Source organism: Billgrantia sp. Q4P2, from assembly GCF_052806135.1.
In genome coordinates, this window is the sequence record NZ_JBRBAI010000012.1 from 55,905 (window position 1) to 110,080 (window position 54,176).

Here is a 54,176-nt window from a genome sequence, read left to right on the forward strand (position 1 = left end):
CCCCCAAGGATTCACAGGCGTGGCAGCACGCGCTGGATCTTGCCCTGGCCGCCCATAACAGTGAAGACGCCTTGGCCCGCTACCCGCATGTGGCCTTCGCTTTCCCTTCGTCAGTGCCCAACCCCTACAGCCGCGAGTACCCGCTGCTCGATTATCGCGAACTCAAGGAATGGGCGAGTTCGCGCGGCTGGCGGGTTCGTCCCGCTCCCGAGCGTGCCCCGGCGGGCGAGAAGTACAGTCCCCCAGTACGCTTCACGCGCTTGCCGAGTCGTTATCATTGAAACGGGGTAGCGCCTCCCGCGTTTAGCAAACGCCGGAAAGGCCAACCGGCAGGTGTACCAGTCACTCCCTGCCGGCCCCCTCCCGGTGTCTGCGCTGCCAGCGCCCATAGCGATAGGCAAACGGTGCCGCGGTGATGCCATGGGCAATCATCGAAGCCACCACGATCAGGGTACCGGCCGTCCAGGCCAGATCGTAGCCGGTTCGGCTCGATACCAGCGTGGCGTAATAGAGCGCCGATACGCCGATCGGACCGAACCAGCCCATGACCAGGGTGATCGGCCAGTCACGCAGCGCCGGCAACCAGGGCCGCAGCAGCAGTATCACCGGCAAGCGCCGCAGTAATAGCACCAGTACGGCCAGCAGCAGCCCTTCCAGACCCAGCGCCCGCCACTCGGACCAAGGCGCAATCAGGCCGAACAGGATGAAGACCGGCATCGTCAGCAGGATGTTGACCGCCTCCTGTACGTTGTCTTCCTCGCTGCGCTCCTGGCCGCCGACCTCCTGATCGAAGGCTAGTCCAGCGGCGAACACACCCAGAATGCTATTGGTACCGAGCAGCTCGCCCAGCCCGAGCACCAGCACCGTAAGTGCCAGGGTGATGGAGAGAAACGACGGCTGATCGAGGAAGCCGCGTGCCTCCGACCACTGCAGGGCCCGTCCTGTCGCCCAGCCGAGCGCGATGCCGATGAGCACGGCCCCGCCAACCTCCCATAGCCAGACCTTGCCGAACCAGTCGAGCCAGGCATCGCCGGCAGGCAGGGACAACAGCAGGATCGGCAGCAATACCAGGGGATAGGCCAGGCCGTCGTTGGCGCCGGACTCGCTCGAGAGCAGGTGCCGATACCCATCGGGAAGATTTTCCTTGGCCACCCCACCGGTGACGATCGCAGACGCCACTACCGGATCGGTGGCGCAGATGGTGCCGCCGACCAGCAATGTCATCAACAGCGGCAAGCCCATGACCCAGTGCGTCAGCAGCGAACTGATCAGGAACATGGCCGGCATGGCGATACCCAGCAGCACCAGCAGGGAACGCCAGTGCACGAAGGGATAGCTGGGTGGTAACCGCAGCGCGATGCCCATCAGGCTAATGCCGAGCGTCAGCCGTGCCGTCTCCTCGAGCATTCGTTTGCCATCGCCCCAGGCCATCGGGTCGAGAACGTTCAATCCGTGTGGCCCCAATGCCACACCGAGCAGGAAGGCAAACAGAGGAGCCGAGAGCCAGGAGCGGTCCAGCGGGCGCGACAGCAAGCCCACGACCAGCACCAGGCCGCCCACGACTGCCAGCGCGATGTCCAGCTGCTCCATGCCGACTCCTTACGCTCCTTGCCCCCTCCTAACCTAGGCAACCTTGCGCAAGGCGTAAAACCGAGCGTCGCTCGCCGGGACCGGATTGCACGTCGAATCGACGCTGGATAAAGTAGTCAGAGAGACCGATGGACAAGGAGTCGAGCATGACGAACGGCAAGTCCCGCAGCGTCATCAAGCGTATCTACGTTCCCACCCACGTGCGAGAGCTGCCCAGCGGCGAACGGGTGACCGTTCCCGGTCATTATCGCAAGCCCTCCGAATCCTGAATTATCGGGTATACAGGAATCACGGCGTCAAGGCCGCGAGATGATACACGGCCTCGTCAAGTGCCAGTCCGCTTAGTGCCAGGCGACGATCTTCGGATCGGCAGGTGCGAAAGTATCCGGATTGGTTACGTTATCCAGGCTGACGAAGTCGATACCGCCATTGCTGCGGATGTAGGTGCCCGCCACAATCGCCCCATACAGGCTCGAATTGCCGTTCTGACGAACATATCCCCCGGCCCAGAACACGCCATAATTGTCCGTGTTGCCGTTGAATTCGATATCTTGGCCGGCGATGACGAAAAGGCCGATTTCGCTCTCGTTGCCCCCGCTTGAGGTAGCCCCGTTCATGGTGACGTTACCTGTTGCCACAAGCGTCACACGGTTGCTATCCACGGAACCACCCTGGACATCCAGATCGCCGTCGCAAAATACGGTATCACCATCATTCAACATGTCCATGTCGATACTACAAGTATTAATGACGCCTTCCCTCACCGCATACTCGTCAAAGACGTTGGGGTCATAGCTCTTGTAGCAGTAGGGCTCAGGATTTTCGTCACAGGCACTCATGTCCTCGCCTTCGGGCCTTTCGCCAGGCAATGGCACCTCGACCATCTGTTCTGTTCCGTTGGTCACGGTCGCTTCCGAACCGTCTCGCAGAGAGATATCGACGGTTCCGTTGGAGTGGACATTACCCATAACGGTGGACTGGCCCGTAACCAGGATGTAGTCCGCACTGAGCAGCCCATTGGTAAAGGCAGGATTCGGCCCCGGTGTGAATTCGATGCGAGCGAAGACCGGCTGACTCACTGCCGCCAGATTTCCTGCGCTGACCACGGCCCCCATGCCAGCAATGAAGTAATCGCTTCCATCCTTGAGCAGGTAGTAATGACATGCGATATTGCCGCTGCAGGCGTTGGCGGAGATATCCCCCAATGAGGTGAATTGTGTCCAACTGTAGGCTTCCACTTCGGCGAGGGTCCGCGTGGCATCGAAGTCGCTGACGCTCACTCCGCTGCCATTCTCGCCCCAGCCGGCCGAGATGGCCCTTTCCGCGCCCATCTGGGCTTCGGTTGCCGCCTTGTAGTTGCCCGCCAGGCGCTCATCGATCTGTGACGACTGCATGCCGGAAAGCCCCAGCATCAGCGACATGGCCAGCATGGAGAGAACCACGACGAGCGCTGCACCTCGCTGATGTTTCATATTTCCTCCACGCCCATCAGGACAAAATCAATTGATGGCCTGGTTTCGGTTGACGGCTCGAAACTCGAAATCATCCGTCTCACCATCCCGGCCCGCCATCAGCTGGAAGCTGATCTCCCAGACGCCATCGGTGGCTTCCGCAGCACTGAACCCATTGGCCACGAAGGAGGTGACCAGCGGCTCGAATGCAGAACTGGACGGGGCGCTCTCGCAGTCCTGCCCCATATTGAGAGACCAGCCTTCGGTGGTGCTGACGGCCGTCTGACTCAGGCGGTAAACGCGAACCACCGTCCCGGAACAGCCGCTCATGTCTCCATTATTGGGAAATTCAACCGTCAACTCATTACTAGTGGAATCGTAATCGATGTCGTCGGCTCGACGAATGTCGCGTATCAGCGCCTCCGTGGCAAAGGTCAACGCTGCCTGCTTATTGCCCATGAGCTCAATCTGGCGAAATGTCTGAAAGCCCATGAGAAAAAGTTGTCCTGCACCGAGGATGATGATCAAGCCGATTACCAGCGCTACCATCAATTCGATCAGGGTAAAGCCCGACTGCCTCAGCGGGAGCCCTTGTAAGTCTCGCAACGGCATCACCTTGGCGCTCCTCATAGCTCTGGCAGTCGGAATTGATAGACAAATGGAACCCCGCTCTCGCCGGTGGAGTAGCGCTCTTCCTGCCACGCTATCGATACGGTGTATTCACAATTCGAGGGTCTGGTGAAGCTACTTCCGTCATTGATGAGGATTTTACCCGTGCCGAACCACTCGCCGAGCCAAGCACCGCTGATATCAGGCATCATTGATGCATCGGGGCAGCTCTTTGGATCCGATTCTGACAGCGCTGCCCATGCCCTTTCCTGGGCATCGATGGCGGCCAGGCTGACCACCGCCCGCTGGTACCCCATATGGGCACTCTGCAGGGCGCGGAGCTGCATCCCCGCCACGCCCAGCAGACCGATGGAGAGCACCAGCACGGCGATCAGCGCTTCGACTAGCGTAAAACCTGACTGAGCGTGACGTCTCATTGCGCTCCTCAACCCGTCGGCTTGCCGATGCGGCCGGTGGTGCTGACCTGCAGCACATGGCTGCCGGCACCGCTGTGATCGACGGTGATGTCACAGCCGGCCGTGCAGTTCGCGCGGCGCCCCAGTGAATCGAAGGTGATGTCGGTGGTGGTAACGCTGACCTGACTCCCTCGTCCCGAGCGAATGGAAATATCGTTATTATCGGCCGTGGTGATCCGGTACTCCCAGGGACTAGAGGACTGCGTTACCCGAAACCTCACGTTCTCACGGCGCTTGATGGCCTCGCTGCGGGCTTGGTTCAGGCCCGACAGCACCACGTTGTAATCCGCCGCCAACCGGTTGCTCACCATCATTCCTTGAAAACCCGGCACGGCAATGGTGGCAACGATCGTCATCACGGCGATCGTGACCAGCAGCTCGATCAGGGTGAAACCGGCATTTCGCATGGCTTGCCCTACCAGCAGTTTGCGGGGCTTCGGACACCTTGATGATTCAGGGTCAGGTCCCCGGAGCAGCCATCGGGACCACGGCCGGCTCTCAAGGCGGCGGTGAGGGTGTATGTCGCGGCGGTACTCGTGACGGTGATGGAGTAATTTTCATCGGGAGACCGCGAAACCACGCTACAACCCACATAGGAATTGTTGACTGTATAACAGCGCTCGAGCTGTCCTGCTGCCTCCATGAGGCCCGACTGGGCGTCCGTACGCGTGGCCCGCTCCACATAGCCGCGGTAGCTCGGTATGGCAATCGATGCCAGGATCGCGATCACGGCCACGACGATCATCAGCTCGATCAGGGTAAAGCCGCGCTGCCTTCGGCGCGTGCCCGGGAGATGCTGGCGAGTCGAGCGGACGTGGATCGTCACTCGGCGCTCCTCCGCATTTTGGTTACACTTAGTTTCAGTATGTATCATGACAACCGCCCCTGCTAGGTACGTCATGAAAAAAGCCGGGCTAGGCCCGGCACTGGTCATCTTACGAAGAATGAGACGCTCATACCTCGAGTATGGCATTTCTGGTTCGTGCCTGTCCTCAGGATAGCGAATCGCTGGCGATCACACGCTCACGCAGCTCGCGGGGCATGGAGAAGGTAATCGTCTCTTCACGGCCGGCCAGCTCTTCCGGTGGCTCGGCTCCCAGACCCTGGAGCCGATCGATCACGCCCTTGACCAACACTTCCGGCGCACTCGCCCCTGCGGTAATGCCCACCGAGGAAACACTCGCAAGCCATGCCGGATCGATCTGACTGGCATCGTCGATCAGGTAGGCCGGCGTGCCGACCCGCTCGGCCAGCTCGCGCAGACGGTTGGAATTCGAACTATTGGGGCTGCCCACCACCAGCAGCAGGTCGCAGCCGGCAGCCAACTCGCGCACCGCATCCTGCCGGTTCTGGGTGGCATAGCAGATGTCGTCCTTGCGCGGCCCCTCGATCTCGGGATACTTCGCGCGCAGGGCGTCGATTACCCGGGCGGTATCGTCCATGGAGAGCGTGGTTTGGGTAACGAAGGCAAGCTGTGTCGGGTCTTTCACCTCGAGACGCTCGACGTCGGCCTCGTCCTCGACCAGGTAGATGGCGCCGCCGTGTGAGATGTCGTAGCGCCCCATGGTGCCCTCGACCTCGGGATGCCCCGCATGGCCGATCAGGATGCACTCCTGGCCGCGCCTGGCGTAGCGCAACACCTCCATGTGCACCTTGGTCACCAGTGGGCAGGTGGCGTCGAAGACCTTGAGACCGCGCCGTTCGGCGTCCTCCTGTACGGCCCGTGAGACGCCATGAGCGGAGAAGATCACGATGACGTCGTCGGGTACCTCATCGAGTTCCTCGACGAAGATCGCGCCGCGCTCGCGCAGGGTGTCGACCACGAAGCGGTTGTGGACGACTTCATGGCGCACGTAGATGGGCGGGCCGAAGACGTCCAACGCGCTGTTGACGATCTCGATGGCGCGATCGACGCCGGCACAGAAGCCGCGGGGATTGGCCAGCCTGATTCGCACGGAGTTAGCTTGCATGGTTACGTCGCCTTGATGCGTCAGGGCATCGATAATGGTATTTCAAGTCAGGGCTATCTCGGCGGCAGGTCTCTGCGGAGGCGCTGTGAACCCATCCCTGGGCGCTACTTTTGCCTTCCCTGGCAAAAGACCTCCGCTACGACCTGCCCCCGACGCCCTTCCGACAGTCGATCATCGAGCTAACCGCTCAGTGTGTCTGCGCGGGCCGGACGTCGATCACTTCCACCTCGAAGGTCAGGGTACGCCCGGCGAGCGGATGGTTGAAGTCCACTTCCACGTTGCGCTCGTCGACGCTGGTGATTACACCGGGCAGCTCACCGCCGGCGGGATCGGCGAAGGACATCACCGTGCCCACTTCGGGCTCGATTTCCTCGAAATCATCGCGACTGAGCATTTGCACGTTCTGCGGATTGTGCTGGCCAAAGCCGTGCTCTGGGGTGATCTCGAAGCTGCCGCTCTCGCCGCCGCTCATACCCTTTAGCGGATATTCGAACCCCGGCGGCAGGTTGCCGTCGCCCAGCTGAAAGGTGGCGGGCTGCTTCTCGCGGGTGGAGTCGACCACGGTGCCGTCCTCCAGCTTGAGGGTGAAGTGCAGGGTCACTTCCATGCCCTCGTCGATGCGGTATTCGCTCATCGTTGCTCTCGCTTGGTCGATCGTGTCGTGCGCTTGCCAGGCCGGATCCTGCCAGCAGCATAGCAGGCGGATCAGCTGCGCCGCCGTGCCTGCTTGCGGCCTTCGAAAACGGATTCCCAGATCAGGCCGACGGCTCCCAGGGTGATGCCGATATCGGCTACGTTGAAGGCCGGGTAGTACCAGCCGGCGACATGGAACGAGAGAAAATCCACCACATAGCCGTGTACCAGGCGATCGTAGAGATTGCCCAGGGCACCGCCAATAATCAGCGCCAGCGAGGCGCCGAGCAGCTTCTCATCGGCCTTGAGGCGGCTCATCCAGATACTGAGGCCTACCGTTGCGCCAATGGCGATCAGGGCAAAGAACCAGCGCTGCCAGCCGGGATGGCCGGCGAGAAAGCTGAACGCCGCGCCGGTGTTGTGCAGCAGCGTCAGGTTGAAGAATGGCAGCACCTCCACCGGCTGACCATAGCTCAGCAGGCTGGACATCAGCGCCTTGGTGCCCAGGTCCAGTAGCACCACGGCAACGGCCAGCCACAGCCAGCGCAGCGGCTTGTGCATCGGCGGCACCGAAGCACCGCCGCCCTGCTCCTTGTCACGCATAGTGGCGAGTCTCACCGCTGCCCTCCGGCAGGTTGCTGACGCAGCGACCGCACAGGTCAGGATGGTCGTCGTGGCTACCCACATCCTCGCGATGGTGCCAGCAGCGCTCGCACTTCTGATGCGGGCTCGCCGCCACGGCCACCTTCAGGCCCGCCAGCTCGGTGGTCTCGGCATCTTCGGCGTTTTGTCCCTCGGCCAGCGGCGCCAGGCGCACCTCGCTGGTGAGCATCACGAAGCGCAGCTCGTCGCCCAGCTTGGCGAGCGTGCCATGCAACCTTTCATCGACATATAGAGTCACCTCGGCCGCCAGGCTGCCCTTGATGGTCTTGGCATTGCGGGCGTCTTCCAGGCACTTGTTGACCGCCTGCTTGACCTCGAGCACCTGCTCCCAGAATTCGCGGCCCATGTCGGCGTCAGGCGTCAGGGTGGCGAGGCCCTCGTAGTAGCTCTCGAGCAGCACACTGTCCGCCCGCTCACCGGGGATGTGCTCGTAGATCTCCTCGGCGGTGAACGAGAGAATCGGCGCCACCCAGCGGACCAGCGCTTCGACGACATGATAGAGCGCGGTCTGACAGCTGCGCCGGGCCAGGGAGTCGGCCTGGGTGGTGTACTGGCGATCCTTGATCACGTCGAGGTAGAAGCCGCCGAGCTCACGCGAGCAGAAGGTGTGCACCTGCTGGTAGACGTCGAGGAAGCGATACTCCTCATAGGCCTTCTCGATGCGCGCCTGGAGCTGGGCGGCGCGATCCACCACCCACTGGTCCAGCGCCAGCATGTCGCCGAAGGCCACCGCATCGCGCTTAGGGTCGAAGCCGTTGAGGTTGCTGAGCAGGAAGCGCGAGGTATTGCGAATGCGCCGGTAGACGTCGGCGGTACGCTTGAGGATCTCGTCGGAGACCGCCATCTCGCCCGAATAGTCGGTGGAGGCGACCCACAGGCGCAGGATGTCGGCACCCAGCTTGTCCATCACCTCCTGCGGCGCCACCACGTTACCCATCGACTTGGACATCTTGCGGCCCTGAGCGTCGACGGTGAAGCCGTGGGTGAGCAGGCCGCGGTACGGCGGGTGGCCGTCGATGGCGCAGCCGGTCAGCAGCGACGAGTGGAACCAGCCGCGGTGCTGGTCGGAGCCCTCCAGGTAGAGGTCGGCGCGCGGGCCGCTCTCGTGGCCATGGGGGTGCGAGCCGCGCAGCACGTGGCGGTGAGTGGTGCCGGAGTCGAACCACACGTCGAGGGTATCGGTGACCTTGTCGTACTGTGCCGCTTCGTCGCCCAACAGCTCGGCAGGGTCGAGGCGGAACCAGGCGTCGATACCTTCCTGCTCCACGCGCTTGGCGGCCTCTTCCATCAGCTCGACGGTACGCGGATGCAGCTCGCCGGTAGCCTTGTGCAGGAAGAACGGGATCGGCACACCCCAGTTGCGCTGGCGCGAGATGCACCAGTCGGGGCGGTTGGCGATCATGGCGTGCAGCCGCGCCTGGCCCCAGGCCGGGGTGAACTGGGTCGCCTCAATGCCCTCGAGCGCACGTTCGCGCAGGGTGCGGCCGTCCTTGCCCTTGACGTCCATGCCCACGAACCACTGCGCCGTGGCGCGATAGATCACCGGCGTCTTGTGGCGCCAGCAGTGCATGTAGCTGTGGGTGATCACCTTGTGCGCCAGCAGCGCATCGACCTCGCGCAATTTGTCGACGATCTGCGGGTTGGCCTTCCAGATCATCTGGCCACCGAAGAACGGCAGGTCGTCGGCGTAGACGCCGTTGCCCTGCACCGGGCTCTTGATTTCATCGAAGGCCATGCCGTGGGCACGGCAGGTGACGAAGTCGTCGACGCCATAGGCCGGGGCCGAGTGGACGATACCGGTGCTGCCCACCTCGGACTCGACGTAGTCGGCGAGATAGATCGGTGAGATGCGGTCGTAGAAGGGGTGGCGGAACTCGATCAGGTCGAGCGCCTCGCCCTTGGCGGTGGCGATCACCTCGCCCTGGAGTTCATAGCGCTCCAGGCACGATTCCACCAGCTCCTCGGCCAGCACCAGCAGGCGACTGCCGGTATCGACCAGGGCGTAGGTGAACTCGGGGTGCACGTTGAGCGCCTGGTTGGCCGGAACGGTCCACGGCGTGGTGGTCCAGATCACGATGGCGGCGGGCTTGGAGAGCGACTCCAGGCCGAAGGCGGCGGCCAGCCTGGCCTCGTCGGCGGCCGGGAAGGCCACGTCGATGGCATCGGATTTCTTGTCCTGGTACTCCACCTCGGCCTCGGCCAGGGCCGAGCCGCAGTCGAAGCACCAGTTGACCGGCTTGAGCCCCTTGAAGACGTAACCCGCGGCGACCATGTCGGCCAGGGCGCGGATCTCGCCCGCCTCGTTGGCGTAGTCCATCGAGCGGTAGGGGTTGTCCCAGTCGCCGATCACGCCCAGGCGCACGAAGTCGGCAAGCTGGGTCTGGATCTGCGCCGCGGCATACTCGCGACACAGCCCGCGCGCCTGCTCGGGCTCGAGGTGCTTGCCATGGGTGGTCTCCACCTTGTGCTCGATGGGCAGGCCGTGGCAGTCCCAGCCGGGCACGTAGGGGGCGTCAAAGCCGGCCAGGTTCTTCGACTTGACGATGATGTCCTTGAGGATCTTGTTGACGGCATGACCGATGTGAATGCTGCCGTTGGCGTAGGGAGGGCCATCGTGCAGCACGAAGGTCTCGCGGCCGCGGCGTTCTTCACGCAAGCGCTGGTAGAGCTTCATGTCCTGCCACTGCGACACCCGACCGGGCTCACGCTGAGGCAGGTTACCGCGCATGGGGAAGTCGGTTTCGGGCAGGTTCAGTGTGTGCTTGTAGTCGCTCATATCCTGGGAGTCAGCCGTCGTCGTGGTCGGCGGAACGTCCCGCCGAGGATTCTAAATTCGCGGCTTCGCGCGCCAGCGGCGCCGATGCCAATGGAAGAGAGTCGTCTGTCAGGCCAAGCTCCCTGGCCGTGTGGCACTCCTCGGCGAAATAGCGCCGGGCGCGAGCCTGGTCGGCCGCGATCTGCTGCTTGAGCGCCGTGAAGTCGTCGAACTTCACCTCGCCGCGCAGCCTGGCGCAGGGAAATACCACCAGGCGCTGCCCATAGAGGTCGCCGTCGAAGTCGAACAGGTGGACCTCCAGCACCGGCCGGTCGCTGCCCACCGTTGGCCGCCAGCCGATATTGGCCACACCGGGAAGGCGCTGCCCATCGGGCAATTCGGTCACTACCGCATAGACCCCGCGTAGCGCCAGCGGCAGGCGCGGCTGCGGCAGGTTGGCGGTGGGCACGCCGATCGTGCGCCCCAGTTTCTGGTCGGCGACCACACGCCCACCGAGGCGATAGGGGCGCCCCAGCATTCTCGCCGCCTGGGAGAAATTACCGCTGGCCAGCAGGGTACGCACTCGCGTGCTGGAGACCCGCTCGTCGTCGAAGACGAAGGTGCGCGTATGCTCGACGCCGAAGCCCTCACAGCCACGCCGCTCCCCCTCTTCGGCCAGCAGGCTGAAGTCGCCGCTGCGGTCGCAGCCGAAGCGGAAGTCGTCACCTACTACCAGGTGGCGCACGCCCAGCCCTTCGACCAGCACGCGGTCGATGAATTCCACTGCGGTGAGGCTTCGCAGCCGCTCGTTGAACGGCAGGCAGAGCACGTAGTCGACGCCGCTCTCGCCCAACAGACGCACCTTTTCGCGCAGCCGGGTCAGACGCGGCGGCGCCTGGTCGCCGGCGAAGAATTCACGGGGCTGGGGCTCGAACACGACGACCGTTACCGGCAGGCGCAGCTTCGAGGCCTGCTCGCGGCACTGATCGAGAATCGCCTGGTGGCCACGGTGAACGCCATCGAAATTGCCGATGGTGGCCACGCAGCCGCGATGCTCTTCGCGCAGATTGTGCAGTCCTCGAATGACTTCCATCTGGCCGTCGATATCCTGTTTGGGTTGAAACGTGTAAAGGGCTCGATTATAGCGGACCTGGCTCCCCTTGACAGCCGGCCATCCCGACTCCCCACCCCGAGGGGCGCCGAGGGCAGGTCGACGAGGAGGTCATTTGCCATGGATGGCAAATGTAGCGTCCAGGGAAGGATTCACAGCGCCTTCTCGGCGACCTTTGCCCTCGGATCAGCCCCGGCACGTTGCTACAAGAACAGCTCTCACCCTCGCATCCGGAACTGCCGCGGCCTGACGCCCAGCGCCGCCAGCCAGGCGAAGTAGACCGCCGCCCCGACCACCACCAGCAGCGCCAGCCACTGTACCCGCGTCCACACGCCCCAGCCCAGCCACTGCTGCCAGTCCGGCGCCAGCCAGGCCAGCCCCACGCTCATTACCACGCAGCCGCCGACCAACTGTACGGCATAGCGGCCCCAGCCGGGCTGGAACACCAGCACGCCCTGCTTGTAGAGCAGCCAACCCAGCAGGCCCGCGTTGAGGAACGCCGACAGCGCCGTAGCCAGGGCGAGGCCGGCATGCGCCAGCGGCCAGATCAGGATCAGGTTGAACACCATGTTGGCCACCATGGCGATGATGCCGACCTTGACCGGCGTCTTGGTGTTCTGGCGGGCGAAGAAGCCCGGCGCCAGCACCTTGATCAGCATGAAAGCGACCAGCCCGAAGGCGTAGGCCCGCAGGCTCATGGCCGCCATGGCGATGTCGTGCTCGGTCATGGCGCCATAGTGGAACAACGAGATCAGCAGCGGCTCGGCCAGGAGCGCCAGCGCCAGTGCCGCCGGCAAGCCCAGCAGCAACACGGCACGCACCGCCCAGTCGAGCATGGCGGCGAAGTGCTCGCCCGACTGCTCGGCGTGACGCTTGGAGAGCGCCGGCAGGATCACCGTGCCGATAGCGATGCCGAACACCCCCAACGGCAGTTCCACCAAACGGTCGGAGTAGTAGAGCCAGGAGACACTGCCTGGTGCAAGCAACGAGGCCAACACGGTGTCCAGCAGCAGGTTGATCTGCGATACCGAGACGCCGAACAGCGCCGGCGCCATCAGCACCAGGATACGCTTCACGCCGCTATGGGCGAAGTTGGGCCACGGCCGCGGCATCAGCCCCAGGCGCGCCAGGAACGGCACCTGGAAGGCGAGCTGGGCGACGCCGGCGATCAGCACACCCCAGGCCAGCGCCATGGCCGGCTCGCTCATCAAGGGCGTGAGCAGCACGGCGGCGCCGATCAGCGAGAGATTGAGCAGCACCGGAGTGAAGGCCGGCACGGCAAAACGGTTCCAGGTATTGAGCACACTGCCGGCGAAGGCGGTGAGCGAGACCAGCAGCAGGTAGGGAAACGTCAGCCTCAGCATGTCGGCGGTCAGCGCCAGCTTGGCCGGGTCACGTCCAAAGCCGGGGGCGAAGACCCATACCAGCCAGGGGGCGGCGAGCATCGCCAGGGCGGTGATCAGCGCCAGCACCGCGGTGAGGCTGCCGGCCACTGCGTCGAGCAATTCGCGCACCTCGCGCTTGCTGCCGCGCGTGGCGTACTCGGAGAGCACCGGCACGAAAGCCTGGTTGAAGGCGCCCTCGGCGAACAGCCGGCGCATGAAGTTGGGAATCTTGAAGGCGACGAAAAAGGCGTCGGCGCCGCTGCCGGCGCCGAACAGGGTCGCCACCACCACGTCACGCACCAGCCCCATGACCCGCGACAGCATGGTCATGGCGCCGACCACTAGGCCGGAGCGCATCAGCCCGCCAGCCTTGGGTGCAACGGCTCGGTCGTCGTCGGCCACCTTGGTGGGGGCCGACTTTCCGGACTCGGGCAACTGCTCGCGTTCCGTCACCTATTCCCTTCCTCGCCAGGCTCGTTCAATGCGGGAACATCCCGCCTTCAGGCACAAAAAAACCGGCCTTGGCCGGTTTTTTCGAGATCGCGCTACGCAGGCATCGAATCGATGGGCGCTCGCGACGTCTCCAGGCGTCCGGCTTTACGCAGCCAGCGCCTTAATTCGCTTGTTCAGACGGCTCTTCAGGCGTGCGGCCTTCTTCTTGGAGAGCACGTCCTTGTCGGCGATACGGTCGATGACCGGCTGCGCCTTCTGGAACTCGGACATCGCGGTGGCGTGATCGCCGCCGTTGATGGCCTTGATGACGCGCTTCACGTAGGTACGCACCATGGCGCGCTGGCTCGCCTTCAGAACACGACGGCCTTCCGCCTGACGGGCACGCTTGCGGGCTTGCTTGCTATTTGCCACTGACTATCTCCTGGAAACTTTAACGCCGCCCGCTCGGGGGCGGCATCGATAACGATTTGTCCGGCCTGGAAATTTCACTTTCCTGCCGGCCTGGCCATTTCGCCAACGCGAAGGTTGTCGACGGGCCGTGTCTGAGAGGATGGCGCATACTACCACAGCTACGAGGCATCATGCTACATGCCGCTAAAACACTGCATTACAGCACGACGAGGTTGTCCCGATGGATCAGTTCGGGCGCCTCCATGTAGCCCAGGATCGCCTCGATCTGGTGGCTCGGCTGGCCGAGGATACGGCGCGCCTCGTCGGCGCCATAGTTCACCAGCCCCTTGGCGATCCGTTCGCCCTGCTCGTCGAGGCACAGCACCATGTCGCCGCGCACGAAGTCGCCCGACAGCGCCTTGACGCCTACCGCCAGCAGGCTCGATCCGCTGCCGCGCAGCACCTTGACCGCGCCGGCATCCAGCGTCAGGTTGCCGCGCACCTGGAGCTGGCCGGCCAGCCAGCGCTTGCGCGCCGCCATGGGCGCCTCTTCCGGACGCAGCAGCGTGCCCAGCGACTCGCCGGCGGCCAGCCTTGTCAGCACCTGGGGCTGGCGTCCGCTGGCGATCACCGTGACGGCGCCGGAGCGAGCGGCCAGGCGCGCCGCCTGCACCTTGGTGGTCATGCCACCGCGGCCCAGTGCACCGCCGCCTCCCGCCATCGCCGCCAGCGCCGGGTCATCGGCGCGGCCTTCGTTGATCAACGTAGCCTCGGGGTTATGTCGCGGATCGGCGTCGAACAGCCCCTCCTGGTCGGTGAGGATCACCAGCGCCTCGGCCTCGAGCAGGTTGGCCACCAGCGCGCCCAGGGTGTCGTTGTCGCCAAAGCGGATCTCGTCGGTAACGACGGTGTCGTTCTCGTTGACCACCGGCACCACGCGCAGGTCGACCAGGGTACGCAGCGCCGAGCGCGCATTGAGGTAACGTTTGCGGTTGGAGAGGTCGTCATGGGTCAGCAGCACCTGGGCGGTGAGCAGTCCATGACGCGCGAAATGATGCTCATAGCACTGGGTCAGGCCGTTCTGCCCGACCGCAGCGGCGGCCTGCAGCTCGTGCACCGCCGAAGGGCGGGCCTGCCAGCCCAGCCGTACCATGCCGGCCGCTACGGCCCCCGACGACACCAGCACCACCTCGATACCCTGGCGATGCAGCGCCGCGATCTGGTCCACCCAGCCGCCAATCGCCGCCTCGTCGAGCCCACGTCCGTCATTGGTCAGCAGCGCACTGCCGATCTTCACTACCACCCGGCGAGCGCCACGCAGCGCATCGCGACCCGGTACCCGCTCGTTGCTCACCTATTCACTCTCCAACAAGGCCGAACCTCAAACCCAGAGAAACTGAGCGAGCGACGGCCAGACAAGGCACACCTTGGCGAAAGAGCGGAGTTTGCTGTTGCAAATGAGCATCTTGAGCCAAGGTGTAACGCCGTATGGCCGAGCGCAGCCAGTTTGTTCTTATGGAGCGTATTCGACCTCGACGTCATAATCATCATCATCGAAGTCATCGTCGTCGTCCTGCTCGCTGCGCTTGCGCCTGCGACCCAGGCGCGCCTCGGTGCGGGCCACCGCCTCGGCCTCCATACGCTCGCGCATTTCGCGTTCGCGCTCGGCCGCCTCCTCGTCCTCGTTCTCCAGCCGCCGCTGCTCGGTGAGCCAGCGATGTGCCGCCTGGACCAGGGTGTCAGTACCCTCGCCGCTGATCGCCGAGATACGATAGACCGGCCCTTCCCAGGCGAGTCCCTCGACGATGGCGGCCACCCGCTCCTCGCGCTCCTCTTCCGGCACCAGGTCGAGCTTGTTGATCACCAGCCAGCGCGGCCGCTCGGCCAGGGTCGGCGAGAACTGCTCCAGCTCATGGGCAATGGCGTTCGCCGCCTCGACCGGGTCGGACTCGTCGAAGGGCGCCACGTCGACCACGTGAAACAGCAGCCGGGTACGGGTCAGGTGCTTGAGAAAGCGCAGGCCTAACCCGGCACCGTCCGACGCCCCCTCGATCAGCCCCGGCACGTCGGCCATCACGAAGTGCTCGTGCATGCCCAGCTTCACCACGCCGAGGTTGGGCACCAGGGTGGTGAAAGGATAGTCGGCCACCTTGGGCTTGGCCGCGGAGACCGAGCGGATCAGCGTCGACTTGCCGGCGTTGGGCATACCCAACAGGCCGACGTCGGCCATCACCTTCATCTCCAGGCGCAGATTGCGGCGCTCGCCGTCGGTACCGGGCGTGGTCTTGCGTGGTGCCCGGTTGGTAGACGACTTGAAATGAATGTTGCCAAGCCCGCGACGGCCGCCTTGGGCTACCAGCACCTGCTGACCGATCTCGGTGATATCGGCAATCACCTCGAGGGTATCCTCGTCGATCACCGTGGTGCCCACCGGTACCTTGACCACCAGATCGTTGCCGGCCCGGCCGCTCATCTGACGCCCCTGCCCGGGGCGGCCGCTCTCGGCCTGATAGAAGCGCTGGAACTTGAAGTCGATCAGGGTATTGAGGGCGTCGTCCCCGACCAGGTAGACGCTGCCGCCATGCCCGCCGTCGCCGCCATCGGGACCACCCCTGGGCACGTATTTCTCGCGGCGAAAGCTCAGGCAGCCGTTACCGCCCCTGCCGGCTTCCACGATGATCGAGGCTTCGTCGACGAACTGCATGTGACACTCTCCCGACGGACGCTACCGTCATGATACAAGAAGGCCCCGCCTGAGCGGGGCCTTCCATCTACCGGTTCGGGCGTTCTCAGGCAGAGACGACGCTGACGAACTTGCGGTTCTTCGGACCCTTGGTCTCGAACTTGATCACACCGTCGCTCAGGGCGAAGAGGGTGTGATCGCGGCCGATGCCAACACCGGTACCGGCGTGGAAACGGGTGCCACGCTGGCGCACGATGATGTTGCCTGCGGTCACGGCCTGGCCGCCGTACAGCTTGACACCAAGGCGTTTGGATTCTGAATCGCGGCCGTTACGGGTAGAACCGGCTGCCTTCTTATGAGCCATTGCAAAGTCCTCGCTCGTTAAGGGGAAGCCGCTTAGGCGGAAATCCCGGTGATCTTGACTTCAGTGAACCACTGACGGTGGCCCTGACGCTTCATGTGGTGCTTGCGGCGACGGAACTTGATGATGCGGATCTTCTCGCCACGGCCGTGGGAGACGATCTCGGCGGCCACCTTGGCACCGTCGACCAGCGGAGCGCCAATGGTCACGTCGTCGCCATCGGCGACCAGCAGCACCTGGTCGAACTCGACGGTTTCGCCGGTCGGAATCTCCAGCTTCTCGAGCTTGAGCGTCTGACCTTCCTGGACGCGGTACTGCTTGCCACCGCTCTTGATAACTGCGTACATGTGTCTCTCTCCAGAACTCATCGGGGTTGGCTCTTCGTCGGCCTGCTTCGAGTGGCGCCCCTTTTGGCAGCCATCTGACAGGGAGCATGATGAGTGGGCCGCGTATTATAACCGTGCCCAGCGTGCCATTCAAGCGTGCGCCGCCCTTACTCTCGACCCGACGCTGCGCCATGTCAGGGCGCACCGCGGCATAGCTTGACGCCCCCATGGGGGGGCCATAGCATGACCCGCAACCCAAGGCCCACTGCCTCCGCCCGGCATGCCGGCCCAACAGCCCGATGATACCGCCCCCATGCCAGCCAACGCCTCTACCAGCCAGACTGACAGCAACGCCCCCACCTCGTCGCTCCATGCGGCGGTTGCCGACGATTTTGCCGCGGTCAACCGCGCCATCATGGACCAGCTGGCCTCGCGGGTCCCGCTGGTGGAGACCATTGGCCAGTACATCATCGCCAGCGGCGGCAAGCGGCTGCGCCCATTGCTGGTCCTGCTCGCGGCCCGTGCACTGGGCTACCGGGGCGACAAGCATATCTCGTTGGCTACGCTGATCGAGTTCATGCACACGTCGACCCTGCTGCACGACGACGTGGTCGACGAATCCCATATGCGCCGCGGCCGCGCCACGGCCAACGACGCCTGGGGCAACGCCCCCTCGGTGCTGGTGGGCGACTATCTCTATTCCCGCTCCTTCCAGATGATGGTGGAAATCGGCTCCCTCAAGATCATGGGCATTCTCTCAGGCGCCACCTGCGTCATCGCCGAGGGTGAGGTGCAGCAGCTGACCAACGTGGGCAATCCCGACATCGACGAAGCCGTCTACTTCGAGACTATCCAGGGCAAGACCGCCATGCTGTTCGAGGCCGCCACCCACAGCGGCGCGGTGCTGGCCGAAGCCGATCCGCAGCAGGAAGCGGCTTTGCAATACTATGGTCGCTACCTGGGCCTGGCCTTCCAGCTCGTCGACGACCTGCTCGACTACCAGGGCGACGCCAAGGCCATGGGCAAGAACGTGGGCGATGACCTGGCCGAAGGCAAGCCGACCCTGCCACTGATCCAGGCCATGGCCGCCGGCACCCCCGACCAGGCCAAGACGATCCGCCAGGCCATTCGCCAGGGCGGGCTCGAGCGGCTGGACGAAGTGCTTGCCATCGTGCGCGATACCGGCGCACTGGACTACACCCGCGCACGGGCGGAGGAGATGTCGGCCAAGGCGCTGGAGCAGCTCGATTTCCTGCCCCCCAGCCGCTACCGCGACAGCATGGCCAACCTGGCCCGGCTCGCCGTGGAACGCCAGAACTGAACGGCGCCGAGCCCGCTGCCGCGGGGCTTGCAAGGGCGAGGGTTTTGCGTATAATGCCCATCCGTCGGCTCCAGCAGAGCTGGCACCGAGCAGTCTTCAGGGCGGCTCGAAACGAAGCAACGGAGTATAGCTCAGCTTGGTAGAGCGCTGCCTTCGGGAGGCAGAGGTCGTAGGTTCGAATCCTGCTACTCCGACCAGAATTCCTGAAAGGCCTTGCGAGTAGCCGCAAGGCCTTTTTCGTCTCCCTCCTTTAGCCTGACACCCTTCTCTTCGACGTGAACGTGCCGCGAAAAGACGCTATGCTGCGCGGCCGGGGCCGAAAGGCGCCTCGCAGAACCCATGATTCAAACCATGCGATTCATACACTAGCCATAAGAGACTTGCCCTAGAACAAGTCCTACTCGTACGGAGGGTGCTCGTGAAAACTGGCGAGCAGGAATCAGCGCGGGGCAACGGCATAGGCCGTGCCATGCATGAACCCCACTGGCCCGACATCGACCTCGACACGCTGCGCGCCAAATTCTATCAACTCCACATCGCCGTGGAGCAGAGCCCGGCTGCGACCGCGATCACCGATATCGAAGGGCGCATCGAGTACGTCAACCAGCGTTTCCTCGAGGTGACCGGCTATTCCCGCGAGGAGCTGATCGGCAAGACACCGGCGATGATCCAGTCGGGCCTGACACCCGAGATCGTCTATCGCGACCTGTGGCAAACCCTGCGCCGTGGCCAGGTGTGGCGCGGCGAACTGCAGAACCGCAAGAAGAACGGCGAACTCTACTGGGAAGCCGAGACCATCACGCCGGTGCGCAACGATGCCGGTGAGATCGTACGTTTCGTGGCGGTGAAAGAGGACATCACCGAGCGCAAGCGCCAGGAGGAGGAGCTGCGGCTTCTCGCCAGCGTATTCCAGACCGGCCAGGCCACCCTGATCACCGACCCGGAGATGCGCATCGAGAGGGTCAATCAGGCCTTCACCGATATCACCGGCTACCTCCCGGAAGAGGTCATTGGCCACACGCCACGACTGTTCAAGTCTGGCCGGCATGACAAGGCGTTCTACTCCCGGCTGTGGCAGGACATCCTCGAGACCGGTCACTGGCAGGGCGAGATCTGGAACCGCAACAAGTACGGCGAGATCTACCCGCTGTGGCAGTCGATCACGGCCGTCTACGATGAGGCTGGCAACATTCGCCACTTCATTGCCGTGTTTCACAATATCGCCGAACGCAAGCGCCTGGAAGAGGAGCTGGAACAGCAGGCCACCCGCGACCATCTCACCGGGGCGCACAACCGCCGCGCCTTCGATGCCGCCATGCGCAAGGCGATTCGACAGGCCGAACGCAGCGACAATGCCTTCTCACTGCTGCTGTTCGATATCGACCTGTTCAAGTCGGTCAACGACCAGCATGGCCACGACACCGGCGACATCATCCTCAAGCGCCTGGCCGCCCTGGTAGGCAAGACCCTGCGCAGCACCGACCTGCTGGCCCGCTGGGGCGGCGAGGAATTTGCCATCCTGCTGCAGGATACGTCCACCCAGGGGGCGTTGACATTTGCCGAGCGCCTGCGCCAGCAAGTGGCCGAGACCCGCCTGCACGGACTGGCCGTCACCATCAGCCTGGGTATTGCCGAGTACCGCCGGGGCGAAAGCCCCGAAGAGACGCTGGCCCGTGCCGATGGCGCCCTGTATCGCGCCAAGCGGGCGGGACGCAACCGCGTGGGCATCGCCGACACCCAGGCCTGAGCGAGGAAAGCTGAATGGCTTGTATATCCCCAGAGCCCTACAGCAGGGGCTCCAGCCAGGTGATCCTTCCCAGCCTCGCCCCCAGGTGACGCCAGAAGCCACCGGGTTCGCGTGAAAAGCGCACCGTCTCCCCCTGCTGGGCTGTCTCCCAGTAAAGCCGCCCCGAAGCCGGGCGCCCGACCCGATAGCTCAGCGATGGCGACTTGCCGATTGCCGCCAATGCCTGCAGCTCGGCGGCCAGGCCCGGGCTGGTGACCAATACGCCCACTTCGGTATTCCACCATACGGAACGAGGGTCGGCATTGGCCGAACCGACGAACACCCGGTCGTCATCGATACCGAGCGCCTTGATGTGCAAGGCGGAGGCCGATGAGCCCACGCTGAATCCGATGTCGTCGTCGGACTCGCTCTCGGCACGCATTTCATAGAGAGCCACTCCGCTGTCGAGCAGAGCTTGGCGGCGCGCCTGATAGGCACCGTGAACCACCGGCACATCGGTCGCTTCGAGGGAATTGGTGAAGATCTCGACTTCGACGCCCGACTCGGCCAGTTGCCTCAGCAGCTGTGTCCCCTGTTCGCCGGGGACGAAATAGGCGGAAACGATCGCCAGCCGCTCGCCCGGCTGACCGGCGTGCTCGAGCAGCTCACCGGCCATGGTGCGGGAAAACGCCGGGCGCCCACGCCAGGCCGGCTTGCCCGGCGGGTCCCAGAGGGCGATGCCCTCGCCCCAGTGCAGCCTGCCCACCAGCGGGCCTTGCCCGACATCGGCATAGCGCTGGCGGAGATCGGCGAAGTAGGGCGAGTCGGCGTTGGTCGCGAACCATTCGGCAAGCGACACCTGTAGTTCGCGCCAGGCCTCGTCATTGACACGATGATAACGCCCGACGGGCTGCGCCAGGCCATGATTCCAGTAAAGATGAAAGCTGCGCGACAGCGGCTCCACGATCGGCCCGACTGCCATCAGGTCGAGGTCGGTGAAGTTGCGCGGCTCGCTGGCGCTGTAATATTCATCGCCCAGATTGCGCCCACCGACGATGGCCAGGGCGCCATCGGCGATCCACAGCTTGTTGTGCATGCGACGATGCTGTCGGGAGGCCTGTGGTGCCGAGGCCAGCACACGGCCCGTCAACGTCCCGCGACCGACGCTCAGCGCATTGTAGACGCGCACCTGAATATTGGGATGACTATCGAGCGCAGCCAGCTCCTGCCCTTGGCCCACAGCCCCCATGTCGTCGATCAGCAGGCGCACCTCGACGCCTCGATCAGCGGCACTCAGAAGGCGGTGCAGCAATAACCGGGTCGTCAACCCGTCACCCATCAGGTAGGTCTGGATATCGAGACGCCGGTCGGCCTGCTCGCTGAGCAGCACACGCAGGCTGAAAGCGTCCTGACCGCTGGAGAGCAGGGCGAAGCCGCTCTTGCCGGGATGGCCAGAAGCGCTCAGCTGCGCCCACTGCCCCAACCAGGTGGCCTCGCTCTCGGCCGCAGACAGCAGCACCCCGTGCTCACGCGGAGCCGGCGCGGCGGCGCAACCCATCAGCAGAAACGCCAATAGGCCAAAAAGTATCAGGGGCCACCCGCGGGCTCGCTTCGAATCGCTGGATTCAGGGTTCGTCATCGTCGTCCGCCAGGCGTCGGGCCATGGCCTTGCGCGCCTTGTTGCGCCGGTAGAGACGTGCCAGGGCCAGGGCCAGGGCGAACGCCACCATGGCGGCCAGCGTCACTCCCTGCCACGGCCGGGCGGCCTCGCCTCCCATCACCGTTTCCAGGGTGATGATCAGGATGAAGCCCAACGCCTGACTGCCAATGGCCAGGGCGCGCAGGGTATCGAACGACTTTTGTGCCATGGGGGCTCCCGCCGGGTGACAGTACTCTCCGTGCGCAGTAGGCTTGCTCTGCCTGAGGCAGTAACCTTATGCAAGTGGATGATTCTACCCGGTCTTGCCGTTTGCGCCGACCCCCATTCTCGGAGCTGAGCCAATGGACGCCTTCGCCCTGGGCCCTGTGCTGATATCCATACCGCGCCTGTACGCCATTGGTTGCACCCTGCTGTTGCTACTCGCGGCCTGGCTGCTGCTGGGGCTTTCCCCCACCGTCCGCGCGCGCTGGTTCAACGGCCTGCTGCTGGCCTGGCTGGTGGGTGCTCGCCTTGGCCACGTGGCCATGAACCTCGACGCCTATGTCGCTGCCCCTCTGGACGTGCTCAAGCTATGGCAGCCAGGCTATCACGGCCTGTGGGGGCTGCTGGCGGCACTGATCTGGACCGGCTGGGCGCTGCGCGACCGGCTGCTGTCCATGATCGGCGCCATGGGCCTGACCATTGGCGTTTCGGCGCTGTGGCTGGTGCTCGTCACCCTGGTCCCACTGGGCGGCGACATGCCGCTGCGCGAACTGCCCGACATTACCCTGGAAAATCTCGACGGCGATCCGGTCAACCTGCGGGATCTGCGTGGTGAACGCGTGGTGGTCAATCTATGGGCCACCTGGTGCCCGCCCTGCCTGCGCGAAATGCCGCTGCTGGCCGAAGCCGATCAGCGCGAAGGCGTCAGCGTGGTGGTGATCAACCAGGGCGAGGAGCTGCTGCAGGTGGTGCGCTATCTCGACGAGCAGGAGCTGGCCTTCCGCTACCCGCTGCTCGACCCCAGCCAGGAGATGATGAAGACCATGGAGTCGCCAGGCCTGCCCACCACGGTACTGTTCGACCGCGAGGGCCGCGCGGTCGAGCGCCATGTGGGCGAGCTGTCGCGGGCGCAGTTGGACGGCTGGCTAAACCGCCACTAGGAAACACTCACGAATGTCTGCGCCCTACCATTTCCCGCTCTTCTCCACCAGCCTTAAGCCAGCGCGGGCTTTGCGTTAGAATCCCCCGCCCTGCTGCCGACGGAATCTTCTCCGACGGCAATCCGGGCATCGTATTCAGCATCGACCGAGGCATCATGAGCGACTTTTCACCCGGCCAGCGCTGGATCAGCGACGGCGAGGCCGACCTGGGCCTGGGCACCATCCTGAGTTGCGATCACCGTAGCGTCACCGTGCTGTTCGGCGCCAGCCAGGAAACCCGCACCTACAGCAGCCGCCAGGCACCGCTGACCCGCGTGGCCTTCGGCAGCGGCGATCGCATCCAGTCCGCCGAGGGCTGGAGCCTGACCGTCGACGACAGCAAGGAGGTCGACGGGCTGATCGTCTATATCGGCGAGGACGACCAGGGCGAGCTGCGCGAGCTGCCCGAGGCGCGACTGGCCGACACCATGCAGTTCGACCAGGCCCGTGACCGCCTGCTGACCGGCCAGGTCGACCGCAACGACTGGTTCGACCTGCGCTTCCGCACCCTGCACCATCATCATCGTATCGAGCAGAATCCGGCACTGGGCCTGGCCGGGCCGCGCATCGACCTGATCCCCCATCAGTTATACATCGCCGATGAAGTGGCCCGGCGCCACGCGCCCCGCGTCCTGCTGGCCGATGAGGTGGGGCTGGGCAAGACCATCGAGGCCGGCCTGATCCTGCATCGCATGCTGCTCACCGGGCGTGCCGAACGCGCCCTGATCCTGGTGCCGGCGAGCCTGACGCACCAGTGGCTGGTAGAGCTGCTGCGCCGCTTCGCCCTTGAGGTGACCCTGCTCGACGAGCAGCAGAGCCTGGCCCAGGCCGAGAGCAATCCGTTCGAGTCGGGCCAGTTGATCCTTGCCAGCCAGGACTGGCTGTTTGCCAACCCCCACCGCCAGTCGCAGGCCGCGGCCTGCGACTGGGACCTGCTGATCGTCGACGAGGCCCACCATCTCGACTGGGGCGCCGAACAGGTCGGCCCCGGCTATGCCTGCGTCGAGCGCCTGGCCAAGGCCGTGCCGGGCGTACTGCTGCTGACCGCCACCCCCGAGCAGATGGGCCTCGAGAGCCACTTCGCCCGTCTGCGCCTGCTCGACCCGGACCGCTACCACAGCCTCGACGCCTTCCGTGACGAGGAGCAGCACTACGTGGAGGTGGCCCAGGCCATCGACGCTTTGGAGCACCTGCCCGACGCTGGCGCCGAGGCTTGCGATAGCGTGGCTGCAGTGATCGACGAACCCGATAGCCTGGCCTTGCTCGATACCCTGGCCGATACGGAAAGCAGCCCCGAGCAGCGGGCCAGCGCTCGCGATCAACTGCGCGACCAACTGCTCGACCGCCATGGCACCGGTCGGGTGATGTTCCGCAACAGCCGACGTCACGTCGGCGGCTTTCCCGAACGCCGCCTGCACCTGGCGGAGCTTCCACTGCCCTCGGCCTACCGGCGGGTGTTGCGTAAGCTCGAGCGTGACGAAGACTATCTCGACGAGCTGCTGATCGATACCGGGCTCGACCACCCCGACGTGTTGATCTATCCCGACGCCACCTACCGCGAGCTGTCGGACGACCCACTCAACGCCGAGCCCTGGTGGCAGATCGACCCTAGAGTAAGTTGGCTGCTTGAGCACCTCGCCGAGGAGGGCGAGCAGGGCTTCGCCAACGACAAGGTACTGGTGATCGCCCATGACCGCGAGACCGCCCAAGGCCTGGCTGAGGCGCTCCGAGTGCTGGGAGGCATTCACGCTCCGGTGTTCCACGAGGGGCTGACGCTGGTGGAACGCGACCGCGCAGCGGCCGCCTTCGCCGATGAGGAGGAAGGCTGCCAGGTGCTGGTGTGCTCGGAGATCGGCTCGGAGGGACGCAATTTCCAGTTCTGTCGCCACCTGGTGATGTTCGACCTGCCGCAACACCCCGACCAGCTCGAGCAGCGCATCGGCCGACTCGACCGCATCGGCCAACGGCATACCATCGAGATCCACGTGCCGCTGTTCGAGGCCAGCCCCGGTCAGCGCCTGCTGCGCTGGTTCCGCGAAGGGATGGACGCTTTCGAGGCCCCCCACGGCGTTGGCAGCGAGCTGTTCGACGCCTTCGGCGATGCCCTGGCCGAGGCCCTGCTCGACGACGAGGCGCTGGAAGACGTCATCAATGAGACCCGCGCCCTGTTCGAAAACCGCCTATCCCAGCGCGACGCCGGCCGCAACCGCCTGCTCGAACTCAACGCCTGCCGCCCGGCCCGAGCAGAGGCAGTGGCGGCGGCGATTCGAGAACTCGACGACGACCCGGCGCTGCCGCGCTATCTCGACCAGGCGCTGGATATCTTCGGCGTCGACAGCCAGGAACTCGGCGGCGGCCTGCTGCACCTCCAGCCCAGCCCACAGATGCTCGACGGCCTGCCCGGACTGGCCAAGGGTGAGGAGGGCTTCACCGCTACTCTGTCGCGTGTCCGCGCGCTGGCTCGCGACGACGTGCAGCGCCTGTCATGGGAGCATCCGCTGCTGCGCGAGATGATGGGGCGCATCCTCGACGGCACCATGGGCAACACCGCCCTGGCACTGCTCAAGCATCCGGCGATCCCGGCCGGGCGATTGATGGTGGAGCTGGTCTTCCGCACCTACTGCCCGGCACCCAGGCGGCTGCACGTCAACCGCTTCCTGCCACCGACCGCGGTGCGCGTACTGCTCGATGAATCCGGTGCCGTACTCAGCGACAAAGTCTCCTTCACCGGCCTGGCGAAGAACTTGCAGAAGGTCAAGAAGGCCATGGCCCGGGACCTGATCCGTAGCCGTCACGACCAACTGCGCGAGCTACTCACCCAGGGCGAGCAAGAGGCCGAGCGTGAGCTGCCGAGCATCGTCGAGGCCGCCCAGGTACGTATGCGCCGGGAACTCGATGGCGAACTGGCTCGCCTGGAGGCCCTGGCACGCCTCAACCCGGCGGTACGCGAGGAGGAGCTAGAGGCCCTGCACCGCGAGCGCGACGAACTCGATGCCGCCATCGACGGCACGCGGCTACGGCTGGATGCGGTGCGGGTGATCGTCACGGTGGGTGAAGAGTCCCGCTGAGCCTGCACGTCAGCAAGTGCTGGACAGTTCAGCGCTTGCCGAGAATGTCGGCAAGCGCCTGCTCCAGTGTCGGGAAACGGAATTCGAAGCCGGCCTCGAGCAGGCGCGCCGGGCGCATGTCGGCACCGGTCAGCAGCAGGCGCGCCATCTCTCCAAAGGCAGTTTCCAGCACGATCGCCGGTACCGGCATGACGGCGGGGCGGTTGAGCTGCTTGGCCAGGGTGCGGGTGAACTCGGCGTTGGTGACCGGATGCGGCGCGCTGCCATTGAACGGTCCGTCGAGATCGTCGCGCTCGAGCAGGAACAGAATGCTGCGCACCAAGTCCTCGCGATGAATCCAGGGCATGAACTGGCTGCCGTCGCCAAAGCGCCCGCCCAGCCCCAGCTTGAACGGTGGCAGCATCTTCGCGAGGCTGCCGCCCCCCGTGTCCAGTACCAGGCCGGTACGCAGCAGTGCAACACGAGTCCCGAAGTCGGTCGCCTCGAGAGCGGTGTCCTCCCAGCGCTTGCACAGCCGATGAGCGAACTCGTCGTGGGGCGCCGTCTCTTCGGTAACCGCACGGCTTCCCTGGTCACCGTAATAGCCCATTGCCGAGCCCGACACCATGACCCTCGGAGCCTTGCCGCTGGCCTGCTCGAGCTGTTCACAGAGAATCACCAGGTCGCGGGTGACGTTGACCCGGGAATCGATCAGCCGGTTCTTCTGCTCGTCGCTCCAGCGCTTGGCGGCAATCGGCTCCCCGGCCAAGTTGACGATGGCCTGCGGTGACGAATCGACGAAATCGAGCACCGAGCGTCGCACGTCGGCCCCTTCAGGCAGCTTGCGCCTAGCAGCCTCGGGGTCGCGAGAAACCACCTGCAGACGATGACCCGCCTCCTTCAGGCGCAGGCACAGACGCTGGCCAACGAAACCGCTGCCTCCGGTAATCAAGACTCGCATTCGACTCCCTCCCGCATTCGGCCGCTTCGCAGCCACTCGTTATACAATCGTTGTACATATCTGCTATGCTGGCGGCAACCGGGCAACTCCGCGGCGCAAGTCGATACGCCTGTCCGGTCGCTCTACTTCGCGTTTCCGGGAGACCGCCATGTCCTACAGCCTGATCCTGCTCGCCCATGGCTCCAGCGACCCTGCTTGGCGAGCCCCCTTCGAGCGGTTCCACGAGGCCTTGGCCACACGCATGCAGGCGTCGTTGAAGCTGGCCTACATGGAGCTTAGCGAACCCTCGCTGGAAAGCAGCGTGGCCGAGCTCGCTTCGGCTGGCATTCGGCGTGCCGAAATCCTCCCCCTGTTCTTCGCCGCCGGCCGCCACCTGCGCAAGGACGTCCCGGCTCAGGTCGAGGCCCTGCGAAACGCGCATCCTGACGTCGAGCTGATATTGCTCCCCCCCGTTGGTGAGCACCCCGCCTTCATCGATGCCCTGGCCGCCGTGATTGCCGAACAGGCGGGAGAAGTACTGCCAACTTGAACATGACTGCCATCAGTTGTACATCGCTCGTTTAGCGTACAATATTCCTTGGCAGCGGGCCGCGGCAACGGCCACGGCCACGGCCACGGCCACGGCGACAGCTTCCACGAGGCCAGGACAACACAAGAGGCAGGCGAGCATGACCGAGAAGGCGGCCCATCCGGCCGACACACCGCTCTACCCCATCCGCGAGGTGTCACGCATTACCGGCGTCAATTCGGTCACCCTGCGCGCCTGGGAGCGTCGCTACGGCCTGATCCGCCCCCAGCGCACCCCCAAGGGTCATCGTCTCTATGCGCGTGAGGACATCGAGCGAGTCGAGCGCATCTTGCAATGGTTGAGCCGCGGCGTCCCGGTCAGTCAGGTCAAGGAACTCATCGACCAGCCGCAATCCGCACCAGCCACAGAGCCTGTCTCCGGCGACTGGCCCAGCCAGCAGCGTCAGTTGATGGCGGCCATCGAGGCCCTCGACCAGCCCCAGATGGAAACGCTCTTCACCCAGAGCCTGGCACTCTATCCCGTATCCACTTGCCTGATGGAGCTGTGGCAACCGGTGTTACGCGAACTCGAGGAGCACTGGGCCGACCAGCTCGGTGCCGCCCTGCAACGCCGTTACCTGGAGTCGTTCCTGCGCACCCGTATCGGTATCCGGCTCTACCACGCCAACCGACTGGCCCGCGGCCCCGTGCTGCTGATCGCCCCGCTGCCCGACGATCCCGGCACCCTGTGGCTGCTATTGGCGGCACTCGCCGCGAGCGACGCCGGCTACCAAGTGCAGCTAATGGACAGCGCCCTACCCTTCGGCGAACTGCCGCTAGCGGTCGAACGCCTGCATGCCGCCGCACTGATCCTGGTTAGCGGCCGTGCTGAGCGGGCTGATCTGATTCGTCGTCAGTTGCCTCGGCTGGCCGAACAGCTCGACGCCCCTCTCGCCCTGTGCGGGCCGGTCGCGCGTATTCGCAGCGGTGACCTGGCCGACAGCCTGGTGGAACTGCTTGGCGACGATCTGCCCTTGGCCATGGCCCGCATGCGCCCCTTGATTCTCGACCACTGAGCCCATCGCGAGGCAGTCGACCATGACCTGCACCCTGATGTGGTTTCGCAGCGACCTGCGCACTCATGACAATACGGCTCTCACCGCTGCCTCGAGCCGGGGCCCGGTGGTGGCCGTGTTCCTGCGCAGCGTTGCCCATTGGCAGCGCCATGGACACGGGGCCAACAAGCTCGACTTCTGGCATCGCGGTGTCGCCGCCCTGGGCGAGACCCTGACAGGTATCGGCATTCCGCTGCTGCATCGCGACATCGACGACTTCGATCAGGCGCCGGCTACGCTGCTCGACATTGCCCGCGAGGTCGGTGCCACCGAGCTGCACTTCAACCACGAATATCCGCTCGACGAGCAGCGCCGCGACCGAGCGGTGACCGCGGCCTTCCACCAGGCCGGTCTCACGGCCACAGGTCACCACGATGCCGTGGCCTTCGCCCCCGGCGAGCTGCTCACCGGCAAGGGCGACTTCTACAGCGTTTTCACACCTTTTGCCCGCGCCTGGCAGCGTAAGCTGACGGCACAGCGCCTGGCCCTGCGCGATCGGCCTCTGCCCCAGTCGCCGCTAGCCATCGAGAGCGAGCCCATTCCCCCCTCGCCCCCGCTCGATGAAGCTCCGATCAATGTCACGTACTGGCCTGCCGGCGAAGCGGCCGCCGCCGACCGCCTGGAGCGCTTCCTGAGCTTCCGCGCACGCCACTATGCGCAGCAGCGCGACTTCCCCTCCACTTCCGGCACCAGCGAACTCTCGCCCTACCTGGCGCTCGGCATGGTCTCGCACCGCCAGTGCCTGCAGGCCGCGCTGAACGTAAACGACGGCAGCCTGGCCGAGGGTGATCAGGGACTCGTCGCTTGGGTCAACGAACTGGTGTGGCGGGAGTTCTATCAGCACGTGGCGGCGGGCTTCCCGAGGGTCTGTCGTCACCGCGCCTTCCAGCAGCACACCGAGGCGTTGGTCTGGCGCGATGACGAGGCCGGCTTTCGCGCCTGGTGCGAGGGTCGTACGGGTTACCCGATCGTCGATGCGGCCATGCGCCAGCTGGTCCGCACCGGCTGGATGCACAACCGTTTGCGCATGATCGCCGCGATGTTCCTGAGCAAGCATCTGCTAGTCGACTGGCGTCGTGGCGAGGCGTTCTTCCTGCGTCATCTGGTGGACGGCGAGTTCTGCGCCAACAACGGCGGCTGGCAGTGGGCCGCTTCCACCGGCACCGATGCCGCGCCCTATTTTCGCATCTTCAATCCCACCACCCAGTCCCATCGCTTCGATGCGGGCGGTCGTTTCATCGCCGAGTTCGTGCCCGAACTGGCCGAGCTGCCGGCACGGGATCGTCATGCCCCCAGTGATGCTCAGCGAACCGACACCGGCTACCCGCCGCCCATCGTCGACCACAAGGCGGCACGCATCCGGGCGCTGGACGCCTTCAAGGCATTGTCACCTCCCGCCTAGAAACTCCGCCTTGGAGTGACAATGTCGACGATGCAACAAATCAGCCGGCTAAGTCGTGGGCTCGGCACACAGCATCAAGCCCGCCGAGTCCGACGGGCGGGCCTGCCACTGCGCTTCGATCACCTCGGCCGGCCCCGGCCGTGCATAGAGATAGCCTTGCACCAATCGACAGCCGGCCTCGCGCAGGAAATCGAGCTGGCCCTGGGTCTCCACGCCTTCGGCCACCACGTCGAGCCCCAACCCCCTCGCCATCGCCAGCACGGCACTGACGATGGCGGCATCGGCAGGATCGTCAGGCAGCGAGCGGATGAAGGCGCGATCGAGCTTGAGCTTGTCCAGCGGCAGGTTCTTCAGGTAGCTCAACGACGAGTAGCCCATGCCGAAGTCGTCGATGGCAATACGATGGCCCTTGGCGCGCAGCGCCTCCAGCCGCGGCACGATATCGCCTGCGCGCTCGTCGAGCAGCACCGACTCCGTCAGCTCCAGGCCCAGTTGGGGCGGCTCGATGCCGTGTCTCGCCAGGCCCGCCGATAGTGCCGTTTCGAGCTCGCCCTGGAACATCTGGATGGCCGAAATATTGATCCACACGGGTAGTTGGGGCAGGCCCAGCTCGCGCCAGCGCGACATCTGCGCCAACGCCTCGTCGATCACCCAGTTACCCAGTGGCCCCATCAGTCCGTGGCGCTCGGCCAACGGGATGAAGTCAGCCGGCGACACCATGCCATGCTCGGGGTGCCGCCAGCGCAGCAGCGCCTCCATGCCGACCACGGCACCATCCATGATGCGGTGCTGGGTCTGGTAGTGCAGTTCGAGCTGGTCGCCATTGGCCAAGGCATCGCGCAGGCCATAGACCAGCGTCATGTGGGGCGAATTCTGTACGTCGAGTGCCGGCCGGAAGCGCTGGCTGACGTTGCGCCCATGGCGCTTGGCCGAGTAGAGCGCCGACTCCAGCCGCTGAAACAGCACGCCGGAATCCCTGCCATCCTCAGGAGCACGACAGCTGCCGATGGAGAGTCCCAGGCGCAGGGTCTTGCTGCCCAGCTCGAAGGGTTCACCCAGGTGCTGGCGCAGCTCGGCGATCCATTTCTCATGATCGTCGAAAGTCGTGGTGCGGATCACCAGGAACTCGTCGCCCCCCAACCGGCCCACGACGCCGCCGGCCGCATGGCGGGCCAGGCGCTGGCCGAAGCGGGCCAGCAGTCGGTCGCCCTGCTCCACACCGAGGCTGTCGTTGACCGACTTGAAGCCGTCGATATCGATGATTGCCATGTCGAGACTCTCGCCGGCCCGCAGGTGGCGCAGACGCGAGGTCATCAAGTCATGCAAGCGGCGGCGGTTGGGCAGCCCGGTGAGTGGATCCTCGAAGCCGATGCGCCGCAGATCCTGCTCTCGGGCCTTGTGCACCGAAATATCGGTGAAAGTACCGACGTAATGGCTGATACGGCCGCGGCTGTCGACGACCGCCTTGACCCGCAGCCACTCGGGAAATTCGTCGCCCTGCTTGCGCCGGTTCCAGATCTCCCCCTCCCAGCGTCCCTTGCTGTGCAGGGTCTGCCAGAAACGCTTGAAGAAAGCCGGATCGTGACGCGCTGCGGCCAGGTTGGCCGCATTGAGCCCGCGCACCTCGTCTTCGGTGAAGCCGGTGATGCGGGTGAAGGCCGGATTGACGGCCAGGATACGATTCTCGGCATCGGTGATCTGGACGCCCTCTTCGGAGAGCATCAGCGCCTGCTGCATTAGATCGGCATGCTGACGCTCGCGCTTTATCTGGCGCCAGGCGACCACCAGTCCCACCGCGACGATGATGACCGCGGCCACTCGCAAGCCTGGGCTGGGCAGCCAAATACAGGCCGGCAGCGCTACCATGGCAGCCCAGATCAAGGGGCGATTCAATGCGAAGGATGGCCGCATGTGATGTCCCGACGTGACGGATATGAGAGAAAAGTTGCGCCCATGCTGTGCATCGACCCTACCTAGAGTATCGACACTTGGCGACGACACTTTAATCGTTGGCGCCAGTTGCGTCATGCCTGACGTGCAATCATGGGCCTCGGCCATTAGACTAGGCAGGGCTGCCCGGGCGGGTTGGCTCTTTGTGCCATGCTGCCTCCGCACTGCACGCGGAAGGGCCCATTACAACTGCGACTCGGAACGACTCAGTGACCAAGCAACACTCTTTCGAACGCGAAGAACTGCTGGCATGTAGCCGCGGCGAGCTATTCGGCCCCGGCAACGCACAGCTGCCGGCACCCAACATGTTGATGCTCGACCGTATCACGCGCATCCATGAACAGGGCGGCCAATCCAACAAGGGCGAGCTGATCGCCGAGCTGGATATCCATCCCGACCTGTGGTTCTTCGATTGCCACTTCCCCGGCGATCCAGTCATGCCTGGCTGCCTGGGCCTCGATGCCATGTGGCAGTTGGTGGGCTTCTACCTGGGCTGGCTCGGCCATCCGGGTCGTGGCCGCGCCCTGGGCTGTGGAGAGGTCAAGTTCACCGGCCAGATCCTGCCCGAGGCCGACAAGGTCACCTACCATATTCATATCAAGCGCATCATCACCCGGCGCCTGATCCTCGGTATCGCCGATGGCACCTTGTCGGTCGATGGCCGCGAAATCTACCAGGCGAATGACCTTCGGGTCGGCCTGTTCACCTCTACCGCGAATTTCTGAAACAGGAGGCTTCCATGCGACGAGTGGTGGTCACCGGTCTGGGCATCGTATCCTGCCTGGGCAACGACTCGCAGACGGTCGTCGAGGCGCTCAGGAATGGGCGCTCGGGCATTCGCTTCAAGGAGGAATACGCCGAGCGCGGCTTTCGCAGCCAGGTCGCGGGGGTCGTGGACATCGACCTCGATGCGCTGATCGACCGCAAGCTGCGCCGGTTCATGGGCGATGCCGCGGCCTATGCCTATGTGAGCATGGCCCAGGCCATCGAGGACTCGGGCCTCAGCCCCGAGCAGGTCTCCAGCGAACGTACGGGGTTGATCGCCGGCTCCGGCGGCGCCTCCAGCGCCAACCAGGTCGAGGCTGCCGACGTGATGCGCGAGAAGGGGCTGCGCCGGGTAGGCCCCTACCGGGTCACGCGCACCATGGGCAGCACCGTCTCGGCGTGCCTGGCCACGCCGTTCAAGATCAAGGGCGTCAACTATTCGATCTCCTCCGCCTGTGCCACCTCGGCCCACTGCATCGGCAGCGCCATGGAGCAGATCCAGATGGGCAAGCAGGACATCGTCTTCGCCGGCGGCGGCGAGGAGGAGCACTGGACGCTGTCGTGCCTGTTCGACGCCATGGGCGCCCTGACGACCCAGTACAACGACACGCCCGAGAAGGCCTCGCGCCCCTATGACAAGGCTCGCGACGGCTTCGTCATCGCCGGCGGTGGCGGCATGCTGGTGCTCGAGGAGCTGGAGCACGCCAAGGCCCGCGGGGCGAAGATCTATGCCGAACTGGTCGGCTACGGCGCCACCTCTGACGGCCATGACATGGTCGCTCCCTCCGGCGAGGGCGCAGTGCGCTGCATGCGTCAGGCACTGGCAGGTGTCGACGGCAAGATCGACTACATCAATACCCACGGCACCTCCACGCCGGTGGGCGACGTCGCCGAGCTCAAGGCGATCCGTGAGGTCTTCGGCGACAGTACGCCGCCGATGAGTTCCACCAAGTCGCTGACCGGCCACTCGCTGGGTGCCACCGGGGTGCAGGAGACGATCTACTCGCTGCTGATGATGGAGCACGACTTCATCGCCGCCTCGGCCAACGTCGATGAACTCGACGATCAGGCCGCCGGCTTCGATATCGTCACCCATATGCGCGATGGCGTCAGCGTCGATCGCGTGCTTTCCAACAGCTTCGGCTTCGGCGGTACCAACGCCTGCCTGGTGCTGCAGCGCTACCGCGACTAGATGAGCCTGCTGGATAATGCAGAAGGCGCCCCTCGGGGCGCCTTCTGCGTTTTCGGCTCGATCACGCTCGCGTATCGCTCTGGCTGGAAGTCGTCGCCACCGCCGGCTTGGCCTCGACCGGCCGTGGAACTTCGGATATCTCGGCCAGGCGTGCCTCGATCCAGGCTTCGACCTCGGCCAACACCTCCTCCGGCGTACGATCGGAAGTAGCGATAGGCTCACCCACCACCACGTTGAGTACACCCGGGTTCTTGACCCAGTGGCGCCCCGGCCAGCGCTCACCGGCGTTATGCGCGACGGGCACTACAGGTACACCTGCACGACAGGCGATAACGGCCCCGCTCTTGTTGTAACGGCGCCGCTGCCCCGGGTCCACCCGGGTGCCCTCGGGAAAGATAAGCACCGACAGCCCCTCCTTCAGACGCACCACGCCTTGGCTCAGCACTTGTCGCATGGCCCGCGCCGGCTTCGAGCGGTCCAGCGCAATGGGATGCAGCAGCCGTAGTCCCCAGCCGAATAGCGGGATACGCAGTAGCTCCTGCTTGAGCACCGTGCACACCGGCGGCTTGAGAATCTGCAGGAAGATGGTCTCCCACTCGCACTGATGGTTGGCCAGGATCACGCACGGTCCCTTCGGCAGCCGCTCCTTGCCACTCACTCGATAGGTCACGCCACAAGTCCAGCGAAACCAGGCGGTGATGAAATGGTTGTAGAGATTGAGCAGGCGATAGCGTGCCGGTAGCGCCAGTAGCGGAGCCACGGGCAGCAACAGCGCACCGAAGACCAGGATGGCGAGAAAGTAGCCGACGTAGAACAGTAGGCTGCGCAGCACATTCATGAGGTGGAGCCGCCCTCTTCATCGCTCATGACAGCACGCCGTGCCTGGCACCAGTCGTCGAGCAGACGGCCCACTTCCAGTCGCCAGGGCTTCTGGTGCACGCCAAAGGCTTCCAACACACGTCGGCAGTTGAGCACCCGGCGTAGTGGCTGGTCGTGATGGTGCTTGAGCGCCTTCACCTCGCCCAGTGCCACCTGTTCGCCCAGCCCCTCGAGTCGCGTCGAGAGCTGGGTGCGTACCATGGAAGTGAAGGTATAGGCACTGACAGGCTCCGTACCCGCCAGATGATAGGCGCCCCAGGCACTGGAACCACACGAGAGCTGGTGCAGCATGCCAACCAGCGCCATGGCCACGGCATCTGCCGAAGTGGGGCAGAAGATCACGTCCTGTGCCGCCCGCACCTCATCCCCAGCCACCAGGCTGTCGATCACGCCGTTGAGCCAGGCGTGCCCGCCCTCGAGGGCGAATAGCGGCCCCAGCCGCACGATCAGATGTCGTGGATGACTCCCACGGATGCGATCGCCAATAGCGATCAGTCGCCTGAGGCTCTCGTCGCGTGGCGCCGGGATCACATGTTCATCGATGGGCGTCTCGAAGCCATCCTGATAGAGCTGGTCGGAAACGCACCACACCAGCGGTGTGTCGGTTTCACGGCACGCCGCCAGGCAGGCATCGACGCCCTCGCCATGAGCGACCACGGCCGCCGGCTCGATCTCCATCGGTGCCGACAGCGGCGGAATGACCACCGCCGCCGGTGCCAGCTCACGCAACATGGCTGCATCGATCTTCAAACCGGGCTCGATGACGAGTTCGGTATCACTGCGGCGGTGCACCAACCTGGCTATTGCCAGGTTGAGGCAGTGGCCGGCATCCAGTACCAACAGCTTCACGCAATAGCCTCCGGCAGCCTCGGTCGGCTAGCGTCAGAACGGGATTTCGTCGTCGAAATCGTCGAAGCTGCCCGGATCGGGCGCGCCGTAGTTACTCTGTTTCTGCCCCCCCTGCTGGGGCTGGCCGCCCGGCGCCGGGCGCTGCTGGGGTTGTGGGGGCTGCTGACCGCCGCCATAGCCGCCCTGCTGGGGCGCATTGCCGAAGCCACCGCCCTGAGCGGGAGCACCATAGCCGCCCTGCTGCGGCGCAGGCGCGCCTTGGGGAGCGCTATAGCCGCCCTGCTGCTGGGGCATGCCCGCTCCCGGCTGGCCGCCGAAGTCACCGCTGCGGGTATCGAGCATCTGCATGTCGTTACACACGATCTCGGTGGTGTAGCGATCCTGACCGTCCTGCCCCTGCCACTTACGCGTTTGCAGGCGTCCCTCGAGATAGACCCTCGACCCCTTCTTCAGATACTGCTGGGCGATCTCAGCCAGTCGATTGAAAAGCACCACCGAATGCCACTCGGTACGCTCCTGGCGCTGGCCGCTTTGCTTGTCGGTCCAGGTGTCGGTAGTAGCGACGCGCAGGTTGGCGACGGGACTGCCGGACGGCATGAAACGAACCTCGGGATCCTGCCCAAGGTTGCCGATGAGAATGACCTTGTTGACACCACGGGCCATGCTGGACTCCCTCTGTAGTAATATGTGCATTGTCATAAACGGCCTTCCAGGCCTGCGCCTGTCGGCCGGCTAGTCGCCCTCGTGGCGACTCGAACGGATCAGACGTGCCAGCGCCTCCTCGTCGAGGCGACGCCGATCCACCTTAAGATACGCCACTCGCTCCTCGGGAACGACCATCACGTCCTCAACGCCGGCTACCTCGGCAAAGCTCGCCATCAGGGTCTCGAATGCATCCTCGTGATGCTCGCCATCCAGCGCCACCACCTCGCTCGAGAGGTGCGGCGGCGCCGGCATGCCGAGCATCAGCAGCCACCAGATGCCGGCGAGCACGGCGCTGCCGACGAACACCGCTGGAAGCCCCCAATGCTGGGCCAGCAGGCCGCCCAGTACGCCGCCGAGGAAGGCGCCCAGGAACTGGCTGGTGGAATAGACGCCCATCGCCGTGCCCTTGGCCCCGGCCGGCGCCAGCTTGCTGAGCATCGATGGTAGCATCGCCTCGAGCAGGTTGAAGGCAATGAAGAACAGCAGCAGCCAGGCGAACAGCGCCCAGCCGCCACCGAATCCGGCCAGGCCGGCGAGGCTAACGGTAATGGCGGCGATCGCCGCCAGGCTCATGCCCTTCATGAGCTGGCGCTTCTCGGCTACGACTACCAGGGGCACCATGCCAACGAAGGCCAGCGCCATGATACCGAGATAGGTGAGGCCATGGCGCTCCGCCTCGATGCCCGCCTCGACCAGGCGGAACGGCACGGCGACGAAGATCGCCATCAGCACCAGGTGCAGGAAGAAGATCGACAGGTCGAGCCGCCACAGGTCGGCACGGGTGAGGGTCGCCGCCAGCTGCTGACGATCGATGCCCACGTCGCGATGGCGCAGCCGGCGCGGCGCCGGCGGCACCAGCTTCCACAATACCAACAGACCCAATCCGGCAAGCAGGGCGGTGAACCAGAATACCGAGGAAAGACCGAACGCCGCCGCCAGCCAGGGGCCAACCACCATGGCCACGGCGAACGCCACGCCAATGGAAAGTCCGATGGTGGCCATGGCGGCAGTACGCACCTGCTCGCGGGTCTGGTCGGCCAGCAGCGCCATGATCGCCGCGGCGACTGCCCCACTGCCCTGCAGGCAGCGCCCCAGGATCACCCCGCCAATGGTATCGGCGGACGCCGCCACCACACTGCCAAGCAGGAACAGCACAAGCCCGCCGGCGATCACCGGCTTGCGGCCCAGGCGGTCGGAAAGCAGGCCGAAGGGGATCTGCAGCACCGCCTGGGTCAGCCCATACACCCCCAGCGCCAGGCCCACCAGCAGCGGCGTGGCACCGGCCAGCTCGTCGGCATACAGCGCCAGCACCGGCAACACCATGAATAGCCCCAGCATGCGCGTGGCATACAGGCCGGCCAAGCCGGTAATGGCGCGCCGTTCGGAGGCTAGCAGCAGTCCAGAGACCTTGCGCATAGGGAGTGAGACGCTTCCATGGGTAGGCGGGCCGGAGCCCTTCGATGAGCCGACTATTCTAACGATTCCGGGCCCTGCAGGAAACGTCCCGACCGGCGGCGCTTTGGCGCGCAGTCGGCCGCGGGCGTATAATCGAGGTTTTGCCGAGCGCCATGAGGTGTGAATGGACAGGATCGTGGTCAGGGGTGCGCGCACCCACAACCTCAAGCAGATCGACGTCGAGCTGCCCCGCGACAGCCTGATCGTGGTCACCGGGCTTTCGGGCTCGGGCAAGTCGTCGCTGGCCTTCGACACGCTCTACGCCGAAGGCCAGCGCCGTTACGTGGAGTCGCTCTCCACCTATGCCCGACAGTTCCTCTCGATGATGGAGAAGCCCGACGTCGATCACATCGAGGGTTTGTCGCCGGCGATCTCCATCGAACAGAAGTCCACCTCCCACAATCCACGCTCCACCGTCGGCACCATTACCGAGATCTACGACTACCTGCGCCTGCTGTTCGCTCGTGCCGGCACGCCGCGCTGCCCCGAGCACGGCGAGGAACTCGAGGCCAGCACCATCTCGCAGATGGTCGACCAGGTGCTGGCTCTGCCCGAGGGCAGCAAGCTGATGCTGCTGGCGCCCGTGGTCAAGGGGCGCAAGGGAGAACACCTGCAGCTGCTCGCCGAGCTGCGCGCCCAGGGCTTCGTTCGGGTGATGATCAATGGCCAGGCACTGGAACTCGACGACATCGCCCCGCTCGACAAGAACAAGAAGCACGACATCAGCGTGGTGGTGGATCGCATCAAGGTACGCGAGGGACTGGCCCAGCGCCTGGCGGAATCGTTCGAGACCGCACTCACCTTGGCCGATGGCATTGCCGTGGTGCACTTCATGGATGGCGAGGCCGAGGACATCACCTTCTCGGCACGCTTCGCCTGCCCGGTATGCGGCTACGCCATCGCCGAGCTCGAGCCGCGCATGTTCTCGTTCAACAACCCGGCCGGCGCCTGCCCCACCTGCGACGGTCTCGGCGTGCAGCAGGTCTTCGACCCCGACAAGCTCATCAGTCACCCGGAGCTGTCACTCGCCGAAGGCGTGATCAAGGGCTGGGACCGGCGCAGCGTCTACTACTTCAGCCAGTTGCAGGCAGTGGCCGACCATTACCGCTTTACCCTCGAGACACCTTGGCAGGATCTCGCCCGCCACGAGAAGGACGTCATCCTCTACGGCAGCGGCGACGACGAGATCGCCTTCAGCTACGTCAACGACCGCGGCCGCCGCGTGACCCGCGAGCACCCCTTCGAGGGCGTGCTGCCCAATATGCAGCGGCGCTATCGCGAAACCGAATCGAGCATGGTCCGCGAGGAGCTGGCCCGCTACATCGCCGACCGCCCCTGCCCCAGCTGCCACGGCTCACGCCTGCGCAAGGAGGCTCGCCACGTCTTCATCGATGAGCACACCCTGCCGCAAATCGTGCAGTTACCAATCGGCGAGGCGTGGGACTACTTCCAGCGCCTGGCCCTACCCGGACGCAAGGGCGAGATCGCCCAGAAAGTGATCAACGAGATCCACGCCCGACTGGAGTTCCTGGTCAACGTCGGCCTCGACTACCTCAACCTGGAACGCAGCGCCGAGACTCTCTCAGGCGGCGAGGCCCAGCGCATCCGCCTGGCGAGCCAGATCGGCGCCGGCCTGGTGGGCGTCATGTACATCCTCGACGAGCCCTCCATCGGCCTGCATCAGCGTGACAACGACCGCCTGCTCAAGACCTTGATCCACCTGCGCGACCTGGGCAACACGGTGATCGTGGTGGAACACGACGAGGATGCCATCCGCGCCGCCGACCACGTGCTCGATATCGGCCCCGGCGCCGGCGTCCACGGCGGTCGCATCGTCGCCCAGGGCACGCCCGAAGCCGTCATGGCAAGTCATGACTCGCTTACCGGCCAGTACCTCTCCGGCAAGCGGCGTATCGAGGTACCCAAGTGGCGCATTCCCGGCAACCCGGAGAAGCAACTGCGTCTGACCGGCGCCCACGGCAACAACCTGCGCAACATCAGCCTGACCCTGCCGCTGGGGCTGTTCATCTGCGTCACCGGCGTCTCCGGCTCGGGCAAGTCGACGCTGATCAACTCGACGCTGATGCCGATCGCCGCCCGTGAGCTCAACCATGCCACCACCCTGACGCCGGCGCCCTATGCGCACATCGAAGGGCTCGACCAGCTCGACAAGGTGATCGACATCGACCAGAGCCCCATCGGCCGCACGCCGCGCTCCAATCCGGCCACCTACACCGGCATCTTCACACCGATTCGTGAACTCTTCGCCGGCACCCAGGAGGCACGCTCGCGGGGCTACAAGCCGGGCCGCTTCAGCTTCAACGTCAAGGGCGGGCGCTGCGAGGCGTGCCAGGGCGAGGGCATGATCAAGGTCGAGATGCACTTCCTGCCCGACATCTACGTGCCCTGCGACGTATGCAAGGGCAAGCGCTACAACCGCGAGACGCTGGAGATCGCCTACAAGGGCAAGAGCATCGACGAGGTGCTGGAGATGACCGTCGAGGAGGCACTGGAGTTCTTCAGCCCGGTGCCGGCCATTGCCCGCCGCCTGCAGACCCTGCTCGACGTGGGGCTCTCCTACATCCGCCTGGGACAAAGCGCCACCACCCTCTCAGGTGGCGAGGCGCAGCGGGTCAAGCTGGCCCGCGAGCTGGCCAAGCGCGACACCGGCAAGACGCTCTACATCCTCGACGAGCCGACCACCGGATTGCACTTCGAGGACATTCGCCAGCTGCTCGCCGTGCTCCATCGCCTGCGCGACCACGGCAACACCATCGTGGTGATCGAACACAACCTGGACGTGATCAAGACCGCCGACTGGATCGTCGACCTCGGCCCCGAGGGCGGCTCGGGCGGTGGCCGTATCATCGCCGAAGGCACGCCGGAACAGGTGGCCGAGATGGAGGCCTCCCACACCGGGCGCTTCCTGAAGCCGCTGCTGGAGCGGGCCAAGAGCCAGCAGGCCGAGCCAGCAACCTCCAAGTAGCATGACCGGACGCGAAAAAAACCCGGCTTCGTGAGAAGCCGGGTTTTTCGTATTGCTACAGCACTGCCGGGCCAGGCCCGCCGCCGGGGATCACTCCTCGGTGGCGGCTTCCTCGGCCTCCTCGACGACCGGACGGTCGACGAGTTCGACGAAGGCCATGGGGGCGTTGTCGCCGGTGCGGAAACCGCACTTGAGGATACGGACGTAACCGCCCGGACGCTCGACGTAACGCGGACCCAGCTCGTTGAAGAGCTTGCCGACCGCTTCCTTCGAGCGGGTACGGCTGAAGGCCAGACGACGGTTGGCAACACTGTCCTGCTTGGCCAGGGTAATCAGCGGCTCGATGACGCGACGCAGCTCCTTGGCCTTGGGCAGGGTTGTCTTGATCACTTCGTGCTCGATCAGCGACACGCTCATGTTCTTGAACATGGCCTGGCGATGCGAGCTGGTACGATTCAGGTGACGACCACTCTTACGATGACGCATGGTTGTGATTCCTTACCAAACTGGGACTCGAGTCGACGCTCACGCGGAGGCCTTGTCGTCCTTCAGGCTCGCCGGCGGCCAATTCTCCAGCCGCATGCCAAGGGAAAGACCGCGCGCAGCCAACACGTCCTTGATTTCGTTCAAAGACTTCTTGCCGAGGTTCGGCGTCTTCAGCAGCTCGACTTCGGTGCGCTGAATCAGATCGCCGATGTAGTAGATATTCTCGGCCTTCAGGCAGTTGGCACTGCGGACGGTCAACTCGAGATCGTCTACGGGACGCAGCAGGATGGGATCGACGTGATCCTCTTCCTCCACGACCTCCTGCTCCTTGTCGGCTTCCAGGTCGACGAACGCGGCCAGCTGCTCCTGCAGGATGGTCGCGCTGCGACGGATCGCCTCTTCTGGATCCAGGGTGCCGTCGGTTTCCAAGTCGATGATCAGCTTGTCGAGGTCGGTACGCTGCTCGACACGCGCCGCATCGACGGCATAGGAGACGCGCCGCACGGGGCTGAAGGTGGCATCCAACTGCAGGCGACCGATGGCGCGCGACTCGTCGTCGGCACCAACGCGGGCATCCGCCGGCTCATAGCCACGACCGCGAGCGATCTTGAGCTGCATCTTGAGCTCGGCGCCTTCATTGACGTGGGCGATGACATGCTCAGGGTTGACGATCTCGACGTCGTGATCGAGGACGATGTCGCCCGCGGTCACCACGGCCGGGCCCTGCTTGTTCAGCGAGAGCACCGCCTCGTCGCGACTGTGCATGCGGATGGCCACGTCCTTGAGGTTCAGAAGAATCTCGATGACGTCTTCCTGAACACCCTCGATCGCGCTGTATTCATGCTCGACACCCGAGATCTCGACTTCCACCACGGCACAGCCGGGCATGGACGAGAGCAGAATGCGACGCAGCGCATTGCCCAGGGTATGGCCAAAGCCACGCTCGAACGGCTCGAGCACGATCTTCGCGTGATGCGCGCTGATCTCTTCGACCTTGATATCGCGCGGACGGAGAAACTCTGTCACTGAACGCTGCATAACTACACCTTTGAGGCTGCCTAACGGTTACTCGGTACTCGTAGCCGGCCCGTGAGAGCCGGCACGACGCGATCAGCGACGCTTACTTCGAGTACAGCTCGACGATCAGGTTTTCGTTGATGTCGGCCGACAGGTCGCCGCGTTCCGGGATAGCCTTGAAGGTGCCTTCCATCTTCTTCGCGTCCACCTCGATCCAGGCGACTTCGCCACGATTGGCAGCGATGGAAAGCGCACTCTGGATGCGCGCCTGGTTCTTCGCCTTCTCGCGAACGGAAACCACGTCGCCGGGCTTGACCTGATAGGAAGCCACGTTGACGGTACGGCCATTGACCGCGATCGCCTTGTGGCTCACCAGCTGGCGCGCCTCGGAACGGGTGGAACCGAAGCCCATGCGGTAGACGACGTTGTCCAGTCGGGATTCGAGCAGCTGCAGCAGCACTTCGCCGGTAGCGCCCGAGCGACGGGCAGCTTCCTTGTAGTAGCTGCGGAACTGCTTCTCGAGTACGCCGTAGATGCGACGCACTTTCTGCTTCTCACGAAGCTGCAAGCCGTAGTCGGAAAGACGCTGACGGCGCTGGCCGTGCACACCCGGGATCTGCTCGGATTTGCACTTCTTCTCGAAGGGAGTCACACCGCTCTTCAGAAAGAGGTCGGTGCCTTCACGACGAGACAGTTTGCACTTCGGTCCAATATAACGAGCCATGAATCTGTCTCCTTAAACGCGGCGTTTCTTCGGCGGACGGCAGCCATTGTGGGGAATGGGCGTCGCGTCAGTGATGCTCTGCACGCGGAAGCCGGCGGCACTCAGAGCGCGCACGGCGGATTCACGGCCAGGACCGGGGCCCTTGACCAGCACGTCGACGTTTTTCACACCATACTCGGCTGCAGCGGTCGCTGCACGTTCGCTTGCCACTTGAGCAGCGAACGGGGTGCTCTTGCGAGAACCACGAAAACCCGAACCACCGGCAGTTGCCCATGAAAGAGCATTGCCCTGGCGGTCTGTGATCGTCACGATCGTGTTGTTAAAAGAGGCGTGGATGTGCGCGACGGCGTCCACTACCTGCTTTTTAACCTTTTTACGGTTGCTACGCGGGTTAGCCATGTTGATGTCTATTCCTGTCTTTACGCCAGAACGTGCGTGTTACTTGCGGATCGGCTTACGCGGGCCCTTACGGGTACGCGCGTTAGTCTTGGTCCGCTGACCACGCAGCGGAAGACTACGACGATGACGCAGACCACGATAGCAACCCAGGTCCATGAGACGCTTGATGTTCAGCGTCACATCACGACGAAGGTCACCTTCCACGGTGTACTTGCCAACCTCGGCACGCAGGGCATCGACCTCTTCAGAGGAGAGCTCCTGGATCTTGGTGGTCGGCGCGATGCCGGTGGCGGCACAGATTTCCTGCGCACGCGTACGGCCAATCCCGAAGATATAGGTCAGCGAGATCGCCGCATGCTTGTTGTCCGGGATATTGACGCCTGCAATACGGGCCATCAGCTTTCTCCGAAATTTGAGCGGCTTGCTCGATTAGTTACTACAAAAGGCGCAACAGCATACCCCTTTACCCACCTTCGGGCAAGGGGTATGCCGGCACCGCTTTCTACAAACGCCAGAATCAACCCTGGCGCTGCTTGTGCCGCGGCTCGATGCAGATGACGCGGACCGCGCCATTACGCCGAATGATCTTGCAGTTGCGGCACATCTTCTTGACGGAAGCTCGAACTTTCATCGTTCCTTCTCCAAAATCGGCACGCGGCGCGCCAAATCACCGGCGGCGCTGCTCAGCGCATCATGCCGCCGCTGCCATAGCCTTTCAGGTTGGACTTCTTCATCACCGATTCGTACTGATGCGACATGAGATGCGACTGCACCTGGGCCATGAAGTCCATGATGACCACGACCACGATCAGCAGCGAGGTACCGCCGAAGAAGAACGGCACGTTCCAGGCCACGATCAGGAACTGGGGCATCAGGGAAACCGCAGTGATGTACAGGGCACCGAACAGGGTCAGACGAGTCATGACCTTGTCGACATAGCGAGCGGTCTGCTCACCAGGGCGAATACCCGGCAGGAAAGCCCCTGACTTCTTGAGGTTGTCAGCGACATCCTTGGGGTTGAAGACCAGCGCTGTGTAAAAGAAGCAGAAGAATACCACCGCCGCCGCGAAAAGCAAGATGTACAACGGCTGTCCCGGACCCAGGGCCTGGGATGCCCGCTGCAGCCACTCCATGCCGTCACCGGCTCCGACCCACTGGCCGATGGAGGCGGGGAACAGCAGGATGCTGGAAGCGAAGATCGGCGGAATCACGCCGGCCATGTTCACCTTCAGCGGCAGGTAGCTGCTCTGCCCAGCATACATCTTGTTACCGACCTGGCGCCGTGGGTAGTTCACTGTGATGCGGCGCTGGCCGCGCTCGATGAACACCACGAAAGCCACGGTCGCCACGCCCAGTACGGAGAGGGCCAGCAGCGGCAGCACGTTCCACGCGCCTTCGTTGCGGGCCAGCTCGAACGCCTGCCCCACCGCACCCGGCAGGCCAGCGACGATACCGGCGAAGATCAGCAGCGAGATACCGTTGCCGATACCCTTCTCGGTAATCTGCTCACCCAGCCACATCAGGAACACCGCCCCCGACACGAAAGTGACGATCGCAGTGAAATAGAAGCTGAAATCAGCGGTATAGGCGATGCCCTGGCTGGCCAGGCCCACCGACATGCCGGTGGCCTGGACGAAGGCCAGCAGCACGGTACCGTAGCGAGTGTACTGGCTGATCTTGCGACGGCCGGCCTCGCCCTCCTTCTTCAACTGCTCGAGGTGGGGCGAGACCGCGGTCAGCAGCTGCATGATGATCGACGCCGAGATGTAGGGCATGATGCCCAGGGCGAAGATACTCATGCGCTCCAGTGCACCACCCGAGAACATGTTGAACAGTCCCAGGATGGTGCCCTGCTGCTCCCTGAACAAGGCAGCAAGCTGGTCAGGATTGATACCGGGAACGGGAATATGGGCACCGATACGGTACACCACGATGGCGAGGAGCACGAAGCGCAGACGCGCCCACAGTTCACTCAGACCGCTGCCCATCGCCGGCATGTTTCCTGACTTGGCCATTTAGTCCTCTACCTTGCCACCAGCGGCTTCGATCGCGGCACGGGCACCCTTGGTGACCTTGATGCCGCGAACCGTGACCGCCTTGTTGACGTCGCCGGAAAGAATGATCTTCGCGTGCAGAGTGGCATCCTTGAGCACGTTGGCCTGCTTCAGGGTCTCCAGGGTAACTTCATTACCCTCGACCTTGGCCAGTTCGCTCAGGCGCACCTCTTCGGAGACCAGCGACTTCATGGAAGTGAAGCCGAACTTGGGCAGGCGCCGCTGCAACGGCATCTGACCGCCCTCGAAGCCGGGCTTCACGCTGCCGCCGCTACGCGACTTCTGGCCCTTGTGGCCACGGCCGCCGGTCTTGCCCAGACCGGAGCCAATGCCACGGCCGACGCGCTTCTCGGCGTGCTTGGAGCCCGGTGCCGGGCTCAGGCTATTGAGTTTCATGGATTACTCTCCCTCTACCCGCACAAGGTAGTTGACCTTGTGGATCATGCCGCGCACGGCAGGGGTGTCTTCCAGCTCGACCGTATGACCGATGCGGCGCAGCCCCAGGCCCTTCATGGTGGCCTTGTGCTTGGGCAGCGTGCCGATGGTGCTACGGATCTGGGTAACCTTGAGTGTGGCTGCCATGGTATTTACCCCGTGATCGCTTCGACAGACAGACCGCGCTTGGCGGCAATGTCGTCCGGCGATTGCATGGAGGCGAGACCCTTGACGGTCGCGCGCACCACGTTGACCGGATTGGTGGAGCCGTAGCACTTGGCCAGGACGTCATGGACGCCAGCCAGCTCGAGCACGGAGCGCATGGCGCCGCCGGCAATGATCCCGGTACCTTCGGAGGCCGGCTGCATGTACACCTTGGAGGCGCCGTGACGGGCCTTGACCGGGTACTGCAGGGTATGGCCCTTGAGGCTCACCTTGACCATGTTGCGGCGCGCCTGGTCCATGGCCTTCTGGATCGCGACCGGCACTTCACGCGCCTTGCCGCGGCCGAAGCCGACACGACCATTGCCGTCACCCACGACGGTCAGAGCGGTGAAACCGAAGATTCGGCCACCCTTGACCACCTTGGCGACGCGGTTGACCTGCACGAGCTTTTCCTGCAGGTCGCCGGTGTTCTGTTCGTTCTTCGCCATCGTAAAACCCTTTAGAATTCCAGGCCGCCTTCACGTGCGGCGTCGGCCAGGGCCTTCACGCGACCGTGGTACTTGTAACCGGCACGATCGAAGGCCACCTGGGTGATGCCAGCCTGCTTGGCGCGTTCGGCAATCAGCGCACCGACCTTGGCGGCGGCGTCGGAGTTGCCCGTCGCACCCTCGCGCAGGTCCTTGTCCAGCGTGGAAGCGCTGGCCAGCACCTTGCCACCATCCGGCGAGATGATCTGCGCATAGATGTGGCGTGGGGTACGGTTGACGCACAGGCGATACACGCCCAGCTCGCGCATCTTGGCGCGAGCGCGGCGGGCACGACGGAGACGAGATTCTTTCTTCGCGTTCATAACCCTGCCTTACTTCTTCTTGGCTTCTTTACGACGCACTTGCTCGTCGGCATACCGCACACCCTTGCCCTTGTAGGGCTCGGGCGGACGGAAGGCACGAACCTCGGCGGCGACCTGGCCCAGCTTCTGCTTGTCCGCGCTCTTCAGCACGATGACGGTGTTCTTCGGCGTTTCCGCGGAGACACCCTCAGGCAGGGAATACTCGACCGGGTGGGAGAAGCCCAGTGACAGATTCAGCGTCTGGCCACTTGCCTGGGCACGATAGCCGACGCCAACGATTTCGAGGGTCTTGGTGAAGCCCTCGGAGACGCCGGTGACCAGGTTCTGGACCAGAGCACGTGTGGTGCCGGCCATGGCCCAGGACTTGGCGCTCTCGCTCGGATTGAAGGTCAGCTGACCCTCTTCCTGAGCGATGGCCACGTCCGGGTGAACGGTCATGGACAGCGTGCCCTGGCCGCCTTTGACGGTCAGCTGGTCGCCGTCGAGCTTGACGTCGACGCCGGCGGGCACTTTAACCGGATATTTGGCTACGCGGGACATTCCAGACTCCTAGAATACGGTGCAGATGACTTCGCCACCGACGCCCGCCTGGCGAGCGGCACGGTCGGTCATCACGCCCTTGGAGGTGGTGACGATCGCCACACCCATGCCGTCCGCCACCTTGGGCAGTGCATCCTTGCCCTTGTACTGGCGCAGTGACGGCTTGGATACCCGCTGCAGGTGCTCGATGACCGGCTTGCCCTCGAAGTACTTGAGGGTCACGGTCAGTTCGGGCTTGGTACCTTCAGCGACCGCGAAGTCGGTGATATAGCCCTCTTCCTTCAATACGCGGGCCACCGCGACCTTGAGCGTGGAGGACGGCATGGTAACCGTCTCCTTGGTGGCCATCTGCGCATTGCGGATACGGGTGAACATATCCGCCAGAGTGTCTTGCATGCTCATTTACATTGCGCTCCTGATGTTTCCGTGGCGGCTTACCAGCTGGACTTCTTCAGCCCAGGGACCTCGCCACGCATAGCGGCTTCACGCAGCTTGTTACGGCCAAGGCCGAACTTGTTGTAGTAGCCGTGCGGACGACCGGTGATCCGGCAGCGGTTACGCTGACGAACCGGGCTGGAGTCGCGCGGCAACTGCTGCAGTTTCAGCGTCGCCTCGAAGCGCTCTTCGTCGGAAGTATTCACGTTCTGGATGATCGCCTTGAGCTCGGCACGGCGGGCCGCATACTTCTCGACCAGCTTGGTGCGCTTGAGCTCGCGTTCAATCATGCTCTTCTTTGCCATGATCCCACCCTTATTTCTTGAACGGGAAGTTCAGCGCGCTCAGCAGCGCACGACCTTCCTCGTCGGTGTTGGCAGTAGTGGTGATGGTGACATCCAGACCACGAATCCGGTCGATCTTATCATATTCGATCTCCGGGAAGATGATCTGCTCACGCACACCCATGGAGTAGTTGCCGCGACCGTCGAAGGACTTCGGGTTGAGACCACGGAAGTCACGTACGCGGGGGATCGCGATGTTGACCAGACGATCGAGGAATTCCCACATGCGCTCGGCGCGCAGGGTCACCTTGATGCCGATCGGCCAACCTTCGCGCACCTTGAAGCCCGCGATGGACTTGCGCGCATTGGTCACCAGCGGCTTCTGACCGGAGAGCTTCTCCAGGTCGCCGATGGCATTCTCGATCAGCTTCTTGTCGCTGGTCGCGTCACCGATGCCCATGTTGAGGGTCACCTTGGTGATCCGCGGCACCTGCATCACGTTGGCGTAGCTGAACTGCTCTTTGAGCTGAGCCACCACCTCGTTCTGATAACGTTCTTTCAAGTTCGCCATTTTGCTACCCGACTCGCGTTAGGCGTCGATCTGCGTCTGCGTCGACTTGTAGATACGTACCTTGGTACCGTCTTCCTTAACCTGGAAGCCGACGCGATCCGCCTTACCGGTCTCCGAGTTGAAGATCGCCACGTTGGACGCGTGAATCGGAGCCTCGCGCTCGACGATACCGCCCTGATTGCCCGCCATAGGATTGGGCTTGGTGTGACGCTTGATCATGTTCACACCGGACACGACGAAGCGTTCGTCCTTGAGGACGCGCTTGACGGTGCCGCGCTTGCCCTTGTCCTTGCCGGCGATGACGATCACTTCATCGTCACGTTTGATCTTTTGCATGTCCGCTTCGCTCCTTACAGCACTTCAGGCGCCAGGGAAATGATCTTCATGAACTTCTCGGTACGAAGCTCACGAGTCACCGGCCCGAAAATACGGGTGCCGATCGGCTGTTCGTTGGTGTTGTTCAACAGAACTGCCGCATTTCCATCGAAGCGGATCAGCGAGCCGTCGGAACGACGGACACCACTGCGGGTGCGAACCACCACCGCCTTGAGGACCTGGCCTTTCTTGACCTTGCCACGCGGAATGGCTTCCTTCACCGTGACCTTGATGATGTCACCGACACGCGCGTAGCGACGGTGTGAGCCGCCAAGCACCTTGATGCACTGCACCCGGCGCGCTCCGCTGTTGTCGGCGACATCCAGCATTGTCTGAGTCTGAATCATCGGTTTTCTCCAAACCTAATCTGACTGCTCTCGCCGAGCTCAGCCCTTGGCCTGCTCGATCACCTCGACCAGCGTCCAGGCCTTCTTCTTGGACAGCGGACGGCATTCCTGGATGGATACCGTGTCACCGGCCTTGGCCTGGTTCGCCTCGTCATGGGCGTGCAGCTTGGTGGAGCGCTTGACGTACTTGCCGTAGATCGGATGCCGCTCGCGGCGCTCGATCATGACGACAATGGACTTGTCCATCTTGTCGCTCACCACCTTGCCGGTGAGCGTACGGGCTTTCTTTTCTTCGGCCATCTCAGTCACCTGCCTTCTCGTTGAGCACAGTCTTCACCCGGGCGATGTCCCGACGAACCTGCTTGAGCAGATGAGTCTGGCTGAGCTGGCCGGTGGCCTTCTGCATGCGCAGGTTGAACTGCTCGCGGAGGAGTTCGAAGAGCTGCTCCTGGAGCTGCTCGGCTGACTTTTCACGAATTTCCTGGGCTTTCATCACATCACCGTCCGTTTCACAAAGGTGGTGGACACGGGCATCTTCTGCGCAGCCAGGGAGAAGGCCTCACGGGCCAGCTCTTCGGACACGCCTTCGATTTCATACAGGACCCGACCCGGCTGGATCTGTGCGACCCAGTACTCGACGGAGCCCTTGCCCTTACCCATACGGACTTCGAGAGGCTTCTTGGAAATCGGCTTGTCGGGGAAGACGCGGATCCAGATCTTGCCGCCACGCTTGACGTGACGGGTGATCGCACGACGGCCGGCTTCGATCTGACGCGCCGTAATGCGGCCGCGACCGGTTGCCTTGAGGCCGTATTCCCCGAAGCTGATCTTGCTTCCGCGATGCGCCAGGCCACGGTTGCGGCCTTTCATCATCTTGCGGAATTTCATGCGCTTGGGCTGTAACATCGACTCGCTCTCCCCTTACCTGGAACCTTTCTTCTTGGAGGGCGCGGCCTGCGGCTGTTGCTTGGCCTTGGCGCGGACCTCTTCGATGCCCCCGAGGATTTCACCCTTGAAGACCCAAACCTTGACACCGATGATGCCGTAGGTGGTTTTTGCCTCAAAGGTGGCGTAGTCGATGTCCGCACGCAGGGTGTGAAGCGGCACACGGCCTTCGCGGTACCATTCGGTACGTGCGATTTCGGCACCACCGAGGCGACCTGACAACATCACCTTGATACCACCAGCACCCAGGCGCATGGCGTTCTGTACGGAACGCTTCATGGCACGACGGAACATGACGCGGCGCTCGAGCTGGCCGGCGATGTTCTGCGCGACGAGCTTGGCGTCGAGTTCCGGCTTGCGAACTTCCTCGATGTTGACGTGCACGGGCACGCCCATCATCGCGGTGACGTCGCGACGCAGCTTGTCGACGTCCTCGCCCTTCTTGCCAATCACGATGCCCGGACGGGCGGTGTGAATGGTAATGCGGGCGTTGTTGGCCGGACGCTCGATATGGATGCGGCTCACGGACGCGTTCTTCAGACGCTCTTCGAGGAAGCGACGCACCTCGAGATCGTTGTTCAACTTGTCGGCATAAGCACCGCGCTCGGCATACCACACCGAGGAGTGGTCCTTGACGATACCCAGCCGAATACCTGTCGGATGTACTTTCTGACCCATCTGGTCGACTCCTACTTCTCGGCTACCTTGACGGTGATGTGGCAAGTGCGCTTCAGGATGCGATCCGCACGGCCCTTGGCCCGCGGCTTGATGCGCTTGAGCGTCATGCCCTCATCGACGCAGATGGTCGAGACACGCAGCTCGTCGATATCCATGCCGTTGTTTTCTTCCGCATTCGCGATGGCGGACTGCAGCACTTTCTTGACCAGCTTGGCAGCCTTCTTCGGTGAGAAGGTCAGCAGGTCGAGCGCCTCGGCGACCGGTTTACCGCGCACCTGGTCAGCCACCAAACGGGCCTTCTGGGCGGATAAACGAGCGCCACGCAGCTTAGCTGTGACTTCCATCTCTCAATCCTCTCTGGCTTACCGTTTGGCTTTCTTGTCCGCCGCATGTCCGCGATAGGTGCGGGTGGCAGCGAATTCGCCCAGCTTGTGGCCAACCATTTCCTCGGAGACGTGCACCGGGACGTGTTGGCGACCGTTATGGACCGCAATGGTGAGCCCGACCATGTTCGGCAGGATCATGGAACGACGCGACCAGGTCTTGATCGGTTTGCGGTCGTTCTTCTCCACTGCAGCCTCAACCTTCTTCAGCAGATGAAGGTCGATAAAAGGACCTTTCTTCAGTGAACGTGGCACAGCCGTTACCCCTTAATGTCTGTTACTTGGCCTTGCGGCGACGAACGATCAGCGCATCAGTGCGCTTGTTCTTGCGGGTCTTGTGGCCCTTGGTGGGAACGCCCCACGGGGACACCGGGTGACGACCACCGCTGGTGCGGCCTTCACCGCCACCGTGCGGGTGATCCACCGGGTTCATGGCCACACCGCGAACGGTCGGACGCACGCCTCTCCAGCGCTTTGCACCGGCCTTGCCAAGTTGACGCAGGCTGTGCTCAGAGTTGCCCACTTCACCCAGGGTCGCACGGCAGTCTGCCAGCACCTTGCGCATCTCGCCGGAGCGCAGACGCACGGTGGCATAGCTGCCTTCACGGGCGACCAACTGGGCGCTGGTACCGGCACTGCGAGCGATCTGCGCACCCTTGCCGGGCTTCAGCTCGATGCAGTGAACGGTGGAACCCAGCGGGATGTTGCGCAGCGGAAGGGTGTTGCCCTTCTTGATCGCCGCATTCACGCCGGACTCGAGTTTGTCGCCAGCACTCACGCCCTTGGGCGCGATGATGTAGCGACGCTCGCCGTCCAGGTACTTCAGCAGCGCGATATGAGCGCTACGGTTGGGATCGTACTCGAGACGCTCAACGATGGCGGGAACGCCATCCTTGGTACGCTTGAAGTCGATGACCCGGTAGTGCTGACGGTGACCACCGCCCACGTGACGGGTGGTGATGCGACCGTTGTTGTTACGTCCGCCGCTGCGCGACTGCTTCTCGAGCAGCGGCGCGTAGGGCTTGCCCTTGTGCAGGCCTTCGCTGACGACCTTGACGACGTGGCGACGACCGGCGGATGTGGGTTTTGTCTTGACGATTGCCATGATCCGTACTCCTGCCCTTATTCGGCGCCAGTGAAGTCTTCGAGCGTTTCACCAGCAGCCAGGGTCACGTAAGCCTTGCGGTAACCCTGACGGCGGCCCAGACCGTGCGCGCTGCGCTTGGTCTTGCCCTTCATGTTCAGCACCTGGACGCGGTCGACCTTCTTGCCAAACAGCACCTGCACGGCCTGCTTGATTTCCGGCTTGGTCGCGTCGCTGGCCACCTTGAACACATACTGGTTGCGCTCGGCGGCGAAAGCGGCCTTCTCGGTCACGTGCGGACCAAGCAGAACCTTGAATACGCGCTCCTGGTTCATGCCAGCTTCTCCTCGAATTTACGCAGAGCAGAGACGGTGACCAGCACCTTGTCGAAGGCGATCAGGCTCACCGGATCGGCGGCAGCCACATCCACCACATCCACGTTGGGGATGTTACGGGCGGCCAGATAAAGCTTCTCGTCGACTTCCTCAGTGACGATCAGCGCCTTCTCCAGGCCCAGCTCACCCAGCTTGGCGACCAGCTGCTTGGTCTTCGGTGAATCGACAGTGAACTCGTCGATGGCGACCAGACGCTCCTGACGCACCAGCTCGGACAGGATGGAGCGCATCGCTGCGCGGTACATCTTGCGGTTGACTTTCTGCGAGTGGTCCTGCGGACGCGCTGCGAAGGTCACGCCACCGCTGCGCCACAGCGGCGAGCGGATGGTGCCGGCACGAGCACGACCGGTGCCCTTCTGGCGCCACGGCTTCTTGCCGCCGCCACGCACGTCGGAACGGTTCTTCTGGGCGCGGGTGCCCTGACGACCACCGGCCAGATAGGCGGTGACGACCTGGTGAACCAGCGCCTCGTTGAATTCTTTGCCAAAGGTGGCGTCGGCGACTTCGACAGTACCCGCGCCTGCAGCAAGATTCAGATTCATCGGTTCTATCCCCTTCAGCCAGCTTTGACGGCGCTGCGAACGATGACGTCGCTGCCGGTAGCACCAGGCACGGCACCCTTGATCAGCAGCAGGTTGCGCTCGGCATCGACCCGCACGACTTCGAGGCTCTGGACGGTGCAGCGGACATTGCCCATCTGACCGGCCATTTTCTTGCCTTTGAAGACGCGTCCCGGGGTCTGACACATACCGATGGAACCCGGCGCACGATGCGACAGGGAGTTGCCGTGGGTAGCATCCTGGGTACGGAAGTTCCAGCGCTTGACGGCGCCCTGGAAGCCCTTGCCCTTGGAGGTGCCGGTCACGTCGACCTTCTGACCAGCTTCGAAGAGGGATACGGTGAGTTCGCCGCCCACTTCCGGAGCCTCGTCGCCTGCGGCGACACGGAACTCCATCAGCGAACGACCGGCCTCGATACCTGCCTTGGCGTACTGACCTGCTTGTGCCTTGGTGAGGTGCTTGGCCTTGCGGGAGCCGGTCGTGACCTGAATCGCCGCGTAGCCGTCGGACTCGACGGTCTTGACGCTGGTGACGCGATTCGGCTCAACCTCGATCACGGTTACGGGCACGGAAGCGCCATCTTCGGTAAAGACACGGGTCATACCGGCCTTCCTACCGAGCAAACCGATAGTCATTCTCAGTCTCCTTTAGTGTACGGGGCTATCACCCGCTATGGCTGCCCTTTCCAGAGCATTCCACTAGCACGTTGTATGACGCCATCACGGCGTGGCGGCTGCTGCTCCAACTCGTTCGAAAGAGCGCTGGGCCGCGGGTGTCTAGTGTGGTTAGTCGAGCTTGATCTGCACGTCCACGCCAGCGGCGAGGTCGAGCTTCATCAGGGCATCGACGGTCTTTTCGGTCGGCTCGACGATATCGAGCACACGCTTGTGAG

At 63.9% G+C, this 54,176-nt stretch carries 65 protein-coding genes and 1 tRNA gene (2 of these 66 cut by a window edge); 13 read left to right on the top strand and 53 right to left on the bottom strand.

Annotated elements, in window-relative coordinates:
- A protein-coding gene (locus tag ACUY1T_RS18365; RefSeq protein ID WP_446025027.1) for a hypothetical protein crosses the window boundary here: on the top strand, positions 1–281 show its 3' portion. 49 nt of this gene lie to the left of the window's left edge; 281 of the gene's 330 nt are visible here — the last part of the coding sequence; its start codon lies beyond the left edge, outside the window; its stop codon occupies positions 279–281.
- A gap of 61 nt (positions 282–342) precedes the next feature.
- On the opposite strand, the gene ACUY1T_RS18370 is transcribed toward ACUY1T_RS18365, so the two are convergent.
- Positions 343–1,590: a cation:proton antiporter domain-containing protein gene (locus ACUY1T_RS18370; RefSeq protein ID WP_446025028.1), complete on the bottom strand. Its 1,248-nt coding sequence runs from the start codon at positions 1,588–1,590 to the stop codon at positions 343–345.
- A gap of 146 nt (positions 1,591–1,736) precedes the next feature.
- Between ACUY1T_RS18370 and ACUY1T_RS18375 the strand changes: the two genes are divergently transcribed.
- On the top strand, positions 1,737–1,859 hold the full coding sequence (locus tag ACUY1T_RS18375; RefSeq protein WP_446025029.1) for a hypothetical protein: 123 nt from the start codon (positions 1,737–1,739) through the stop codon (positions 1,857–1,859).
- Positions 1,860–1,931: 72 nt separating this feature from the next.
- Here ACUY1T_RS18375 and ACUY1T_RS18380 read toward each other — a convergent pair whose 3' ends face one another.
- From ACUY1T_RS18380 to rplU, 16 genes are all read right to left on the bottom strand, one after another.
- Positions 1,932–3,062, bottom strand: coding sequence for a pilus assembly PilX family protein (locus ACUY1T_RS18380; RefSeq protein WP_446025030.1), 1,131 nt, complete (start codon positions 3,060–3,062; stop codon positions 1,932–1,934).
- Positions 3,063–3,089: 27 nt separating this feature from the next.
- On the bottom strand, positions 3,090–3,653 hold the full coding sequence (locus tag ACUY1T_RS18385; RefSeq protein ID WP_446025031.1) for a PilW family protein: 564 nt from the start codon (positions 3,651–3,653) through the stop codon (positions 3,090–3,092).
- Between the two features lie 14 nt (positions 3,654–3,667).
- Positions 3,668–4,087: a type IV pilus modification protein PilV gene (gene pilV / locus ACUY1T_RS18390; protein ID WP_446025032.1), complete on the bottom strand. Its 420-nt coding sequence runs from the start codon at positions 4,085–4,087 to the stop codon at positions 3,668–3,670.
- Positions 4,088–4,095: 8 nt separating this feature from the next.
- Positions 4,096–4,533: a GspH/FimT family pseudopilin gene (locus ACUY1T_RS18395; protein WP_446025033.1), complete on the bottom strand. Its 438-nt coding sequence runs from the start codon at positions 4,531–4,533 to the stop codon at positions 4,096–4,098.
- An 8-nt stretch (positions 4,534–4,541) separates the two neighbouring features.
- The gene (locus tag ACUY1T_RS18400; protein WP_446025034.1) at positions 4,542–4,952 is read right to left on the bottom strand and encodes a type IV pilin protein; all 411 of its coding nucleotides are present in this window, start codon (positions 4,950–4,952) and stop codon (positions 4,542–4,544) included.
- Between the two features lie 166 nt (positions 4,953–5,118).
- Entirely contained in the window at positions 5,119–6,096 is a 978-nt protein-coding gene (gene ispH / locus ACUY1T_RS18405) for a 4-hydroxy-3-methylbut-2-enyl diphosphate reductase (protein ID WP_446025035.1), read from the bottom strand.
- 187 nt (positions 6,097–6,283) lie between these two features.
- Positions 6,284–6,730 (bottom strand): FKBP-type peptidyl-prolyl cis-trans isomerase, encoded by a 447-nt coding sequence (fkpB, locus tag ACUY1T_RS18410; RefSeq protein ID WP_446025036.1) that lies wholly within the window; start codon positions 6,728–6,730, stop codon positions 6,284–6,286.
- Positions 6,731–6,801: 71 nt separating this feature from the next.
- On the bottom strand, positions 6,802–7,332 hold the full coding sequence (lspA, locus tag ACUY1T_RS18415) for a signal peptidase II (protein ID WP_446025076.1): 531 nt from the start codon (positions 7,330–7,332) through the stop codon (positions 6,802–6,804).
- The gene (ileS, locus tag ACUY1T_RS18420) at positions 7,325–10,168 is read right to left on the bottom strand and encodes an isoleucine--tRNA ligase (protein ID WP_446025037.1); all 2,844 of its coding nucleotides are present in this window, start codon (positions 10,166–10,168) and stop codon (positions 7,325–7,327) included. The genes lspA and ileS overlap by 8 nt, the downstream gene beginning before the upstream one ends.
- Positions 10,169–10,178: 10 nt before the next feature.
- Complete coding sequence (gene ribF / locus ACUY1T_RS18425) at positions 10,179–11,240, bottom strand: bifunctional riboflavin kinase/FAD synthetase (protein ID WP_446025038.1); 1,062 nt, start codon at positions 11,238–11,240, stop codon at positions 10,179–10,181.
- 236 nt (positions 11,241–11,476) lie between these two features.
- On the bottom strand, positions 11,477–13,000 hold the full coding sequence (murJ, locus tag ACUY1T_RS18430) for a murein biosynthesis integral membrane protein MurJ (RefSeq protein WP_446025077.1): 1,524 nt from the start codon (positions 12,998–13,000) through the stop codon (positions 11,477–11,479).
- Positions 13,001–13,240: 240 nt separating this feature from the next.
- A complete protein-coding gene (gene rpsT, locus ACUY1T_RS18435) occupies positions 13,241–13,507 on the bottom strand; it encodes a 30S ribosomal protein S20 (protein ID WP_446025039.1) in 267 nt (88 codons plus the stop codon).
- Between the two features lie 196 nt (positions 13,508–13,703).
- Entirely contained in the window at positions 13,704–14,840 is a 1,137-nt protein-coding gene (proB, locus tag ACUY1T_RS18440) for a glutamate 5-kinase (RefSeq protein ID WP_446025040.1), read from the bottom strand.
- Positions 14,841–14,999: 159 nt separating this feature from the next.
- Entirely contained in the window at positions 15,000–16,190 is a 1,191-nt protein-coding gene (gene cgtA / locus ACUY1T_RS18445) for an Obg family GTPase CgtA (RefSeq protein WP_446025041.1), read from the bottom strand.
- Between the two features lie 85 nt (positions 16,191–16,275).
- Entirely contained in the window at positions 16,276–16,533 is a 258-nt protein-coding gene (gene rpmA / locus ACUY1T_RS18450) for a 50S ribosomal protein L27 (RefSeq protein WP_167119120.1), read from the bottom strand.
- Between the two features lie 32 nt (positions 16,534–16,565).
- A complete protein-coding gene (rplU, locus tag ACUY1T_RS18455) occupies positions 16,566–16,877 on the bottom strand; it encodes a 50S ribosomal protein L21 (protein ID WP_263581332.1) in 312 nt (103 codons plus the stop codon).
- 292 nt (positions 16,878–17,169) lie between these two features.
- Here rplU and ispB point away from each other — a divergent pair, with 292 nt between their 5' ends.
- The 3 genes from ispB (at position 17,170) to ACUY1T_RS18470 (ending at position 19,924) form a co-directional block, all read left to right on the top strand.
- Positions 17,170–18,177, top strand: a complete 1,008-nt coding sequence (ispB, locus tag ACUY1T_RS18460; RefSeq protein ID WP_446025042.1) for an octaprenyl diphosphate synthase — start codon at positions 17,170–17,172, stop codon at positions 18,175–18,177.
- 120 nt (positions 18,178–18,297) lie between these two features.
- Positions 18,298–18,374, top strand: a tRNA-Pro gene (locus ACUY1T_RS18465).
- Between the two features lie 221 nt (positions 18,375–18,595).
- Complete coding sequence (locus ACUY1T_RS18470; protein WP_446025043.1) at positions 18,596–19,924, top strand: sensor domain-containing diguanylate cyclase; 1,329 nt, start codon at positions 18,596–18,598, stop codon at positions 19,922–19,924.
- Positions 19,925–19,961: 37 nt separating this feature from the next.
- Here the strand turns inward: ACUY1T_RS18470 and ACUY1T_RS18475 are convergent, their stop codons facing one another.
- Entirely contained in the window at positions 19,962–21,422 is a 1,461-nt protein-coding gene (locus tag ACUY1T_RS18475; protein WP_446025044.1) for a phospholipase D family protein, read from the bottom strand.
- A gap of 106 nt (positions 21,423–21,528) precedes the next feature.
- The gene (locus ACUY1T_RS18480) at positions 21,529–21,771 is read right to left on the bottom strand and encodes a hypothetical protein (protein ID WP_446025045.1); all 243 of its coding nucleotides are present in this window, start codon (positions 21,769–21,771) and stop codon (positions 21,529–21,531) included.
- 133 nt (positions 21,772–21,904) lie between these two features.
- On the opposite strand from ACUY1T_RS18480, the gene ACUY1T_RS18485 reads away from it, so the two are divergent.
- Together ACUY1T_RS18485 and rapA are read left to right on the top strand one after the other, a co-directional pair.
- The gene (locus ACUY1T_RS18485; protein ID WP_446025046.1) at positions 21,905–22,705 is read left to right on the top strand and encodes a redoxin family protein; all 801 of its coding nucleotides are present in this window, start codon (positions 21,905–21,907) and stop codon (positions 22,703–22,705) included.
- A 155-nt stretch (positions 22,706–22,860) separates the two neighbouring features.
- A complete protein-coding gene (gene rapA, locus ACUY1T_RS18490; protein WP_446025047.1) occupies positions 22,861–25,812 on the top strand; it encodes an RNA polymerase-associated protein RapA in 2,952 nt (983 codons plus the stop codon).
- Positions 25,813–25,840: 28 nt separating this feature from the next.
- Here the strand turns inward: rapA and ACUY1T_RS18495 are convergent, their stop codons facing one another.
- Positions 25,841–26,752, bottom strand: a complete 912-nt coding sequence (locus ACUY1T_RS18495) for a TIGR01777 family oxidoreductase (protein ID WP_446025048.1) — start codon at positions 26,750–26,752, stop codon at positions 25,841–25,843.
- 148 nt (positions 26,753–26,900) lie between these two features.
- Between ACUY1T_RS18495 and ACUY1T_RS18500 the strand changes: the two genes are divergently transcribed.
- The 3 genes from ACUY1T_RS18500 (at position 26,901) to phrB (ending at position 29,776) form a co-directional block, all read left to right on the top strand.
- On the top strand, positions 26,901–27,281 hold the full coding sequence (locus ACUY1T_RS18500) for a sirohydrochlorin chelatase (protein WP_446025049.1): 381 nt from the start codon (positions 26,901–26,903) through the stop codon (positions 27,279–27,281).
- Between the two features lie 139 nt (positions 27,282–27,420).
- A complete protein-coding gene (locus ACUY1T_RS18505) occupies positions 27,421–28,335 on the top strand; it encodes a MerR family transcriptional regulator (protein WP_446025050.1) in 915 nt (304 codons plus the stop codon).
- Positions 28,336–28,357: 22 nt separating this feature from the next.
- Positions 28,358–29,776, top strand: a complete 1,419-nt coding sequence (phrB, locus tag ACUY1T_RS18510; RefSeq protein ID WP_446025051.1) for a deoxyribodipyrimidine photo-lyase — start codon at positions 28,358–28,360, stop codon at positions 29,774–29,776.
- 48 nt (positions 29,777–29,824) lie between these two features.
- On the opposite strand, the gene ACUY1T_RS18515 is transcribed toward phrB, so the two are convergent.
- Positions 29,825–31,687, bottom strand: a complete 1,863-nt coding sequence (locus ACUY1T_RS18515) for a putative bifunctional diguanylate cyclase/phosphodiesterase (RefSeq protein WP_446025052.1) — start codon at positions 31,685–31,687, stop codon at positions 29,825–29,827.
- A gap of 248 nt (positions 31,688–31,935) precedes the next feature.
- Between ACUY1T_RS18515 and fabA the strand changes: the two genes are divergently transcribed.
- Positions 31,936–32,451, top strand: coding sequence for a 3-hydroxyacyl-[acyl-carrier-protein] dehydratase FabA (gene fabA / locus ACUY1T_RS18520; RefSeq protein ID WP_446025053.1), 516 nt, complete (start codon positions 31,936–31,938; stop codon positions 32,449–32,451).
- A gap of 14 nt (positions 32,452–32,465) precedes the next feature.
- Positions 32,466–33,683, top strand: a complete 1,218-nt coding sequence (fabB, locus tag ACUY1T_RS18525; protein ID WP_446025054.1) for a beta-ketoacyl-ACP synthase I — start codon at positions 32,466–32,468, stop codon at positions 33,681–33,683.
- A 61-nt stretch (positions 33,684–33,744) separates the two neighbouring features.
- Here fabB and ACUY1T_RS18530 read toward each other — a convergent pair whose 3' ends face one another.
- The 4 genes from ACUY1T_RS18530 to ACUY1T_RS18545 all read right to left on the bottom strand — a co-directional run bounded on the left by ACUY1T_RS18530 (position 33,745) and on the right by ACUY1T_RS18545 (position 37,532).
- Positions 33,745–34,521 (bottom strand): lysophospholipid acyltransferase family protein, encoded by a 777-nt coding sequence (locus tag ACUY1T_RS18530; protein WP_446025055.1) that lies wholly within the window; start codon positions 34,519–34,521, stop codon positions 33,745–33,747.
- Complete coding sequence (locus tag ACUY1T_RS18535) at positions 34,518–35,411, bottom strand: sugar nucleotide-binding protein (protein WP_446025056.1); 894 nt, start codon at positions 35,409–35,411, stop codon at positions 34,518–34,520. The genes ACUY1T_RS18530 and ACUY1T_RS18535 overlap by 4 nt, the downstream gene beginning before the upstream one ends.
- Positions 35,412–35,444: 33 nt before the next feature.
- Entirely contained in the window at positions 35,445–36,074 is a 630-nt protein-coding gene (locus ACUY1T_RS18540) for a single-stranded DNA-binding protein (RefSeq protein WP_446025057.1), read from the bottom strand.
- 69 nt (positions 36,075–36,143) lie between these two features.
- The gene (locus ACUY1T_RS18545; protein WP_446025058.1) at positions 36,144–37,532 is read right to left on the bottom strand and encodes an MFS transporter; all 1,389 of its coding nucleotides are present in this window, start codon (positions 37,530–37,532) and stop codon (positions 36,144–36,146) included.
- Between the two features lie 163 nt (positions 37,533–37,695).
- Between ACUY1T_RS18545 and uvrA the strand changes: the two genes are divergently transcribed.
- The gene (gene uvrA / locus ACUY1T_RS18550) at positions 37,696–40,557 is read left to right on the top strand and encodes an excinuclease ABC subunit UvrA (protein WP_446025059.1); all 2,862 of its coding nucleotides are present in this window, start codon (positions 37,696–37,698) and stop codon (positions 40,555–40,557) included.
- Positions 40,558–40,647: 90 nt separating this feature from the next.
- Here the strand turns inward: uvrA and rplQ are convergent, their stop codons facing one another.
- From rplQ to rpsJ, 28 genes are all read right to left on the bottom strand, one after another.
- The gene (rplQ, locus tag ACUY1T_RS18555; RefSeq protein ID WP_228574987.1) at positions 40,648–41,043 is read right to left on the bottom strand and encodes a 50S ribosomal protein L17; all 396 of its coding nucleotides are present in this window, start codon (positions 41,041–41,043) and stop codon (positions 40,648–40,650) included.
- Between the two features lie 39 nt (positions 41,044–41,082).
- The gene (locus ACUY1T_RS18560) at positions 41,083–42,081 is read right to left on the bottom strand and encodes a DNA-directed RNA polymerase subunit alpha (RefSeq protein ID WP_411796749.1); all 999 of its coding nucleotides are present in this window, start codon (positions 42,079–42,081) and stop codon (positions 41,083–41,085) included.
- Positions 42,082–42,163: 82 nt separating this feature from the next.
- Positions 42,164–42,784, bottom strand: coding sequence for a 30S ribosomal protein S4 (rpsD, locus tag ACUY1T_RS18565; RefSeq protein WP_411796748.1), 621 nt, complete (start codon positions 42,782–42,784; stop codon positions 42,164–42,166).
- A gap of 12 nt (positions 42,785–42,796) precedes the next feature.
- On the bottom strand, positions 42,797–43,183 hold the full coding sequence (gene rpsK, locus ACUY1T_RS18570; protein WP_010626488.1) for a 30S ribosomal protein S11: 387 nt from the start codon (positions 43,181–43,183) through the stop codon (positions 42,797–42,799).
- Positions 43,184–43,222: 39 nt separating this feature from the next.
- Positions 43,223–43,579 (bottom strand): 30S ribosomal protein S13, encoded by a 357-nt coding sequence (gene rpsM / locus ACUY1T_RS18575; protein WP_010626487.1) that lies wholly within the window; start codon positions 43,577–43,579, stop codon positions 43,223–43,225.
- Between the two features lie 121 nt (positions 43,580–43,700).
- Positions 43,701–43,814 carry a 50S ribosomal protein L36 gene (gene rpmJ / locus ACUY1T_RS18580; RefSeq protein ID WP_009099023.1) on the bottom strand — a complete coding sequence of 38 codons (114 nt, stop codon included), beginning with the start codon at positions 43,812–43,814 and terminating at the stop codon, positions 43,701–43,703.
- Positions 43,815–43,866: 52 nt separating this feature from the next.
- Positions 43,867–45,198 (bottom strand): preprotein translocase subunit SecY, encoded by a 1,332-nt coding sequence (gene secY / locus ACUY1T_RS18585; RefSeq protein ID WP_446025060.1) that lies wholly within the window; start codon positions 45,196–45,198, stop codon positions 43,867–43,869.
- A complete protein-coding gene (gene rplO / locus ACUY1T_RS18590; protein WP_446025061.1) occupies positions 45,199–45,633 on the bottom strand; it encodes a 50S ribosomal protein L15 in 435 nt (144 codons plus the stop codon).
- A gap of 3 nt (positions 45,634–45,636) precedes the next feature.
- Positions 45,637–45,819 (bottom strand): 50S ribosomal protein L30, encoded by a 183-nt coding sequence (gene rpmD / locus ACUY1T_RS18595; protein ID WP_010626484.1) that lies wholly within the window; start codon positions 45,817–45,819, stop codon positions 45,637–45,639.
- Between the two features lie 5 nt (positions 45,820–45,824).
- Complete coding sequence (gene rpsE / locus ACUY1T_RS18600; RefSeq protein ID WP_111413348.1) at positions 45,825–46,325, bottom strand: 30S ribosomal protein S5; 501 nt, start codon at positions 46,323–46,325, stop codon at positions 45,825–45,827.
- Between the two features lie 11 nt (positions 46,326–46,336).
- The gene (rplR, locus tag ACUY1T_RS18605; protein ID WP_111413347.1) at positions 46,337–46,687 is read right to left on the bottom strand and encodes a 50S ribosomal protein L18; all 351 of its coding nucleotides are present in this window, start codon (positions 46,685–46,687) and stop codon (positions 46,337–46,339) included.
- Positions 46,688–46,696: 9 nt separating this feature from the next.
- Positions 46,697–47,227: a 50S ribosomal protein L6 gene (gene rplF / locus ACUY1T_RS18610; RefSeq protein ID WP_446025062.1), complete on the bottom strand. Its 531-nt coding sequence runs from the start codon at positions 47,225–47,227 to the stop codon at positions 46,697–46,699.
- Positions 47,228–47,236: 9 nt separating this feature from the next.
- Entirely contained in the window at positions 47,237–47,629 is a 393-nt protein-coding gene (gene rpsH / locus ACUY1T_RS18615) for a 30S ribosomal protein S8 (protein WP_446025063.1), read from the bottom strand.
- Between the two features lie 32 nt (positions 47,630–47,661).
- Positions 47,662–47,967, bottom strand: a complete 306-nt coding sequence (gene rpsN, locus ACUY1T_RS18620) for a 30S ribosomal protein S14 (protein ID WP_167119216.1) — start codon at positions 47,965–47,967, stop codon at positions 47,662–47,664.
- Positions 47,968–47,977: 10 nt separating this feature from the next.
- A complete protein-coding gene (rplE, locus tag ACUY1T_RS18625) occupies positions 47,978–48,517 on the bottom strand; it encodes a 50S ribosomal protein L5 (RefSeq protein WP_228575003.1) in 540 nt (179 codons plus the stop codon).
- Between the two features lie 18 nt (positions 48,518–48,535).
- The gene (gene rplX, locus ACUY1T_RS18630) at positions 48,536–48,853 is read right to left on the bottom strand and encodes a 50S ribosomal protein L24 (RefSeq protein ID WP_086507996.1); all 318 of its coding nucleotides are present in this window, start codon (positions 48,851–48,853) and stop codon (positions 48,536–48,538) included.
- 14 nt (positions 48,854–48,867) lie between these two features.
- The gene (rplN, locus tag ACUY1T_RS18635) at positions 48,868–49,239 is read right to left on the bottom strand and encodes a 50S ribosomal protein L14 (RefSeq protein WP_010626476.1); all 372 of its coding nucleotides are present in this window, start codon (positions 49,237–49,239) and stop codon (positions 48,868–48,870) included.
- Between the two features lie 39 nt (positions 49,240–49,278).
- Positions 49,279–49,539, bottom strand: a complete 261-nt coding sequence (gene rpsQ / locus ACUY1T_RS18640; RefSeq protein ID WP_159555891.1) for a 30S ribosomal protein S17 — start codon at positions 49,537–49,539, stop codon at positions 49,279–49,281.
- 1 nt (position 49,540) lies between these two features.
- The gene (rpmC, locus tag ACUY1T_RS18645) at positions 49,541–49,732 is read right to left on the bottom strand and encodes a 50S ribosomal protein L29 (RefSeq protein ID WP_040183129.1); all 192 of its coding nucleotides are present in this window, start codon (positions 49,730–49,732) and stop codon (positions 49,541–49,543) included.
- Positions 49,732–50,145, bottom strand: a complete 414-nt coding sequence (gene rplP, locus ACUY1T_RS18650) for a 50S ribosomal protein L16 (protein WP_149328165.1) — start codon at positions 50,143–50,145, stop codon at positions 49,732–49,734. Before rplP ends, rpmC begins: the two co-directional genes overlap by 1 nt.
- Positions 50,146–50,160: 15 nt before the next feature.
- Complete coding sequence (rpsC, locus tag ACUY1T_RS18655; RefSeq protein WP_228575009.1) at positions 50,161–50,862, bottom strand: 30S ribosomal protein S3; 702 nt, start codon at positions 50,860–50,862, stop codon at positions 50,161–50,163.
- 11 nt (positions 50,863–50,873) lie between these two features.
- Positions 50,874–51,206: a 50S ribosomal protein L22 gene (gene rplV / locus ACUY1T_RS18660; RefSeq protein ID WP_010626471.1), complete on the bottom strand. Its 333-nt coding sequence runs from the start codon at positions 51,204–51,206 to the stop codon at positions 50,874–50,876.
- 18 nt (positions 51,207–51,224) lie between these two features.
- Positions 51,225–51,500 (bottom strand): 30S ribosomal protein S19, encoded by a 276-nt coding sequence (gene rpsS / locus ACUY1T_RS18665; protein WP_009098993.1) that lies wholly within the window; start codon positions 51,498–51,500, stop codon positions 51,225–51,227.
- Positions 51,501–51,522: 22 nt separating this feature from the next.
- Positions 51,523–52,350, bottom strand: a complete 828-nt coding sequence (rplB, locus tag ACUY1T_RS18670) for a 50S ribosomal protein L2 (protein ID WP_446025064.1) — start codon at positions 52,348–52,350, stop codon at positions 51,523–51,525.
- Between the two features lie 17 nt (positions 52,351–52,367).
- Entirely contained in the window at positions 52,368–52,664 is a 297-nt protein-coding gene (gene rplW / locus ACUY1T_RS18675) for a 50S ribosomal protein L23 (protein WP_010626469.1), read from the bottom strand.
- Positions 52,661–53,266, bottom strand: coding sequence for a 50S ribosomal protein L4 (rplD, locus tag ACUY1T_RS18680; RefSeq protein WP_446025065.1), 606 nt, complete (start codon positions 53,264–53,266; stop codon positions 52,661–52,663). Before rplD ends, rplW begins: the two co-directional genes overlap by 4 nt.
- Before the next feature lie 14 nt (positions 53,267–53,280).
- Positions 53,281–53,919: a 50S ribosomal protein L3 gene (gene rplC, locus ACUY1T_RS18685; protein ID WP_446025066.1), complete on the bottom strand. Its 639-nt coding sequence runs from the start codon at positions 53,917–53,919 to the stop codon at positions 53,281–53,283.
- Between the two features lie 150 nt (positions 53,920–54,069).
- Positions 54,070–54,176: the final stretch of a 30S ribosomal protein S10 gene (gene rpsJ / locus ACUY1T_RS18690; protein ID WP_010626466.1), read on the bottom strand. 205 nt of this gene lie beyond the right edge of the window; only the last 107 of its 312 coding nucleotides appear in the window; its start codon lies beyond the right edge, outside the window — the gene reads right to left on this strand; its stop codon occupies positions 54,070–54,072.

Bases quoted from the DNA above. Each gene is read 5' to 3' on its own strand.
- ACUY1T_RS18395 (WP_446025033.1), bottom strand. From the start codon at position 4,533: ATGCGAAATGCCGGTTTCACCCTGATCGAGCTGCTGGTCACGATCGCC.
- ACUY1T_RS18380 (WP_446025030.1), bottom strand. From the start codon at position 3,062: ATGAAACATCAGCGAGGTGCAGCGCTCGTCGTGGTTCTCTCCATGCTG.
- murJ (WP_446025077.1), bottom strand. From the start codon at position 13,000: ATGCGCTCCGGCCTAGTGGTCGGCGCCATGACCATGCTGTCGCGGGTC.
- rplQ (WP_228574987.1), bottom strand. From the start codon at position 41,043: ATGCGTCATCGTAAGAGTGGTCGTCACCTGAATCGTACCAGCTCGCAT.
- uvrA (WP_446025059.1), top strand. From the start codon at position 37,696: ATGGACAGGATCGTGGTCAGGGGTGCGCGCACCCACAACCTCAAGCAG.
- rplV (WP_010626471.1), bottom strand. From the start codon at position 51,206: ATGGAAGTCACAGCTAAGCTGCGTGGCGCTCGTTTATCCGCCCAGAAG.
- pilV (WP_446025032.1), bottom strand. From the start codon at position 4,087: ATGAGACGTCACGCTCAGTCAGGTTTTACGCTAGTCGAAGCGCTGATC.
- ribF (WP_446025038.1), bottom strand. From the start codon at position 11,240: ATGGAAGTCATTCGAGGACTGCACAATCTGCGCGAAGAGCATCGCGGC.
- secY (WP_446025060.1), bottom strand. From the start codon at position 45,198: ATGGCCAAGTCAGGAAACATGCCGGCGATGGGCAGCGGTCTGAGTGAA.
- rplD (WP_446025065.1), bottom strand. From the start codon at position 53,266: ATGAATCTGAATCTTGCTGCAGGCGCGGGTACTGTCGAAGTCGCCGAC.
- rpsM (WP_010626487.1), bottom strand. From the start codon at position 43,579: ATGGCCCGTATTGCAGGCGTCAATATCCCGGACAACAAGCATGCGGCG.
- ACUY1T_RS18370 (WP_446025028.1), bottom strand. From the start codon at position 1,590: ATGGAGCAGCTGGACATCGCGCTGGCAGTCGTGGGCGGCCTGGTGCTG.
- rpmJ (WP_009099023.1), bottom strand. From the start codon at position 43,814: ATGAAAGTTCGAGCTTCCGTCAAGAAGATGTGCCGCAACTGCAAGATC.
- rpsN (WP_167119216.1), bottom strand. From the start codon at position 47,967: ATGGCAAAGAAGAGCATGATTGAACGCGAGCTCAAGCGCACCAAGCTG.
- ACUY1T_RS18500 (WP_446025049.1), top strand. From the start codon at position 26,901: ATGTCCTACAGCCTGATCCTGCTCGCCCATGGCTCCAGCGACCCTGCT.
- ACUY1T_RS18540 (WP_446025057.1), bottom strand. From the start codon at position 36,074: ATGGCCCGTGGTGTCAACAAGGTCATTCTCATCGGCAACCTTGGGCAG.
- phrB (WP_446025051.1), top strand. From the start codon at position 28,358: ATGACCTGCACCCTGATGTGGTTTCGCAGCGACCTGCGCACTCATGAC.
- rplF (WP_446025062.1), bottom strand. From the start codon at position 47,227: ATGTCCCGCGTAGCCAAATATCCGGTTAAAGTGCCCGCCGGCGTCGAC.
- rpsE (WP_111413348.1), bottom strand. From the start codon at position 46,325: ATGGCGAAGAACGAACAGAACACCGGCGACCTGCAGGAAAAGCTCGTG.
- rplU (WP_263581332.1), bottom strand. From the start codon at position 16,877: ATGTACGCAGTTATCAAGAGCGGTGGCAAGCAGTACCGCGTCCAGGAA.
- rplB (WP_446025064.1), bottom strand. From the start codon at position 52,350: ATGGCAATCGTCAAGACAAAACCCACATCCGCCGGTCGTCGCCACGTC.
- rpsH (WP_446025063.1), bottom strand. From the start codon at position 47,629: ATGAGCATGCAAGACACTCTGGCGGATATGTTCACCCGTATCCGCAAT.
- rpmC (WP_040183129.1), bottom strand. From the start codon at position 49,732: ATGAAAGCCCAGGAAATTCGTGAAAAGTCAGCCGAGCAGCTCCAGGAG.
- ACUY1T_RS18495 (WP_446025048.1), bottom strand. From the start codon at position 26,752: ATGCGAGTCTTGATTACCGGAGGCAGCGGTTTCGTTGGCCAGCGTCTG.
- rplP (WP_149328165.1), bottom strand. From the start codon at position 50,145: ATGTTACAGCCCAAGCGCATGAAATTCCGCAAGATGATGAAAGGCCGC.
- ACUY1T_RS18560 (WP_411796749.1), bottom strand. From the start codon at position 42,081: ATGCAGCGTTCAGTGACAGAGTTTCTCCGTCCGCGCGATATCAAGGTC.
- lspA (WP_446025076.1), bottom strand. From the start codon at position 7,332: ATGCGTGACAAGGAGCAGGGCGGCGGTGCTTCGGTGCCGCCGATGCAC.
- ACUY1T_RS18515 (WP_446025052.1), bottom strand. From the start codon at position 31,687: ATGCGGCCATCCTTCGCATTGAATCGCCCCTTGATCTGGGCTGCCATG.
- ispH (WP_446025035.1), bottom strand. From the start codon at position 6,096: ATGCAAGCTAACTCCGTGCGAATCAGGCTGGCCAATCCCCGCGGCTTC.
- ACUY1T_RS18505 (WP_446025050.1), top strand. From the start codon at position 27,421: ATGACCGAGAAGGCGGCCCATCCGGCCGACACACCGCTCTACCCCATC.
- cgtA (WP_446025041.1), bottom strand. From the start codon at position 16,190: ATGCAGTTCGTCGACGAAGCCTCGATCATCGTGGAAGCCGGCAGGGGC.
- rplC (WP_446025066.1), bottom strand. From the start codon at position 53,919: ATGACTATCGGTTTGCTCGGTAGGAAGGCCGGTATGACCCGTGTCTTT.
- rpsC (WP_228575009.1), bottom strand. From the start codon at position 50,862: ATGGGTCAGAAAGTACATCCGACAGGTATTCGGCTGGGTATCGTCAAG.
- rplO (WP_446025061.1), bottom strand. From the start codon at position 45,633: ATGAAACTCAATAGCCTGAGCCCGGCACCGGGCTCCAAGCACGCCGAG.
- rplW (WP_010626469.1), bottom strand. From the start codon at position 52,664: ATGAACCAGGAGCGCGTATTCAAGGTTCTGCTTGGTCCGCACGTGACC.
- rplE (WP_228575003.1), bottom strand. From the start codon at position 48,517: ATGGCGAACTTGAAAGAACGTTATCAGAACGAGGTGGTGGCTCAGCTC.
- ispB (WP_446025042.1), top strand. From the start codon at position 17,170: ATGCCAGCCAACGCCTCTACCAGCCAGACTGACAGCAACGCCCCCACC.
- rpsD (WP_411796748.1), bottom strand. From the start codon at position 42,784: ATGGCTCGTTATATTGGACCGAAGTGCAAACTGTCTCGTCGTGAAGGC.
- rplR (WP_111413347.1), bottom strand. From the start codon at position 46,687: ATGAACGCGAAGAAAGAATCTCGTCTCCGTCGTGCCCGCCGCGCTCGC.
- rapA (WP_446025047.1), top strand. From the start codon at position 22,861: ATGAGCGACTTTTCACCCGGCCAGCGCTGGATCAGCGACGGCGAGGCC.
- ACUY1T_RS18375 (WP_446025029.1), top strand. From the start codon at position 1,737: ATGACGAACGGCAAGTCCCGCAGCGTCATCAAGCGTATCTACGTTCCC.
- ileS (WP_446025037.1), bottom strand. From the start codon at position 10,168: ATGAGCGACTACAAGCACACACTGAACCTGCCCGAAACCGACTTCCCC.
- rpmD (WP_010626484.1), bottom strand. From the start codon at position 45,819: ATGGCAGCCACACTCAAGGTTACCCAGATCCGTAGCACCATCGGCACG.
- rplN (WP_010626476.1), bottom strand. From the start codon at position 49,239: ATGATTCAGACTCAGACAATGCTGGATGTCGCCGACAACAGCGGAGCG.
- ACUY1T_RS18485 (WP_446025046.1), top strand. From the start codon at position 21,905: ATGGACGCCTTCGCCCTGGGCCCTGTGCTGATATCCATACCGCGCCTG.
- rpmA (WP_167119120.1), bottom strand. From the start codon at position 16,533: ATGGCTCATAAGAAGGCAGCCGGTTCTACCCGTAACGGCCGCGATTCA.
- ACUY1T_RS18385 (WP_446025031.1), bottom strand. From the start codon at position 3,653: ATGCCGTTGCGAGACTTACAAGGGCTCCCGCTGAGGCAGTCGGGCTTT.
- fabB (WP_446025054.1), top strand. From the start codon at position 32,466: ATGCGACGAGTGGTGGTCACCGGTCTGGGCATCGTATCCTGCCTGGGC.
- rplX (WP_086507996.1), bottom strand. From the start codon at position 48,853: ATGCAAAAGATCAAACGTGACGATGAAGTGATCGTCATCGCCGGCAAG.
- ACUY1T_RS18530 (WP_446025055.1), bottom strand. From the start codon at position 34,521: ATGAATGTGCTGCGCAGCCTACTGTTCTACGTCGGCTACTTTCTCGCC.
- ACUY1T_RS18480 (WP_446025045.1), bottom strand. From the start codon at position 21,771: ATGGCACAAAAGTCGTTCGATACCCTGCGCGCCCTGGCCATTGGCAGT.
- rpsQ (WP_159555891.1), bottom strand. From the start codon at position 49,539: ATGGCCGAAGAAAAGAAAGCCCGTACGCTCACCGGCAAGGTGGTGAGC.
- fkpB (WP_446025036.1), bottom strand. From the start codon at position 6,730: ATGAGCGAATACCGCATCGACGAGGGCATGGAAGTGACCCTGCACTTC.
- ACUY1T_RS18545 (WP_446025058.1), bottom strand. From the start codon at position 37,532: ATGCGCAAGGTCTCTGGACTGCTGCTAGCCTCCGAACGGCGCGCCATT.
- rpsK (WP_010626488.1), bottom strand. From the start codon at position 43,183: ATGGCTAACCCGCGTAGCAACCGTAAAAAGGTTAAAAAGCAGGTAGTG.